The sequence below is a fragment of the Streptomyces sp. NPDC005485 genome (assembly GCF_040606085.1).
Taxonomy (GTDB): Bacteria; Actinomycetota; Actinomycetes; order Streptomycetales; family Streptomycetaceae; genus Streptomyces.
This window is the reverse complement of sequence record NZ_JBEXDZ010000079.1, coordinates 1-41,380: the sequence shown is the minus strand read 5'-3', so window position 1 is coordinate 41,380 and position 41,380 is coordinate 1. Positions and strand designations below refer to the sequence as shown.

Genomic DNA, 41,380 nt, shown 5'->3' with positions numbered 1-41,380 from the left:
GCCGCAGATCCGTGTCGCAGATCGTCTGGCAGCGCGACCCCCGGGTTCCCGCACACCCGACGTTCACCTTGTCCGCGGTGAGCAACGCGCTGTTCACCCGGCCGGAGCAATGCGCCCGCCCGCCGACGCGACCGCTCAGGTTCCCGCGAGCGGCATCGCGCTTCCTACCAGCTTGCCGTTGGCCGCGGCCTTGTCCAGGGCGTCGCGCAGGAGGTCCTCGCGGGGCTGGCGGCCGATGGAGCCCACGGGGGCCGCGAACAGCAGGACCTGCTGGTGCTTGTTGGCGGCGGCCCGCCAGCTCTCGGTGACCTGGAGCGCCTGGTGGGCCTGCCACCAGGCGACGGGGGAGCCGCCGCCCGTGCCGGGCTGCAGCACGGCGTGCAGCTGGCCCATGGCGAGCAGCACGGACCAGCCGTGCAGCACCGGTGGCGGCGAGTTCAGCTCGGTCAGCGGCATGAAGCCCTGCTCGATGAGCAGCGGCAGGAAGTCGTCGCCGATGTCGGTCGAGCCGGGCCGCACGATCGGCCCGGTCGGCTCGACGACGAGCGCCGGATGCAACTCCCCGGCGATCAGGACGAGTCCGCTGGTGACACCGAGCACGGCCTGTTCGGGGCCGGTGTTCGCGGGCCCGTCGGCGGAGATGGAGCGGACGGCGCCCTGGAGCTGCTCCTCGGTGACCTGGACGACCTGCGAGGGCAGGCAGGTGGCGTGGGCGAACGCGAGGACGGCGGTCTCGTCGCCGATGAACAGGACGGTGCTGGTGCGCTCCTGTTCCGAGTCGCCCTGGGTGCGGCAGGACGTGCAGTCGTAGCTGCCGGGGGCGTTCTCTCCGGCGAGCAGCCGGTCGGCTTCTTCGTCGCCGATCTCGGCGCGTACGTCGTCGCCGACGTCGAGCATGCGCGGCACGGGTGGCTCCTCGGGATGCGGTGCGTGGCGATGCCGGGTGGCTCCCGGCCCATGAAGCCGGTGGCCCCGGCTCATGAAGAAGACAACGGGTGATCTGTGGCCGGAGTCACGCCCGAGAGCGAACGGAATCGAACCATCCGACGCACAGGGTGAACCTGACCGCGGAATCCGTCACTCCACGCCAACTCGTAGGAGTTCCAAGGAAGTTGGTTGCGTGAAGTGGGTCACAGATCACCAGGGCGACAGGTCGACAAATCCGGATATCAGTGAATGAAGTGGGTGGCCGAAAATCGCTGATACCCACGGTAACGGCTAACTGGCCTGGAATGACAAGGAGTTGGTTGATATCGGACCGCCCGGCTCCCTAGATTCCTCGGCCGTGTGCAACGAGCACCGCTCGGGATCGTCCGCCGGCCGCACCACAGCCAGCTCGCAGCACAGCCTCCGGCGGACGGGGCGGAGCGCGACGACCGCGTCCTACGCGACGGGAGCCGCGCCCCGCCTTGGGGGACCCCGGGTACGTCGAGAGGGAAATACATGTCCGCATGTGCCGAGAACACTCGTCAGCCCAGTAAGGCTCGTACGGCTTGCACGACTCGTACGACGGCGGTCCTCGCCGGCGCGGCACTGCTCGCCCCGCTCGGACTGCTCGCCGCGACCGGCAACGCCGCCGCGGCCGACAGCGGAGTGTGGGACCGCATCGCCAAGTGCGAGAGCGGCGGGAACTGGCACATCAACACCGGCAACGGCTACTACGGAGGACTCCAGTTCTCCGCGGGCACCTGGCGTGCGTACGGCGGAGCGGCCTACGCGTCGACCGCCGACAAGGCCTCCAGGTCCGCGCAGATCGCCGTCGCCACCAAGGTCCAGCGCGCACAGGGGTGGGGCGCGTGGCCCACCTGCTCGGCGCGCGCCGGAGCGTACGGCGGCGCGCCCGCCTCCTCGGGCGGCTCGGCCGGCTCCGGCTCGGCCACCACCAAGTCCGCCCCCGTGAAGACGCACAAGTCCGCTCCCGCGAAGACGAAGCCGTCGAAGACGCCGGCTCGTTCGCAGGGACACGCCGACCGCGGTACGTCCCGCGGCAACTACACCGTCCGCAGCGGTGACACGCTGAGCACGATCGCGGCACAGCACGGGACCACCTGGCGGAACGTCTACGCCGCCAACAGGGCCGTCATCGGCGGTGATCCCGACCTGATTCTGCCCGGGCAGCGGCTCGCACTCTGAGCCCCGCTCTCCCGCCCCCGGGCAACGGGGCCCCGCCCGGTCCTCCGACCGGGTGGGGCGCTCGCGGGGGCGGGCGCGGCTCGACGGATGGCCGGGGCGGGCTGCATAGCGTGGGCCGATGTACCCCATGTCGACGAGCAAGCGCGTCCGGTACGCGGCCGTGGTCGCCGCCGCCCTGACCGTCCTCGCCCCCGCCCGGGCGAGCGCGGGGGCACCACCGCCGCCGCTTCCGGGCCCCCAGGCGGGCCGTGTCCCGTACGACTGCGTCGAGGACCAGTGGCCCTGGGGCTGTCTCGCCGAGTGCGAGAGCAGCGGGCGCTGGGACGCGAACACCGGCAACGGCTTCTACGGAGGGCTGCAGTTCTGGCAGCCCAGCTGGGAGGGTTTCGGCGGTCTCGCGTACGCCCCGCGCGCGGACCTCGCCTCACGCGCGGATCAGATCACGGTCGCCGAGAAGGTCCTCGCCGTCCAGGGGTGGGAGGCGTGGCCCGTCTGTTCCAGGAGGTACGGGCTGGCGGGTCGCATGCACGTGGTGAAGTCCGGCGAGACGCTGTCGTCGATCGCCCGCCTGTACCAGGTGAAGGGCGGCTGGCGGGCACTGTACAAGGCCAACGAGCAGATGGTCGGGCCGCATCCGGACCGGCTGAACCCGGGCACGCTGCTGCTGATCCCGAAGGGGTCGGGTGTCCCGAAGGACACGGCAGCCGCAACGGGGGCAGGCGCGTCCAAGAGCCCGGCCACGGCTATGGGCCCAGGCGGCGTCCAGGCCTCGTCCCCGGCCCCGGCCCTGTTCGGCCCGCCCCTCTCCCCCCTTCCGCCCCTCGCACCCCCCTCACCTCCGCCGCCTCTCCGCTGAACACGACGGCACCACGGCGCAGTTCATGGACGTACGTCGTCCGGCCCGCGGACGCCCGCAGGCCGGGCGGCAGCCGCTGCTCCGCGATCACCACACAGGCGTCGAGGCCGCTCAGCAGTTCGTACGTGCGGGCCGCCACCGCCGGCGACATGCCCTGCGCGGGTTCGTCGACGAGCACCACGCGCGCGTGTGACAGCAGGGCGCGGGAGAGGGCGAGCATGCGCTGTTCGCCGCCGGAGAGGGTGCCCGCGCGGCGGGGGAGCAGCGGGCGCAGTGGGGGGTAGGAGTCGAGGGCGAGGTCGAAGGCGCGCGTCCCCGAGGCCAGTTCGAGGTTCTCGCGGACCGTGAGGGAGCCGAAGACGGCCCGGCGTTCCGGGACGAGGCACAGGCCGCGGCGGGCGCGTTCGTACGCGGGCAGCCGGGTCACGTCGGCGCCGTCCCAGACGACGGCGCCACCGGACAGCGGGAGCGTCCCGGCCAGGGCGCGCAGTGCGGTCGTACGGCCGGAGCCGTTGCGGCCGAGCAGCACGGTGAGGCCGGGGCCCGGGGCGAGGAGGGTCACGCCGTGCAGGGCCTCAAGGGGGCCGTAGCGCACGCGCGCGCGGCGCAGGGCGATGCTCATCGGCCGGTTCCTGTCTCGATCGTCGGCTCGCCTGCCGTCTCGATCGTGCCGAGTGTCTCCAGTACGCGGTCGGCGGGCCCGGAGGCCACGATGCGGCCCGCGGCCATGACGTGCACCGTGTGGGCGAGGTCGGCGACCAGGTCGAGGTCGTGCTCGACGACGAGCAGGGCCATGCCGTCCGCGGCGAGGGCCCGCAACAGCCGGGCCAGTGCGGTGACTTCCCTGCTGTCGAGCCCCGCGGCCGGTTCGTCCAGCAGCAGCACCCTTGGGCTGCCGGCGAGCGCCCGGGCCAGTTCGACACGCCGCAGGGTTCCCGTCGGCAGCTCCGCCGCGGGCAGTGTCCGTAGCGGCCCGTCGAGGTTCAGCAGCCGCAACGCCCGCTCCACGGCGCCCGGATCGGTGACGCGGCCCTGCTCGGCGCCCACCCGAACGTTTTCGGCCACGGTCAGCGACGGGAAGACGGCCAGCTGCTGAAAGGTCCGCGCCACCCCGAGCCGCGTCCGCGCATGCGCAGCCCGCCGCGTCACGTCCCGCTCCCCGAGCAGCACCCGCCCGCTGTCGGGCCGCACGGTCCCGGCCAGACAGTGGAACAGGGTGCTCTTCCCGGCCCCGTTGGGTCCTACGACCGCGGTGATCCGCCCCGCCGGGACGTCGAGGTCGACACCGTCCAGTGCGGTGAACCCGCCGTAAGCGACGTGGAGTCGGCGGGCCCGCAGGAGGGGGTGCAGGGCGGACGAGGCGGCCGGTACCCGTCCGGCCGGGCCCGGCCGCGCCGCAGGGCGCCCCGGCGCGGCGGCACCCTCGGAACTCCTCGGCTGCCCCGTCCCGTCGGGCTGCGCCGTACCGTCCGCGCTTGGCCCGCTCAGGGCTTCACCGGCGCTGCGAGACTGCGTCGGCTGCGGCGTCCCACCCTCGCTCCGGACCGCCCCGGCCCCTCTGCCGTGATCGCCGATCCCGGCTCCCGCGGTCCCCAACCGCCTCCGCGCCTGCGCACCCACCGGCGTGAGTGCCACTCTCCGTCGTAGTCGCAGGCGGGACGCCGCCAGGCGCAGGGCCTCGTAGGGGCCACCGGGGAAGCGGCCCACCAGGACGGCGAGGAGGCCGATCGAGGCTGCCGCGACGCCCCCGCGGGTGCCCGCGTCGAGGCCGACGAGAAGGGCCGCGGCGGCCAGGGCGCCCAGGACACTGTCGGCGCCGAGGACGACGATCGCGGCGAACCAGAGGAGGCCGCGGACGGGGTCGTAGGCACCGGGGTCGAAGGCGCGCAGGCCCATGCCGAGCATGCCGCCGCCCAGGGCCGCCAGCGCGGCGCCCGCCACGAACGCCGACAGTTTCAGGGCCGGGACGCGTACTCCCGCCGCCGAGGCGCCCGACTCGTGGTCCCGCATGGCTGCCAGGGCTCTGCCGGTGCGGCCGCGGCGCAGGGCGCGGGCCGCGAGCAACGCCCCGGCCAGGAGGGCGAGTTCGAGGACGTAGTACGCGCGGTCGCCGTCGAAGCCGGTGGGGCGGTCGAGGGAGAGGCCCGCCGTGGCGTACGGCTGGGCGAAGACGAAGCGGCTGACGCCGACGCCCACCGCGAACGTGGCGAGGGCGAGGGCCAGGCCGTGGCGGCTGATCGCGGGCCAGCCGGTCAGGACGCCGAGGGGCGCCACCAGCACCACCGCCAGGGCCAGCGCGGCCAGTTCGGGCAGGCGCGGCAGGCCGGGGAAGCGGCCCGCGGCGAGCAGGGCCGTGAAGAGGGCGCCCAGGCCCGCGTACGCCGCCTGGCCGAGGGAGATCTGGCCGCCGCGACCGGTGACGACGACCAGGGACAGCAGCACCACGCCGAGCGCCGGGACCTGGACCGAGGTGTGCAGGTCCGAGCCCGCGAAGCCGAGCGGGAGCAGGAAGAGGACCACGGCCACGATCCACGCCCCCGGCGGCGTGGGCACGCGGGCCGTCGCCGTGCGCGGGAGCGCGTCGCGCGTGCCGATGCCGGGCAGGACGAGAGCCGCGACGAGCAGGGCGACCACGAACAGGTTGGCGCCCACGGCCTGGAACAGCGGTTCCGCCCAGCCCGACGGATGCAGACGGGTCAGCTGGCTCTGCGCGACCGCGATGCCCAGCGCCGCCACGACGGCCACCGGCAGGCTGCGCATCCGGGCGGCCACCGCGACGGCCATCACCTCCATGACGAGCAGCGGCATCCCGTACGGGTCCAGCCGCACGTACGGGGCGAGCAGCACGCCCGTCAGGCCCGCCGTGAACGAGCCGAAGGCCCAGCCCGCCGCGGCCACCCGGTCCGCGTCGATGCCGCCGAGCAGGGCGAGCGAGCGGTCGTCGACGACGGCGCGCAGTTCCCGGCCGAAACGCGTCCAGCGGGTCACGGCCCCGACACCGGCGGCCAGGACGACCGCCACCGCCAGCTGCCCCCACGGATCCGCCGACACCAGCGTCGGCGCGTCCGCGCGCGCACCGGGTCCCCACACCAGGGCCGCCCCGCCCACCAGCAGCACGAACAGCCCGATGGAGGCCACCAGGGTCTGCGTGGGATCACTGCCCAGCACGGACAGCGGTCGGAAGACGAAGCGCTCCAGGACCACGCCGATCGCCGGAGCCACCACGAGCAGTGTCACCGCGGCCCCGAGCGCGAGCGACCAGTGCCACTCGACCGTGAACTGCCGCAGCACGTACGCGCAGACCATCGCGATCGCGCCGTGCGCGAAGTTCAGGACGCCCGTCGCGCGGTGCGTCACGATCAGGCCGATTCCGGTGAGCGCGGCGGCGCTGCCGACCGAGAGACCGGCGAGCGTGAGGTCGTACGTCAGGGACGCCATCACCGACCCGGACGCCCGGGGCCGGTGGCGGGCGGTTCGCAGATGGGGCACGGCCCGAGGTCCCCGCCCGCCAGGACGTGCGAGTCCACCGGTACGGCCTCGGCCTTGCCGGCGACCAGCGGGCAGTCCGCGCGGTGCCAGAGCGTGCCGCCCGGCACCATCAGCAGCTCCCCGCTGGTGGCCACGGGTTCGGCGGCCGGCTGCCCGGACTCCTCGCCGTCGGCGGGTCCGGCCGCCACCAGCAGGCCGTACAGCTCCTCCACGCGCGCCGCCGCCAGCGCGTTCCTGCCGTGCGTGAGCAGCACCGCGCCCGCGATGATCAGGGCGGCGCCGGGCACCGTGCAGGACGCGAGGTAGGGCAGCTGCCGCTCCGCGTACCGCTCGCCCGAGATGCCGTACCAGCCGATGACGCACAGCACCGCGCCGGTGGCGAGCGCCGCCCACCCGGCCCAGAGGACGGGGTGCACGGTCCGCAGTCGAGCTGTCCGCATCCGGGGCTCCCACATGTCGGGTCTCTGTCCGGCCCTTCCAAGTCCACCGATGGACTTGCACTATGCCTTCTGCAAGCTGACCCTGAAAGCACCGGGCGCACTTGGCCCGGACCGACACCCGGTGGTGAGCCAGATGGTTCTCGGGAGCGACCTCAGGCGGGGGAACGGCAGGCGGGGACGCGGGCCCGGGAGGGCCACCGGACGGCTGACGGCACTGGGAGCCGCCGCCGTCCTCGTCCTCGCCCCGGCCCTCGCGGCGTGCAGTGACGACAGCGGCGGGAGCAGCAGCGCTCCGCCGACCCCCTCGGTCGAGAAGCCGACCAGTGCCCAGCCGAGCCCGACGGCCCCGTCGGACCCCGCTGCGGCCGAGAAGGAGATCAAGCAGAACTGGGAGAAGTTCTTCGACCCGGCCGTCTCCATGAAGGACAAGCAGGCGGTTCTGGAGAACGGCGACAAGATGACCGCCGTACTGAAGGGCTTCAGCGGTGACCAGCGCGGTCAGCAGGTCAAGGCGCACGTCGAGAAGATCGAGTTCACCTCGCCGACCGAGGCGAACGTGACGTACGCGCTGCTGCTGAAGGGCGCCACCGCGTTGCCGGGAGCCGCCGGGACCTCCGTCGAGCAGGACGGCACCTGGAAGGTCTCCGTGAAGACCCTGTGCGCCCTCGTCCAGCTGAGCGGCGATGCGTCGTCGAGCCCGGCCGCGGGTTGCTGAGACGGTTGCCGCGGGCCTGCTGCTCCTTGTGGGCACGGCCTGCGGCAGCCGCCTTCCCGAGAGCGACTTCGAGCACCGCGCCACACCGTCCGCACCGGGCGGCGCCGAACCGATCCGGGTCGGCATCATCACCAGCGTCACCAGCCCGGTCGGCGGCTCCACGTTCACCGGCCCGCGCGACGGGGCGAAGGCCTGGTTCGACCGGCTCAACGCGCGCGGCGGCATCGACGGCCGCACGGTCGAGGTGCACACCTGCGACGACGGCGGCAGCGGCGTCGGCGACAACGAGTGCGTGCACAAGCTGATCGACGAGGACCGGGTGACCGCCCTCGTCGCCACCACCGCCCTCGACTACGCGGGCGCCTCCCGCGTGTCCGACGCGCGCGTGCCCGACATCGGGGGCCAGCCCATCGGCGCCGCCTACGACACCTACCCGCACCTGTACGGCATCTACGGCAGCCTCGCGCCGCGCACCGGCACGCCGGGCTGGGACGGAAAGCTGTACGGCGGCACCGAGGTCTACCGCTACTTCAAGCGCGAGCAGGGCGCCCGCACGGCGGCCGTGGTCTCCTACAACCAGTCCGCGTCGGCCTCCTACGCCCGCCTCGTCACCCAGGGCCTGAAGGCCGAGGGCTACAAGGTGGTCAGCGAGCAGGTCGACTTCGCGCTGCCCAACTTCCGCGCCGTCGCGGCCGATCTGAAGGACCAGGGCGCCGACCTCGTCTTCGACGCCATCGACACACACGGCAACGCCCAGCTGTGCGAGGCGATGGACGACGTCGGCGCCGAGGTCATCGCCAAGGTCACCAACGTGCAGAACTGGGCGTCCACCGTCCCCGAGGACTACAAGAACGCCCCGCGCTGCCGCAACGCCCTGTGGGCAACCGGTTCCAGCCGCAGCTACGAGGAAACCGGCAACCCGGCCGTACGGGAGTTCCGGGACGCGACCAAGGGCCTCAAGACGCACTCCCAGTGGCAGTTGGAGGGGTGGGCGGCCGCGAAGTGGTTCACGGACGCGGCCGAGTCCTGCGCCGGGACGGGCATCACGCGCGCGTGCGTGGACCGCTTCATGAACCGCAGCGAGCCCTACACCGCCGACGGTCTGCTCGTCCCGGTCGTCCACGAACGCCTGCCCGAGCCCCCGAAGACCCGCAGGGCATGCCTGTCGGTGGCCCGCTGGAAGGACGGCAAGGGCTGGGTCTCCCAGGGCGACATGGACAAGAACTGCTTCGACGTACCGCAGTTGCCCTACACACCCTGAAGTGGCGTGGTGAAGGCAACCAACGGGCCGGGTCGGCGGTCTAACCCCCAAAGGCGAACGCACGCGGTGCCGGACGCATCGCACGCACGAGGGGGCGCCCGCATGACGACGTCGGCTCCGCGGACCGCGCGTCGACGCGCCGGAGAGGACGCCGCCATGCCTCCGCGCGCCGACTGCATCGCCGACTCCGCGGGCGGACTGACCTTCGACGTCACGGAGACCGGCGAGCAGGGTGCCGCGCTGCTGGTACTGCGCCGCCGCGACCGCGACGAGGAGGTCAGCCTGCCGCTGACCCCGGTCGGCAACGGCCGGCTGCGCGCCGCGTTGCCCAGCGGCGTCGCCCTGGCCGAGGGCCGCTGGGACGCCTACGCGCAGGTCGCGGGCGGCGAGCCGCGCCGCCTCGCCCCCGGCGTCAACGACCTGCGCTCCCTCGTCGACCGCGTGCCGAGCGGCTCCCTCGGCCATGTCGCCGTCCGCATCCCGTACGTCACCCGGCAGGGCAACCTCAGCGTCCGCAGCTGGCTGCGCGCCCCGCACGCCGAGGCGCACGAACTGCGGCCCGCCGAGGACGGGTTGGTGGTGCACGGCCGGGTGTACGGCACCGCACTCGCACCGGCCGCCCGCGCCGAGGCCCGCCACCGGGGCTCCGGCGCCCTGCTGCATGCCGAAGTGGTCGCCGAACAGGCGGAGTTCGGCTTCACCCTGGCCTACGGAGTGCTGCCGCCCGGCATCTGGGACCTGTGGCTGCGCCCGGCGGGGGAGAGCGGGCCGCGGGTGCGGATCGCGCGGCTGCTCGACGACATCGCCGACAAGCAGCCGGTGCTCACGTATCCGCGCGCGGCCCTAGACACGGAGTACGGCCCGGTGCAGGCCGGGCCGTACTTCACGCGGGACAACGACCTGTCCGTGTCCGTCGTGGCGAAGGGGGCCGTCGCCCCCGTCACCGGAGCGGACGGAAGAACTCCCTGACGTCACCTGTCAGCAGGTCCGGCGTCTCCAGCGCGGCGAAGTGCCCGCCCTGGTCGAACTCGGCCCAGTGGGCGACGGTGTTGGACCGCTCGGCGACCACCCGGACCGCGCGGTCGACCGCGAAGTTCGCGACGCCCGTGGGCACGCCCGAGGGGGCGGGCGGGCTTCCCCAGGTGCTCGCGGACTCGTAGTAGAGCCGGGCAGAGGAGCCCGCGGTCCCGGTCAGCCAGTACAGCATCACGTTCGTCAGCAGCCGGTCCCGGTCCACCGCGTCCTCGGGCAGCACCGCCGACGGATTCGTCCACTCCTGGAACTTCTCGACGATCCAGGCGAGTTGGCCCACCGGAGAGTCGCTCAGCCCGTACGCGAGGGTCTGCGGGCGCGTCGACTGGATCGCCACGTACCCCAACTGGTCCCGGCCGAACTGCTGCAGCGCGAGCCGTTCGCGCTCCCGGTCGCTCAGCGCCGCCCGGTCCTCGGCGGACAGCGGGCCGAGCGGCGTGAAACCGGCCGACGCCGCGTTCACATGGACACCCACGACGGCGTCCGGCGCGACCCGGCCCAGCTCGGGCGAGATCACCGCACCCCAGTCGCCGCCCTGGGCGCCGTAACGCTCGTATCCGAGCCGGCGCATCAGCTCGGCCCACGCCTCGGCGATCCGCTGCACGTTCCAGCCACGCTCCCGGGTGGGCCCGGAGAAGCCGAAGCCCGGGATCGCCGGGATCACCAGATGAAAGGCGTCCGCCGGATCGCCGCCATGGGCACGCGGGTCGGACAGCGGGCCGATGACGTCCAGGAACTCCACGACCGACCCCGGCCAGCCGTGCGTGAGCAGGAGCGGCAGGGCGTCCGGTTCGGGGGAGCGGACGTGCAGGAAGTGCACCTGGGTGCCGTCGATCTCGGTGACGTACTGCGGGATCTCGTTCAGGGCGGCCTCGTGCTTGCGCCAGTCGTAGCCACTGCGCCAGTGCGCCGCGAGGTCGCGGACGTACGACAACGGGGCCCCGTACTCCCAGCCCGCGCCCGGGAGTTCGTCGGGCCAGCGGGTCAGGTCCAGACGGGTGTGCAGATCCTGGAGCTGTGCCTCGGGGATCTCGATCCGGAACGGTCGTACCTCTTGGGTCGCGCTGTTGTCTGCCATGAACCCAACGTACGTACCCTTGCGGACAGTTACTGTCCTCAAAGGCTGGCAGACTCGGATCCATGTTGGAGACCTCGGCACGACTGCTGCGCCTGCTCTCGCTCCTGCAGGCCCACCGCGACTGGTCCGGCGCCGACCTGGCGGACCGCCTGGGCGTCACACCGCGCACCGTGCGGCGCGATGTGGACCGGCTGCGCGAACTCGGCTACCCCGTCAACGCCAGCCCCGGCACGGGCGGCGGCTACCAGCTCGGCGCGGGGGCCGAACTGCCGCCGCTGCTCCTCGACGACGACGAGGCGGTCGCCGTGGCGGTGGGCCTGCGCACGGCCGCCGGACAGGGCATCGAGGGCATCGGCGAGACCTCCGTACGCGCCCTCGCCAAGCTCGAACAGGTGCTCCCGAGCCGGCTGCGCCGCCGAGTGGGCGCCCTGAACGCCTTCACCGTGCCGATGCTGCGCGGCCCCCAGCCCTCCGCCGTCGACCCCGCCGTACTCACCGAGATCGCCCATCTGTGCCGGGACGCGGAGCGGCTGCGCTTCGAGTACCGCGACCACGGCGGCTCCTCGACCCGGCGCACCGTGGAACCGCACCGCCTGGTGTGCACCGAGCGCCGCTGGTACCTGGTCGCCTGGGACGTCGACCGCGACGACTGGCGTACGTTCCGGGTCGACCGCATCACGCCGAAGCCGCCGCACGGCCCGCGCTTCACGCCGCGCAATCCCCCCGCGGAGGACCTCGCCGCCTATGTCTCCCGGGGCGTCTCCGTGCGCGCGTACGCCTCGCATGCCGTCGTCCGGCTGTTCGTGCCCGTGGAGGAGGCCGCCGACCGTGTCTCGCCCTCCGCCGGGACGCTGGAGGCGGAGAGCGAGGGGACCTGTCTGCTGCGCACCGGGGCCGCGAGCCTCGATGTGATGGTGATTCACGTGATGCTGATGGGCTTCGAGTTCGAGATCCTGGAGCCGGCCGAGTTCACCGAGGCGGTCAGGACGGCGAGGGACCGGCTGACTCGGGCTCTTGAGGGGGCGCAGGAGCCAGCGCCGCGTACTCGGGATGGTGCAGGTCGAACGCCGGGGACTCGGAACGGATCCGGGGCAGGGTGAGGAAGTTGTGCCGGGGTGGCGGACACGAGGTCGCCCACTCCAGGGAGCGGCCGTAGCCCCAGGGGTCGTCGACCTCGACCTTCGTGCCGTATTTGGCGGTCTTCCACACGTTGTAGAGGAAGGGCAGCGTGGAGAAGCCCAGCAGGAACGCGCCGATCGACGAGACGGTGTTCAGCGCGGTGAAGCCGTCGGCGGCCAGATAGTCGGCGTACCGGCGCGGCATGCCCGCGGCGCCGAGCCAGTGCTGCACCAGGAACGTGGTGTGGAAGCCGACGAAGAGCGTCCAGAAGTGGATCTTGCCTAGGCGCTCGTCGAGCATCTTCCCGGTGAGCTTCGGCCACCAGAAGTAGAAGCCCGCGAAGGTCGCGAAGACGACCGTGCCGAAGACGACGTAGTGGAAGTGGGCGACCACGAAGTACGTGTCCGTGACGTGGAAGTCGAGCGGCGGCGAGGCCAGGATCACCCCCGTCAGGCCGCCGAACAGGAACGTCGTCAGGAAGCCGGTCGCCCAGAGCATGGGCGTCTCGAAGGACAGCGAGCCCCTGAGCATCGTGCCGGTCCAGTTGAAGAACTTCACGCCCGTGGGCACCGCGATCAGGAACGACACGAAGGAGAAGAACGGCAGCAGCACCGCCCCCGTCGCGAACATGTGGTGCGCCCACACGACCACGGACAGACCGGTGATGGCCATGGTCGCGCCGACCAGGGTCAGATAGCCGAAGATCGGCTTCCGGCTGAAGACCGGCAGGATTTCCGTGATGATGCCGAAGAACGGCAGCGCGATGATGTAGACCTCGGGATGGCCGAAGAACCAGAAGAGGTGCTGCCACAGCAGCGCGCCTCCGTTCGCCGCCTCGAACACCACCGATCCGAAGCGCCGGTCCGCCTCCAGGACCAGCAGCGCCGCCGCGAGCACGGGGAACGCGAAGAGGATCAGGATCGAGGTGAACAGCGTGTTCCAGGTGAAGATCGGCAGCCGGAACATCGTCATGCCGGGGGCGCGCATGCCGATGATGGTGGTGATGAAGTTGACCGCGCCGAGGATCGTGCCGAAGCCGGCCAGCGCGAGCCCCATGATCCACATGTCGGGGCCGAGGCCCGGTGAGCGTTCCATGCTGTTGAGCGGGGCGTAGGCGAACCACCCGAAGGCGGCCGGCCCGTCGGTCACGAAGATCGAGCCCAGCACGATCAGGCCGCCGAAGAGGAAGAGCCAGTACGACAGCATGTTCAGCCGGGGGAAGGCGACGTCCGGCGAGCCGATCTGCAGCGGCATGATCTCGTTGGCGAACCCGGCGAAGGTCGGCGTCGCGAACAGCAGCAGCATGATCGTGCCGTGCAGGGTGAACAGCTGGTTGAACTGGTGGTTGTCGATGAGCTGCAGGCCGGGCCGGGCGAGTTCGGCGCGCATCAGCAGCGCCATGAGCCCGCCGACCAGGAAGAAGCCGAACGACGTGATCAGGTAGAGGTGGCCGATCTTCTTGTGGTCGGTGGTCGTGAGCCACTCGATGATCAGCCGTCCTGGCTGCTTCACCGCCGCGGGTCGCTCCGTCGCCAGCACGGTGTCCGTCCCCATCGCCCGCCCCTTCGCCATCGCGTCCTGGGCCTGCTGAAGCACCCGCCATGATGCTCGCGTCGCCCGTGCTCCGACAGGGGGCGTTCGGGTGACGTGTGGGGGATGCGTGTATTTCTCATGCGGTGTCAGATTCCGCGGGGAACACCGGAATCGGCGGAAAAGGATTCCTGCGACAGGGTTCTCGGCCGTTTTCCATCGGATTGTTGAAGCGGCGGAAGGGCGGCTGCGAATTACGTTCGAAGGCGTGCGGAAGGCGTACGGAACCCCTCGTACGTGTGACGGCCCGTCGCGCGGCAGCCGGTGTTATGGCGGCCGATACGCGTGTCGTGATCCTGTGACAGAAGCGTGACCGCGGACGGACCGCGGGGGGATAGGCCTGGCAAGGCAGGGGCGATAGGCCCGGCAAGGCAAAGCAAAGAACCCGCACTTCCCCGGCGGCGACGGGCGGCCTAACGTGGCCGTCATGGCACCCATTCCCACTCCTCCCGCAGAGCCCCACGACAGCCCGGACAGCTACGTCGGACTGGACGCGCCGGGCGCCGAGAGCCGTGCCCGGGAGCGCGGCTGGTCCACGGTGCGCTCGCTGCCACCGGGCGCGATCATCACCATGGAGTACCGCACGGGACGGCTGAACTTCGAGGTCACCGAAGGCAGGGTGACCCGCTGCTGGAAGGGCTGACCGCTCTTCGCCGACCTGCGGCTCGTCGATCTGCTGTGCGAAGGCCCCCGGCTCGTCAGGAGCCGGGGGCCTTCGCTGTGCGGGGAGAGGTTGTGCGTACCGGCCCCGCTGTCCGTGGGTGTCGGCCCGCTCAGCCGCCCGTCAGGGGGCGGGCCGGGCTGGAGCCGCGCGGCACCCGGTCCGAGTGCGGCGGGCGGCGGCTGCCGACCGGGGTGACCGGGGTGCGCTCCGAGCGGGCCGTGTGCGGGCCGGGGGCGAGGTAGACGGGCGCCCTGGCGGAGCGGGCGGCGCCCACCGGCTCGCGGACCGGAGCTTCGTCGTCCGCAGGGGCCGGGGAGCGCTGTGCGAGCAGGGCGGGGGCGCCGACCGGAACGGCGACGGGGGCCGGCGCGGTACGGCGGCGGCGGTTGCGCAGGGAGTCGCGCAGGCCGAAGATGGCGGCCTCGGCGCGGGCGATGACCGGCTCGCACCACGGAAGCGCCAGCAGGATCAGCAGCCCGGCGGCCCAGCCGAGCAGGACATCGCTCAGCCAGTGCGTACCGAGGTAGACGGTGGTGAGGCCGACGCCCAGCGAGGTCACGGCGGAGATGGCGGACAGCCAGCGCCGGGCGCGCGGGGTCGAGGCCAGATACGCCAGGATGCCCCAGGTCACGACGGCGTTGGCGGTGTGACCGGAGGGAAATATATCGCCGCCGAGCCCCATCTCGTTCGAGCCGATCGTGATGGCGTAGTGCGGACCCAGACGGCCCATGCCCAGCTTGGCGGCGCCGACCGTGATGTTCAGCAGCAGCAGCGAGGCACCGAGCGTCAGCAGCGGACGCAGGGTGTGCTGCCGCCAGGAACGCCAGCCCAGCCAGGCCGCGACCATCACCGCGGTGGGGCCGCGCTGGCCGAGCACCACGTAGTAGTCGAGGAACGCGTGGATCTCCGGCCACTGCTGGTAGGGCCGGAAGAACATGACCTGCCAGTCGAACCGGACCAGCCACGACGTGATCGCCACGGCCCACACGATGGCCACGTAGAAGGCCAGGGTGGCTACGAGCAGCACCACCCTGTGCCGCGACATCCGCGGCACATCGATGTGGGCCGGTCGTTCCGGCTCACGGTCCAGCCGGGCGAAGACCCGGTCCAGACGGGTGAGGTTTCGTTCGGTACGCACCCAATCGACGTTACAGCGAGTGAGCTGCGTTCCAGGCCGAATCCCTGTGTTTGTGATGACGATGTGATGTGGGATTGCTCTCAGGATCAGGTTTATTTCTATGGATTCCCTATTTGCCGGAGCGCTCGGCCTTCAATTCCATTGATCATCGCCTGTTCTTGTTTTATGGCCCTTTTGAATTCGTTCACCGAATGCTGGGCCGGAATTCCCCGGCTGCTCACCGGCGCCGCCGGGCGGCGCCGAGCCGATCATGGCGGTCCGGAGCCGTTCAGCCAGAAGGCCCCATAGACGGCCGAAGCCACCGCCACACCCCCGGCCACCAGGGCCGACCTGGACGTTCGCAGCCGGGACAGGGCCAGTGCGAGGGGCAGCAGCAGGGGGAAGGCGGGCATCAGGAGGCGCGGTTTCGAGCCGAAGTAGCTCGACGCGCACAGAGCGAGCGCGACGACCACCCCGGAGTACACGAGCAGCGGCAGCGGCTGCCCCTGCCGTACGCCCACCACGTACAGCCAGATGACCAGGGCGACCCCGACGACGATCGCGAGACCCGCCAGGGCCGCGGGGAACGACGTGAGCTTGTCGCCGACGAACCGGGCGAACGCGTAGCCGCCGTCGAAGCCGTTGCGCCAGCCCGCCTGGACGTCGAGATAGCCCAGCGGGCCGTCCCCGGTGCGATGGCCGACCCACAGGACGTAGCCGGCGGCGCCCAGCGGCGCGAGCAGCATGCCGAGGGCGCGCCGCCACCGGGGCGTGCCGCCCGCCGGGAGCGCGCTTCTCTCCCGCACGAACGAGGTGATCGCGGCCACCCAGAGGGCCGCGACGACCGCCGCCCCGACCGGGCGGGTCAGCCCCGCGAGCGAGGCGAGCAGGCCCGCCGTCAGCCAGCGGCCGGTCAGCACCGCGTACAGCGACCAGGCGGCGAGCGCCGTGAACAGGGATTCGCTGTACGCCATCGACTGCACGACACCCACGGGCAGCAGCGCCCACACGAGCACGGCACAGACCCCGGCACGGGCCCCGTACACATGGTCCGCGACCGCGAAGATCCCCCAGGCCGCGGCCGGCGAGGCGAGCGTGCTCACCAGCAGCCCGGCGTCCGCGAACGACAGCGGGGAGAGCGCGTGGACGAGCCGCTCCAGCCAGGGCAGCAGCGGGAAGAACGCCAGGTTCGAGTGCACGTCACCGTTCGGCAGGCGCACCTCGTAGCCGTAACCGAGATCGGCGACCCGCACGTACCAGAGCGAGTCCCAGCGGGCGCTGAGCAGGGTGTGCGCGCTCTTGCCGCGCGCCGCGCTCCAGACGGCGAGGGTGATCAGGCCCAGGGCGCGCACCGCCACGTACCCGAGAAGGGCGGGTGCGGCCCGGCGCAGGGCGCCCGTGCGGGGCCGCGTCACGACAGGCGTCTCAAGATCGGTCACGGGTCCGATTATCGACGGCGTACGGAACCGGACGGTCGAGGAATGCGGAATCCGACGGTCCATGGGGGTGCGGTGCACCCCTGGGGGGCGTGGTGCACGCCACACTCCGCGTGGGAGAACGTGAGAGGTCCACCACGCGTCATCGGCGAGAACTCGCGTACGCTGGCCGCTCACTCGCCTTTGTTGCGTGGGCGCCGGGAGTCCGCTCCTCCCGAGCCACGGCCGCTGGGAGTCCCCACCCCGCGGTCCCGCCGAACGCGAGGGATCATCTGGGAGGTACGTACATGTCCGGGACGACCACGGCCGCAGCGCGTTGCCGTCGGGAGGCCGGGGCCGGTGCAAACCGCTGGGTCGTTCTTGTGGTGCTGTGTGTCAGCCTGCTCCTCGTCGCCCTCGACGCCACCGTGCTGCATGTCGCGGTGCCCGCCGTCACCGAGGACCTCAAGCCCGGCGCGATAGAACTGCTCTGGATCGTCGACGTCTACCCGCTCGTCTGCGCCTCGCTGCTGATCCTCTTCGGCACGCTCGGCGACCGCGTCGGCCGCAGAAGGATCCTCCTTTTCGGATACGCCCTCTTCGGCGTCGCCTCGGCTCTCGCGGCCCTCGCCGACAACGCGCAGGTCCTCATCGCGGCGCGTGCCCTGCTCGGCGTCGGCGGCGCGATGATCATGCCCGCGACCCTGTCGATCCTCCGCCAGGTCTTCCCCGACCGGCGCGAACGGGCGCTCGCCATCGGTATCTGGAGCGCCGTGGCAGCCGTGGGCGCGGCGGTCGGACCGCTGCTCGGCGGCTTCCTCCTCGAACACTTCTGGTGGGGCTCCGTCTTCCTCATCAACATCCCGCTGATGCTGGTCAGCCTGCCGGTCGGCCGGATGCTGCTGCCCGAGTCGCGCGGGGATCGGGGCGGCCCCTGGGACGTCGTCGGCGCCCTGATGGCCGCCGCCGGGCTCTTCGGTCTCGTCCTCGGCGTGAAGCGGCTGGGCGGCGGCGAGGCCCCGCTCAGCCCGTACACACTGCTGCCGCTGCTGGTCGGCGGTGCGCTGATGGCCGGGTTCGTCCGGCGCCAGCGGCGGCGCGAGCACCCGCTCGTCGAGCTGCGGATGTTCGCCCGGCCCGCCTTCAGCACGTCCGTCGGCTGCATCGTGCTCGCCATGCTGGCCCTCGTCGGTCTTGAGCTGATCGCCGCGCAGTACCTCCAGCTGGTGCTGGGGCTCTCCCCGCTGGAGACCGGGCTGCGGCTGCTGCCGCTCACCGTCGCGGCGATGGCCTCCGGGCTCGCCGGAGCGAAGCTGCTGCGGCGGTTCGGGCCGCGCACGATGGTCTGCTTCGGCTTCTGCCTCACCGCCGCCGCCGTCGTCACGCTCACCGCGATGGGCGGCGACGACAACGCCGGACTGCTGCTCTTCGGCTTCGTACTCCTCGGGTTCGGTCTTGAGACGACACTCTTCGGCGCCTACGAGTCCATGCTGAGCGAGGCGCCACCGGACCAGGCGGGAGGCGCCGCCGCCATCGGTGAGACGTCCTACCAGTTGGGCGCCGGCATCGGTATCGCCCTGCTGGGCAGCGTGATGAACGCGGCCTACGCGCCCGGGCTTTCGTCGGTGCCCGGAGTCCCGGCCGCCGACTCGGCCGCGGCGGGGCACTCGCTCGGGGAGGCGTACGACGTCTCGGCGCGACTCGGCGGGGAGCGGGGCGAGGCGCTGCGGCATGCCGCGCGGGAGTCCTTCGTGCACGGGCTGCATGTGACCCTGCTGGTCAGCGCGGGGCTGCTGCTGCTCGGGGCCGTGATGGCGCTGCGGTTGCCGCGGGTCATGGAGTGCGGGGTGCCTGCGGCGGGCTCGGCTGAGATTCCGGCACCCCGGGATGTCATGGAGCCCAGGGTCTCCGCGTAGGGCCGCCTGGGCCTTCGGCCCGGCGGATGTCTCCCACCCGCGCACCGCCCGTGCTACTCGGCTGGCCCGTGCAGCTCTCCTGTGGGGGTTCTCGCCGTCGGCGGCCGCGGGTCCGTGGGTTCGGGGGCTCTGGACTTGCGGGACACTGCGTCGTAACGTCGGGTCGACATCGTAACTAGCGGTGCTAGTTTTAGTGTTCCGGAGGCTCCCCCTATGTCCGCGTCCTCGAAGCTGCCCCCCTTCGACCCCGCCGACCCCCTCGGCATCGACGACCTGCTGGACGCGGAGGACCTCGCGATCCGCGAGACCGTGCGGACATGGGCGGCGGACCGGGTGCTGCCGCATGTCGCCGAGTGGTACGAGAAGGGGGAGCTGCCGGACATCCGGGAGCTGGCGCGGGAGTTGGGGTCCATCGGCGCGCTCGGGATGTCCCTGGAGGGATACGGGTGCGCGGGCGCGTCCGCCGTGCAGTACGGGCTCGCCTGCCTGGAACTGGAGGCCGCCGACTCCGGGATCCGGTCCCTCGTGTCCGTGCAGGGATCCCTCGCCATGTACGCGATCCACCGCTTCGGCAGCGAGGAGCAGAAGCAGCGCTGGCTGCCCGGCATGGCCGCCGGCGAGGTCATCGGCTGCTTCGGGCTCACCGAGCCCGACCACGGATCCGACCCGGGTGCCATGCGGACCCACGCCAAGACCGACGGCGGGGACTGGGTTCTCAACGGGCGGAAGATGTGGATCACCAACGGGTCGGTGGCGGGCGTCGCCGTCGTCTGGGCACAGACCGACGACGGGATCCGCGGCTTCGTGGTGCCCACCGACGCGCCCGGGTTCTCCGCGCCCGAGATCAAGCACAAGTGGTCGCTGCGGGCGTCCGTCACGAGTGAGCTCATCCTCGACGACGTCCGGCTGCCCGCCGATGCCGTCCTGCCCGAGGTCGTGGGGCTGAAGGGGCCGCTGAGCTGTCTGTCCCACGCGCGCTACGGGATCGTGTGGGGCTCGATGGGGGCGGCGCGGGCCAGTTTCGAGGCCGCCGTCGAGTACGCGAAGACGCGGGAGCAGTTCGGCAAGCCCATCGGTGGCTTCCAGCTCACTCAGGCCAAGCTCGCCGACATGGCGGTCGAGCTGCACAAGGGCATCCTGCTCGCGTACCACCTGGGGCGGCGGATGGACGCCGGCCGGCTGCGCCCCGAGCAGGTCAGCTTCGGCAAGCTCAACAACGTCCGGGAGGCGATCGAGATCTGCCGTACGGCACGGACGATTCTCGGCGCCAACGGGATCTCGCTCGAATACCCCGTGATGCGGCACGCGACCAATCTGGAGTCCGTGCTCACCTACGAAGGCACCGTCGAGATGCACCAACTGGTACTGGGCAAGGCGCTCACCGGGCTGGATGCCTTCCGGTAAGCCCTGTGCGGGCTGAACAACCCTGCGGGGGCAGGGCCGGTGAGCGGCCCTGCCTCAGCTCTGGTTGAAGAAACCGTCCTGCTGACGGCCCGCGGCCTCACCGCTGACGATCTCCGTGTTCGCCGGAGTCAGCAGGAAGACACGGTTGGCGACCCGCTCGATCGTGCCGCGCAGGCCGAAGGTCAGGCCGGCCGCGAAGTCCACGACGCGCTTGGCGTCGGCGGGCTCCATGGACGTGAGGTTCATGATGACCGGGACGCCGTCCCGGAAGAGTTCGCCGATGCCGCGTGCGTCCCGGAAGCTGTCCGGGGTGACCGTGCCGATCCGGCGGCCCTTCTCCTCCGCCGTTTCGGACGCGACCTTCACGCGCGGGTCGGTGACCCAGGCATCTCCGGATTCCTGACCCTCGGCGTAGTTGTCGTCGTCGTAGTAACGCTCGTCATCGTTGTCGTCGACGAGGCCAAGCCAGGCACTCGCCTTGCGCACCGATCCCATGGACGCCTCCTCTCACAGCGGTCTTTCTTGCTTTCCGCATCCCCATGGTCGTCCATGATGCGGATGTCGCGCCAAGTGGATAGACGCCGCGCGGGGGTTTCGTGACGGTACTGGTGCACAACGAATCCGTCGAGAGCCCGCGTCTCCCAAGGGTCTTGCTGTGAACGGCTGCTGACTGAGAGTGAAATATGATTTCTCATGGCGGACGGGTGACGGGTGGTGCGTACGGGTGAACGGAGTGGTCGATACGATGCCGCAGCTCAACGTCGTACGTGTTGTCGTACTTGTGTCGTCGTATCTGTCGCGGTGTCACGGGATCTCGGGGGAGTGTCGTGTTCGGAATCGTGAGGCCTTGCAGCCACCGTCTCGGTGAGGGGCTGAAGGCGCAGTGGATGGCGCATCTGTGCGGGCTCTGCCTCGCGTTGCGCGGGGACCATGGCCAGCTCGCGCGGGTCGTCACCAACTATGACGGGCTGCTCATCTCGGTTCTGACGGAGGCTCAGGCCGGTCAGGAAAGCGGTGGGCGGCGGACCGCCGGGCCCTGTCCGCTGCGCGGCATGCGCACGGCCTCCGTCGCCCAGGGGGAGGGCGCGCGCCTCGCCGCCGCCGTCTCCCTCGTGCTGGCCTCGGCCAAGGTGCGCGACCATGTCGCCGACGGGGACGGTCTCTTGGCGCGCAGGCCCGTGGCCCTCGCCGCGCGTAAGGTCGCCGCGAGCTGGGACAGGGCCGGGGCCCGGACCGGGTCCGACGTCGGGTTCGACACCGCCGTACTCGTCGACGCCGTGGACCGGCAGCTCGGCATCGAGACGCTCGCCGGTCCCGGCACACCGATCCTGACGGTCACCGAGCCGACCGAGACGGCGACCGCCGCGGCCTTCGCGCACACCGCGATCCTGGCCGGCCGCCCCGGCAACGCCGAGCCTCTCGCCGAGGCCGGACGCCTCTTCGGGCGGCTCGCGCATCTGCTGGACGCCGTGGAGGACAGGGAAACCGACGCCGCGTCGGGTGCCTGGAACCCGCTGACGGCCACGGAGACCTCGCTGACCGAGGCCCGGCGGCTCGCCGATGACGCGCTGCACGGGATACGGCTCGCGCTGCGCGAGGTCGCCTGGGGGGCCGAGGGCTCCCGGGGCCGGCACGGCTCCGACGGCAAGCTGGCGCATCTGCTGCTCGCGCACGAGCTGGGGCGCTCGGTGGACCGGGCGTTCGGGACAGCGGCCTGCTCGCACGGGGGCGCGCACGGCGCGGAGGGTTCCTTCGGGCCGCCGCCTCAGCAGGGCGGGCCGTCCAGCCCGCAGAATCCGTACGTCGGTGGTGGCAACCCCTTCGCCGGCGGCAACCCCTTCGGCGGTGAGCCGCCGCGGCCCGGCAAGCGCGGCTTCTGGGCGGGGTGTGCGGCCGCGATCGGAGTGTGCTGCACCTGCAAGGTGTGCTGCGCCGACGAGTTCGAGGGCCCGTGGTCCCGCAAGAAGCGCGAAGGGTGCCTGAGCGGCTGCGACTGCGACGGCGGGTGCTGCAACTGCTGCGAGGCATGCGAATGCTGTGAGTGCTGCTCGTGCTGCGACTGCGGGCTGTGACGGGGCAGGCCGCGCCGTTTCCCGGGTCCTTCGCTGTGCTGTTCCCGTGCTCTTTCCCGTGCTGTTCCCCGGGTCCTTTGCGGGGCCCGGGGAACAGCCGGTCTAGTTCTTCAGCTCCGGCGGCGAGATCTGCGACTTCTCGATCGCCGAGCCTGTCGTGCCCCACTTCTTGAGGATCCTGTCGTACGTCCCGTCGGCGATCAGCTTGTTCACCGCGGCCTGGAAGGCGGGCGCCAGCTCGGTGCTCTTCTTGAAGGCGAAGCCGACGTCGAGACGGTGGAACTCGTTCAGGAACTTCACGCCGTCCTGGTGGGCGACGGCGTAGCGCAGTCCGTTGATGGTGCTCATCACCACGTCGCTGCGGCCCTGTTGCAACGAGGACCAGATGGCGCCCTGTTCGCTGTAGGTCTGCACCTGGTACGCCTTCTTGCCCGCTTCGGTGCAGAGCTTCTTGTTGTCCTCCAGCGTCGCCTCGAAGGTGGTGCCCGCGCCGGTCGCGACGTTCAGCCCGCACAGCTGCCGCAGGTCGGTGATCTTCCCCAGCTTGCTGTCCTCGCGGGCGGCGAAGCCCTGACCGTCGTTGATGTACGTGACGAAGTCGATCGCCTTGCGCCGCTCGTCGGTGACCCCGAAGTTGCTCGCACCGAAGTCGTACTTGCCGCTGTCGAGGGCCGGCAGGATCGCCTCGAAGCCGGCGGCCTCGCGCTTCAGTCGGATGCCGAGCACCTTGGCGACGGCGGCCGCGAAGTCGACGTCCTGGCCGGTCAGCGTCTTGCCGTCGGACAGATAGGTGGTGCCGGGCGGAGCGCCGCCGACGCTGATGGCGACGGTCAGGCTGCTGACGCCGGAGGGCAGCAGTTTCGCCGCCGTCTCGTCCTTAGGGATGGACGAGACCACATCCGTGGTCGGGATCTGGTCGCTCCTGGCGGCGGCCTGGGCGGTACCCGAGCCACCGCCGTCGTCGGAGTCGCCGGAGCCGCAGGCCGTGAGCAGCAGCGTGGCGGACGTGATCAGGGCGAAGGGCAGGAAAACACGGCGGCGGGGCCGCGCGGACGTACTCATGGCGTACGGATCTCCTGAACAGGCAGAAGGCAGAAGGCAGAAGGCAGAGGGCAGACACGGGTCGGCGGAATGCCTGCCGAACCGGGCTGTGTCGAGTGGGCAGCGCGAGGGGAGGGGAGCGCGGGCTACGCGTGTGTGAAGGCGTGGGCAACGGCGCGAAGGCGCCGGGACAACGCAGAAAGCGCCCGTTCAGAAGGGGCGCGGAAGGTCAGCTCAACAGGAAGAGGACCACACTCGACCGAAGTCGATGTGGGAGCGCGTGACCAGCCACTGCTGCGAATGCATGGGCCCAAGTGGAACAGGCATCCGTTTCCGCGTCAACTGACGTGAGACGTACGGCTCACACTCTGGACAACCTTGACAGCCATGGGAAACAGCCCCGTACTCTCGACGGACGGCCCTGCTGAGGGGCTCGGCCGTACGGCGCTCTCGCGGGCGCCGCCTGTGAAGGCATCACCGTGTTCGACTCACGCATCACGGAGCCTTCGCATGTCCTCCGACACCCTCGTCAAGGTGGCCGCTGCGCACAACGCGGCGCCCTTGCGCATCGTTCCGCGCCGCCGCCCCGGTCTGTGGGCCACCGCCGCCGCCGTCCTCGTACTGCTCGGGTTCGCCGCCACCTCCGTCGTCCGCAACGAGGCGTTCCAGTGGGACGTCGTCGGCGACTACTTCACCTCCGCCTCGGTGCTGCGCGGCCTGTGGCTCACCCTCTGGCTGACCGCGGTCGTGATGGCGCTCGGCTTTGCGCTGGGCACCCTGCTCGCCGCGTTCCGTCTCTCGTCCAATCCGGTGCTGCGGGCGGTGAGCTGGGGGTACGTCTGGCTGTTCAGGTCCATGCCGATCCTGGTGCAGCTGCTGTTCTGGTTCAACATCGGGGCGCTGTACCCGCAGATCCTCGGCGTGCGGACGGTGAACCTGCTCGGCCCGGTCACCGTCGCCATCGTCGGCCTGACACTGCACGAGGCCGCGTACGCCGCCGAGGTGGTGCGCGGCGGCATCCTCTCCGTCGGCCGCGGCCAGATCGAGGCCGCGCAGGCGCTGGGGCTCGGCCGATGGCGTCGTTGGCGCCGGATCGTGCTGCCGCAGGCGATGCGCTCCATCGTGCCGCCGGCCGGGAACATGCTGATCGGCACCCTCAAGGGCACCTCCATCGTCAGCGTCATCGCCGTGCAGGACCTGCTCTACTCCGTGCAGCTCGTCTACCACCGCACCTACCAGGTCATCCCCCTCCTGATGGTCGCCACGATCTGGTACATCGTCGTCACCTCGGTGCTCAGCGTCGGCCAGTACTACGTCGAGAAGCACTACGCGCGCGGTTCGGAGCGGACGCGATGAAGCCGAGTGACGTGCTGAACCCGAGTGACGCGCCGAAGCCCGGCCATGTGCTGAAGCCGAGTCTGGTGATCGTGGGGGCCGGTCCGCGGGGGACCGGCCTGCTGGAGCGGATCGCCGCTAACGCGCCCGAGCTGTACGCCGGTTCGGGCCTCGACGTGCACCTGGTCGACCCCCATCCGCCGGGCGGCGGACGCATCTGGCGCGAGGAGCAGTCACCGCTGTTGTGGATGAACTCGCAGGCCCAGGACGTCACGATGTTCACCGACGAGACCGTCGCCATGGCCGGACCGGTCCTCGAAGGCCCCAGCCTGCACGAGTGGGCGGGCCTCGACGGGCGGACCTTCGCCGACCGGCAGCGGCAGGGCGCGTATCTGCGCTGGGTGTACGAGAACACCGTCGCCGCCCTGCCTCCGGGCATCACCGTCCACCACCACCCGGCCCGCGCCCTGCGCGTCGGCGGGCCCCGCGCGGGCCGCCAGCAGGTCTGGCTCGAAGGCCGCCCCCGGCCGCTCCTCGCCGACCTCGTCGTCCTCGCACTCGGCCACCTCGACGCCGAACTCGGCGAGGAACAGCGCGAGTTGGCCGCGTACGCGCGGGAGAACGGGCTGCTCCACCTGCCGCCGGACTTCACCGCCGACAGCGACCTCTCCGGGCTCGCTCCCGGCGAACCGGTTCTCGTCCGCGGCTTCGGGCTCGCCTTCGTCGACCTGATGGTGCTGCTGACGGAGGGCCGCGGCGGACGCCACGACGGCGAGGACTATGTTCCGTCCGGGCGCGAGCCCGTCCTGTACGTCGGCTCCCGGCGCGGAGTCCCCTACCACTCCAAGATCGGCTACGACTGGGAGGGCGAACGCCCGCCGCTGCCGCGCTTCTTCGGGCCCGGCGAGGTCGACGAACTGCTCGCACGCCCCGCCGGCTTCGACTTCCGCCGCGATGTGTGGCCGCTGGTCGAGAAGGAACTGGGCTTCGCGCACTACCACCGGCTGTTCACCGCCCACCCCGAGCGCACGGCCCTTTCCTGGGCGGAGTTCGAGGAGAAGTACGCGGCGGGCGACGGCGCCGACCTCCAGGCACTGGCGGCGTCCGCCGTGCCCGACCCGGCCGACCGGCTCGACCTCGCCGCGCTGGACCACCCGCTGGACGGGGTGCGCCACAACTCGCCCGAGGAACTCCAGAACGGTCTGCGCACCTACATCGAGAACGACCTGACTCGCCGTCACAACTCCTCGTACAGCCCGGACTTGGCAGCATTCCTCGGGCTGCTCTCGGTGTACGGCCAGCTGGTCCGGCTCGGTGACATCGGCTCCTGGTGGCACGGCTTCTTCAGCTACCTCGCGTCGGGGCCGCCCGGGCCAAGGCTGCGTCAGATGCTCGCCCTGTCGCGGGCGGGCGTCCTGAGGTTCCTCGGCGCCGGCATGACCGTCACGGCAGAGGACGGTGTCTTCCGGGCGCGCAGCGCCACCGTGCCCGGCGCGGTGACCGAGGCCCGTGCCCTCGTCGAGGCACGGCTTCCGCACCCCACGGTCGCCCAGACCCGGGACGCGCTGCTGCGCACGCTGTGGGAGGACGGCGCGGCGGCGACCCCCGAGGGGCTGCTCGCCGTCGACCCCGCCGACGGCCGCGTCCTCGATCGCTCCGGCGCCCCGCACCCCCGGCGCTTCGCGCTCGGCCCGCACACCGACGCCCGCGGCTCCGGCGCGTTCACCCGGCCCCGCACCGGCGGCCCGGCCTTCCGGCAGAACGACGCGACGGCGCGCGCCGCGCTGGTGTTCCTGCGCGACCTTCAAAACCACGGCGTTCACGACGGCGACGTTCACGACGGCGACGTTCACCACCGTGAGGTTCAAGACCACGACGTTCACGACCACGACGTTCACGACCGCGGCGTTCAAGAGCGCGGCCTTCACCCCGCCCGAGGAGCAGCCTGATGAGCGCCCCCGTCACCCCCGCCACGACCACGGCATCCGCCATGGTCGACATCAGGTCCGTGCGCAAGAGCTTCGGTTCGCTGGAGGTGCTCAAGGGCATCGACCTCGAAGTCCGCGCCGGCGAGGTCACGGTGATCCTCGGCCCCTCCGGCTCCGGCAAGTCGACGCTGCTGCGCACCATCAACCATCTGGAGAAGGCCGACGAGGGCTCGATCAGCGTCGACGGCTCGTACGTCGGATACCGGCGCTCGGGCGACACGCTGCATGAGCTGAGCGAGCGGGAGACCCTCAGGCAGCGCACCCGGATCGGGTTCGTCTTCCAGAACTTCAACCTCTTTCCGCACCTCACAGTGGTGGACAACATCATCGAGGCCCCGGTCTCCGCACTGAAGCGCCCCCGCAAGGACGCCGTGGAGACCGCGCGCCGTCTGCTCGACCGGGTCGGGCTCGCCGACAAGACCGACGCCTACCCGGGACAGCTCTCCGGCGGCCAGCAGCAGCGCGTCGCCATCGCCCGCGCGCTCGCCCTGGAGCCGAAGCTGCTGCTCTTCGACGAACCGACCTCGGCGCTCGACCCCGAGCTGGTCGGCGAAGTCCTCGACGTCATCAAGGACCTGGCCCACCAGGGCACCACGATGATCGTCGTCACGCACGAGATCGGCTTCGCCCGCGAGGTCGCCGACACCGTCGTCTTCATGGACGACGGCCGCATCGTCGAACAGGGCGCCCCCGGCGACGTACTCGACCGGCCGCGGCACGACCGCACCCGCGCCTTCCTGTCCAAGGTTCTGTGAACCCCGGGTTCCGTGAACCTCCTTACCCCGACCAGGAGTTCGTCACATGACCGGATCGCACGGCCGGGGGCTGCCGCACCTGGCCGCGGCCCTCGACCAGCAGGGGGCGCACGACTCCGCCCCGTACGAGGAGGCGGTTCGGCTCGCGGAGCGGGGTGGACTCGACTTCGTGACGCTCGGCGACACCTTCGCCGGCCCCGGCCCCGACGCCCTCGCCGTACTGTCCCGACTCGCGCTCGGCACCCGGCGCATCGGCCTGGTGCCGACCGTGGCCACCCCGCACACCGAGCCCTTCCGGGTGCCGGCCGCGGTGACGGCCCTCGACAGGGTCAGCCGCGGCCGCGCCGGCTGGCACATCGGCGTGTCGACGACCGAGGGCGGGGCCCGGCTCTCGGGCCGCCGCCATGACGCGGCCGCCCGGCTGTGGGACAGCTGGGAGGACGGCGCCGACTCCTCGATGAAGGGCTCCTCGGCCGTGCCGCGGCCCCCGCAGGGGTATCCGGTGCGGATCGTGGACGCCACGGAGGGGAGTGCGCGACCGGTCGCCGCCCGGTACGCCGACGTGGCGCTGGTCCGGGTCGCGGATCCCGCCCAGGCCGCCGCCGTACGGGCCGAACTGCGCTCCGCGGTACGGGAGTTCGGGCGGGACCCCGACCGGTTGCGTGTCCTCGGCTCGCTCCACGTGGACCTCGGAGGCGGCGAGCGGGCGGCCGCACCGGGCCACGGCGGCGGGGGACCCCGGCAGACCGCGCAGGGTCCGCTCTACCGGGGCGGTCCCGTCGACCTCGCCGAACTGATCGCCGACTGGCACGAGGCCGGTGCCGTCGACGGCTTCCACCTCACCCCGGTCGAGCCGCTCCGTGACCTGGAACGACTGGTCAACGGCACGGTGGCGCTGCTCCAGCACCGCGGCCTGTTCCGCACCTTCTACCCGGGCAGCACCCTCCGCGAGCACCTGGGCCTGGCCCGGGCCGCCAACAGGCTCGGGCTTCCGGACCCCGTATGGAAAGGTTGATCACATGACGACGGACGCATCCGACGACTGGAAGCGGTGGCACGAGCACCGCACCGAAGCGGTGTCGGCGCCCCACGGACCGCTCTCGCTCACGGGCACGCACTGGCTGGAGGACTATCCGGAGGGGCGACTTCCGGACATCCCCGGGCGGTGGACCGCCGCCGGTGACGCGGTGGTGCTCGCCGTCGGCGAGACGGACGCTCTCACGGACGGCGGCCTCACGGTCGACGGGAAGCTCTTCACCGGCGAGATCCGCCTCGGCGCCGACTCCGGGCCCGCGGCCGCCTCCCGTGTCGCGCACGGCGGGCGCCGGCTCGTCGTCCTCGTCCGCGAGGGCATCTGGGGCGTCCGCGACTTCGACCCCGAAGCGCCCGCACGCGCAGCCTTCCAGGGCATCGAGGCGACCGCGTACGACGCGCGCTGGTCGGTGCCGGGCCGCTTCACGCCGTACGGAGAGGACCGCACCGTACGCGTCGAGAACGCGGACGGACGTGCGCGCGGCCTCGGCCTCGGCGGCGAACTAGCCTTCTCGCTGGACGGGCAGGACCGCACGCTCCAGGTGTCCGTGCAGGGCGACGGATCCCTGTGGGCCGTCTTCGCCGACGCGACCAGCGGGGGCAGCAGCTACCGTTTCCGGTTCCTCCACCCGTCGGCGCCCGACGCCGAGGGGCGTACGACGGTGGACTTCAACCGCACGCAGTTGCCGCCGTGCGCCTTCGCCGACCACTTCATCTGCCCGTTCCCGCCGCCCGGCAACACCCTGGACACGGCGGTCGCGGCGGGGGAGCGGCACCTGATCTGAGCCTTCGCGAGCGGAGTCGTCCGCCTCGAAAGATCAACTCCCTGACGGCATACGCAAGTTGAACACTGCACGGCCGAAAGGCGCCCTTGCGCCCGTCGGCCGTGCAGTCGAATACTCCCCCACAGCGCTTGTCAGGAGCACGGCTTGTCCGGAATCCGGACGAGCTGCCCCCGGCTGCGCCTCACGGGCCCCGACCCCACGCGGGCCCCCGACTTCCCCAGTGGAGGAACGACAAGTGAGGATCAAGCGCACCACCCCCCGTAGTGGCATAGCGAGACGGACCCGGCTGATCGCCGTGGCCACCGGATTCGCGGCCGCCGCAGCGTTCGCCGTCCCCACCGCGAACGCGTCCGACGCCCACACGTTCAGCACCACCGAGCTGAGCAGCGCCAAGGCCTCGGTACTCAAGTCCGACGTCGCGGGCACCGCCTGGGCGGTCGACGCCAAGACGAACCGCGTGGTCGTCACCGTCGACAGCACCGTCTCCAAGGCCGAGATCGCCAAGATCAAGAAGGACGCGGGCAGCACCGCCGGCGCCCTCACGATCAAGCACACCCCCGGCAAGTTCAAGAAGCTGATCACCGGCGGCGACGCCATCTACGGCGGCCAGTACCGCTGTTCGCTCGGCTTCAACGTGCACAGCGGGAGCACCTACTACTTCCTGACCGCAGGCCACTGCGGTGAGGTCGCCTCCACCTGGTACTCCAACTCGGGTCACACCACGACCCTGGGCACGAACGTCAGCTACAGCTTCCCGACCAACGACTTCGCGCTGGTGCGCTACACCGGCTCGACCGCCCACCCGAGCGCGGTCGGCAGCCAGACCATCAGCAGCGCCGCCACGCCGAGCGTGGGCACGACGGTCTACCGTCGCGGCTCCACCACCGGCACGCACAGCGGCCGGGTCACGGCACTGAACGCCACGGTCAACTACGGCGGCGGCGACGTCGTCTACCAGATGATCCAGACCACGGTCTGCGCCGAGGGCGGCGACAGCGGCGGTCCGCTGTACGCGGGCTCCGTCGCCTACGGTCTGACCTCCGGCGGCAGCGGCAACTGCAGCTCCGGTGGCACGACCTTCTTCCAGCCCGTCACCGAGGCTCTGAGCTACTACGGCGTGAGCGTCGGCTGACACCTTCGACCAGCCGGCAGCAGACGAGCCCCCGTACGCGACGGCGTACGGGGGCTCGTCGTACCGCTTTCCAGCCGGGCACTTCAGTCGCATCCTCAGGGGGAACGGGACATGCACGAGGACGCCCAACGCCGAGTACGCCGCAGCCCCTTGCTGTCCATCACGCCGATCGTGCTCCTCGCCGTACTCACCCTCGTCCTGCTCTGGGAGATCGTGCGGGCGAACGTCACCGGGGAGGCCGCCCGGCAGTGGCCCTGGCGGTTGCAGCTCATGGACATGAACCCGCTGGGCAGTCTGCTGGCGGTCGCCGTCGCCGGTGTGCTGGCCCGGGCGCAGTACGCGCGCACGGTGCGGCCGGCGCTCGGCTGGCGCTCCACCTGGGCGCGCGGTGACCTGGAGCCGGACGAACGCGCCTGGCGCGTGGGCGTCCTCAACGGCGGCCAGCACCACGCGGTGGTGGAGCGGGTGGACTACCAGTGCGTGCCGCGCGGCGGGGAACCCGGCCCGTGGACCGATCACGCCGGGCTGATCGCCGAACTGGCCGCAGCCCGGTTCGTGTTCGGCAAGGACTATCGGATGGGGACGTTCAGCCCTGGGTTCCCCCTGTCGGGCAGTACCGGGCACAGCACCGTGGAGGCAGGCGTGTTCGCGCAGCGGTTCGTCGACGAGATCGACGTGCTGCTCATGCGGGTACGGGTCACGGACGCCGTGGGCGACAGCCATGAGCGGAGCATGGACCTCATGCGGGGGGCCAGGGTGGAGCGCGAGGGATTCCCGGACTGAGCCCTCAGCACGGGTGTGCCGACTGAGCCCTCCCCTTTGGGTGTGCCGGGAGTTACCGTCGAAGTACATACCTGGTGCGCCGACTTTGGACCCCGGGGGGTCGTCATGGTCGAGGAGCTGGTGGCCGCGGGAGTTTCCCTCGCGTCCGTGGGGCTGGTCTACGTGATGGCGGGAGCCCGCGTCGTCAGACAGTACGAACGTGGTGTGGTGCTGCGGCTGGGGCGGCTGCGCTCGGAGGTGCGCGGCCCCGGGTTCACCATGGTCGTGCCCTTCGTCGACCGGCTGCAGAAGGTCAACATGCAGATCGTGACGATGCCGGTGCCCGCGCAGGAGGGCATCACGCGCGACAACGTCACGGTGCGGGTCGACGCGGTCGTGTACTTCAAGGTGGTGAACCCGTCGGACGCGATCATCCAGGTCGAGGACTACCGCTTCGCGGTCTCCCAGATGGCGCAGACTTCACTGCGGTCGATCATCGGCAAGAGCGATCTCGATGATCTGCTGTCCAACCGGGAGATGCTCAACCAGGGCCTGGAGCTGATGATCGACAGTCCGGCCGTGGGCTGGGGTGTGCAGATCGACCGCGTCGAGATCAAGGACGTGTCGCTGCCCGAGACGATGAAGCGGTCGATGGCACGGCAGGCCGAGGCCGACCGCGAACGCCGCGCCCGGGTCATCAACGCGGACGCCGAACTGCAGGCCTCCAAGAAGCTCGCGGAGGCCGCCGAGGTGATGTCCGAGCAGCCCGCGGCCCTGCAACTGCGGCTGCTGCAGACGGTGGTGGCGGTCGCCGCCGAGAAGAACTCCACCCTCGTCCTGCCCTTCCCGGTGGAGCTGCTGCGCTTCCTGGAGCGCGCCCAGCAGGCCGCGCCGCAGTCCGGCCCTCAGCAACCGGCGCAGCAACCGGCACAGGGCCCCCTGCGGGCGGTGCCGGAGGCTCAGGATCCGACGCAGGAGGCCGAGCAATCGGTGCAGGAGCAACTGCCGCCGCGTGCACCGCGGTCGGATTCGGACCCCGAGGCATCGAAATTCGGACAGGACTAGACCTCGCGGGCGGCGCGGTGCATAAGCGCTCCCGGGCGTTTGCAGTGCGAACCCACCGGGGGTGACCACCTGGTAGGGCCCGCGCGGGGGGCGTACGCCCGTGGTCGCATGCTCGTCCTGAAGTCGACCTTGTGTGCCCCCTGTGCGCCTCGGAATAGTGGGCGCCGACCGTTGGCATGAACGCGGCTTTTTTTGTGTGCCGCCTTCATGCCCGTACGCCTTCCGGTCCTGGGGGTCCCCACAACCTCCCGGGCCCGCCCCCCACAGGAGGACGTAAGTTGAAGCACCGACGTATACCCAAGCGCCGTGCGGTCGCGGTAGGTGCGGGCATCGCCGCACTGGTCGCCGCGGGCGTCACCTTCCAGACTGCGAACGCCAGTGAGGCGCCGAAGAGTTCGGCGCCCGAGACGCTCTCGATCGCGGCGGCCGGAAAGCTCGCCTCGACCCTCGGCAAGGACCTCGGCGCCGACGCGGCGGGAACGTATTACGACGCGAAGGCGAAGCATCTCGTCGTGAACGTGCTCGACGAGGACGCGGCGAGCGCCGTCGAGGCGGCCGGCGCCAAGGCCAGAGTCGTCGAGAACTCCCTGGCCGAACTGAAGAGCACCCGTGCGACGCTCCGGCAGGACGCGACCATCCCCGGCACCTCGTGGGCGACCGACCCGGAGACCAACAAGGTCGTCGTCACCGCGGACCGCACCGTCTCCGCTGCCGAGTGGGCCAAGCTCACCAAGGTCGTCGACGGCCTCGGCGCCACCACCGAACTCCAGCGCACGAAGGGGGAGTTCAAGCCCTTCATCGCGGGCGGTGACGCCATCAGCGGCTCCGGCGGGCGCTGCTCGCTCGGCTTCAACGTGGTCAAGGGCGGCCAGCCGTACTTCATCACCGCCGGGCACTGCACCGAGGCGATCTCCACCTGGTCGGACTCCAGCGGCAACCAGATCGGCACGAACGAGCAGTCCAGCTTCCCGGACAACGACTTCGGCCTGGTCAAGTACACCTCCGACACCGCCCACCCGAGCGAGGTCGACCTCTACAACGGCTCCAGCCAGGCGATCACCAAGGCGGGCGACGCGACCGTCGGCATGAAGGTGACCCGCAGCGGCTCCACGACCCAGGTGCACGACGGCACGGTCAAGGGCCTGGACGCCACCGTGAACTACGGCAACGGCGACGTCGTCAACGGGCTCATCCAGACCGACGTCTGCGCCGAGCCGGGCGACAGCGGCGGCTCGCTCTTCGCCGGTGACACCGCGATCGGCCTCACCTCCGGTGGCAGCGGCGACTGCACCGCGGGCGGCGAGACCTTCTTCCAGCCGGTCACCGAGGCGCTCTCGGCCTTCGGCGCCCAGATCGGCTGACGGACTCACCGACCCGGCAGAGCACCGGCTCCCGGGAATTCCCCGGGCCGCGGTGCTCTGGTCCCGCCCCCGCGCAGGCTGCGGGGGCGGGATTCTTTCCGGCGACGAACGCCGGCCTCAGACGGTCTCGCGCCTTCTGCGCAGCGAGGCCGCCGCCAGCGTGATGCCGGTTCCGGCGACCGCCCATGCGGAGAGGACCAGCAGAGAGGCGGTGACGTCGTTGCCCCTGAAGTACGCGATCGAGCGAGCCGTCCAGGTGCCCGCGCCCGGCGGCAGGGCCGGGCCGATCGCCCGCCAGAACGGCGGCAGCATCGGCAGCGGGAAGGCGCCGCCCGCGCTCGGGTTGCCCGCGATGACGATCAGCAGGATGGCCAGGCCGATACCGACGATCCCGAAGAGGCCCTGCAGGGCGAGCGTGGCCGCGCCGACCGCGAAGATGATCAGGGCGCCCAGGCCCCACAGGGCGCAGACACTGCCGGGCAGGGCGCCGAGGATCGGTCCGACGATGACCGCGCCGCCGATCCCGCCGATGACCGCGATGAGCGCCATCACCACCAGCCGGATCACCGCGCGGAGCGGGTTGGCGGGCCGGGCGCCGCTGCTGATCGCCAGGATCGAGGCGGAGAGGTAGCCGCCCACGCACCAGCCCACGACCAGGTAGAAGGACGAGAGTCCGTCGAAGTCCTGGGAGGAGGCCGGGGCCACGTCGACGGTCCGCACCGTGCGCCGCTCGGTCTTCTCCAGCGTGGTCATGAGCGTGTCCAGGGCATGGGCGAGGGCGCTGCCGCCACCGGAGGCGACCAGGAGCGTGTCGGTGGTGCCCGCCGGGTTGATCACCAGGGCGCCGTCGATGTCACGGTTCATGATCTGCTTCCGCGCCGTGGCGGCGTCGGTGACCGCCCGCGGGTCCAGCGGCTTGCCCGGGATCTGCTTCAGCCGGGTCACGGCCTGCTCGGCAGCCACCTGAGGCGCGACGACTCCGAAGGGCACGTCCTTGAGCTTCGGGTGGTGCAGGGCGCCCACGTAGGAGGCGATGAAGAGCAGCTGCAGGGCGATCGCACCGATGACGAGCAGGGTGGCCCGCGGGGTGACCGCCCCCTTCACCTCGGCGAGGAAGGAGGTGCGCGGGGTGTCGGCGTCGGCTGTCTGCGTCATGACCCCACGGTCCGGTCCGGGTGGTGTTCGTGCAGGTGGGACGGGTCCGAATGGATGTCGTACAACAGTTCGAAAATTGGTCTATGGTGGGGGTGGGAATGTTGGGAACGAATGTTCGAAGACTCGGCGGGGCTCGCCGGTGAGCCCCTGGGACTGGAGGTGCGTGTGCCGGGTTTCACGCATCTGCACACCGCCTCCGGGTTCTCCCTGCGATACGGCGCCTCGCACCCGGAGCGCCTCGCCGAGCGCGCCTCCGGGCAGGGCATGGACGCCCTCGCACTCACCGACCGGGACACCCTCGCGGGCACGGTCCGGTTCGCCAAGGCCTGCGCGAAGGCGGGCATCCGTCCGCTGTTCGGGGCGGAGCTCGCGGTGCAGGAATCCGGGCGCGGGGAGCGCGGGGTGCCCGCCGAGGGGCAGAAGCGGCGCACCCCGGTCCGTGGCGGCGCCTTCGTCGATGAGTCCACGCCCCGCGTGACCTTCCTTGCCCGGGACGGCGCGGCCGGCTGGGCCGACCTCTGCAGAATCGTTACGGCGGCGCATGCCGGCGAGGGCGAGGGCCCACCGCTGCTGCCCTGGCCGGACAACCACGCCGAAGGCCTGACCGTGCTGCTCGGCCCCTCCTCCGATGTCGGCCGCGCCCTCGCCGCGGGCCGCCCCGACCGGGCCGCGAGGCTGCTCGCACCCTGGCGGGAGATCTACGGCGACGCCCTGCGCCTCGAAGCCGTCTGGCACGGGCGCACGGGCACCGGTCCCGGTTCGCTGCGGCTCGCCGCCCGCACCGTCGGCTTCGCCGCCGAGCAGCGGGTGCGGCCCGTGCTCGGCAACGCCGTCCGGTACGCCGACCCCGGCATGGGCCCGGTCGCCGACGTCCTGGACGCCGCCCGTCGCCTCGTTCCCGTCGACCCCCGCCGCGAGCTGGACTCCGGCGAGGCATGGCTCAAGGACGCGACCGCCATGCTGGGCGCCGCCGAACGGATCGTCGAGGCCGCGGGCTACCGCCGCGACACCGCCCACCGTCTGCTCGAACAGACCGAAGCCACGGCCGCCGAGTGCCTCGTCGACCCCGAGGACGACCTCGGCATCGGCACCGTCCACTTCCCCGAACCGCACCTCGTCGGCGCCGGCCGTCGCACCGCCCAGCGCGCCCTGGCCTCCCGGGCCGCGGCGGGCATGGTGCTGCGCGGCTACACCGGCCGGCGTGCGTACTGGGAGCGGATGCACCGCGAACTGGACATCATCGCCCACCACGACTTCGCCTCCTACTTCCTGACGGTCGCTCAGGTCGTGGACGACGTACGGAAGATGGGCATCCGGGTCGCCGCACGCGGTTCCGGCGCGGGCTCCCTCGTCAACCACCTCCTCGGCATCGCGCACGCCGACCCCGTCGAGCACGGGCTGCTGATGGAGCGCTTCCTGTCCGAGCGTCGCTCCGTGCTGCCCGACATCGACATCGACGTGGAGTCCGCGCGCCGCCTGGAGGTGTACCGCGCGATCATCGGCCGGTTCGGGACCGAACGGGTCGCGACCGTCGCGATGCCCGAGACGTACCGTGTCCGCCACGCGATCCGCGACGTGGGCGCCGCCCTCTCCTTGGACCCGGCCGACATCGACCGGATCGCCAAGTCCTTCCCGCACATCCGGGCCCGCGACGCCCGCGCGGCGATGGACGAACTGCCCGAACTCCGGGCTCTCGCAGGGGAGAAGGAGAAGTACGGACGGCTGTGGGAGCTGGTCGAGGCACTCGACGCCCTCCCGCGCGGCGTCGCCATGCACCCGTGCGGGGTCCTCCTCTCCGACGCCTCGCTCCTCGCCCGTACGCCGGTGATGCCGACCAGTGGCGAGGGGTTTCCCATGGCGCAGTTCGACAAGGAGGACGTAGAGGACCTCGGGCTGCTCAAGCTGGATGTGCTCGGCGTGCGGATGCAGTCCGCGATGGCGCACGCGGTGGCCGAGGTGGAGCGGGCTACGGGGGTCTCCCCGGACCTGGACGCGGTGCCGCCGGGCGACCCGGCGACGTACCGGCTCATCCAGTCCACCGAGACGTTGGGCTGCTTCCAGATCGAGTCGCCGGGCCAGCGGGACCTGGTCGGACGCCTTCAGCCCGCTACCTTCCACGACCTCGTCGTCGACATCTCGCTCTTCCGGCCGGGCCCGGTCGCCGCCGACATGGTGCGGCCGTTCATCGAGGCACGGCACGGCCGGGCGCCCGTGCGCTACCCGCACCCGGACCTGGAGAAGCCGCTGAAGGAGACGTACGGAGTCGTCGTCTTCCACGAGCAGATCATCGACATCATCGACATCATGACCGGCTGCGGGCGCGGCGAGGCGGACCGTGCGCGACGCGGGCTGTCCGACCCGGAGTCGCAGGGGCGGATCCGCTTCTGGTTCGCGCAGAACGCGGCCGTGCGCGGGTACGACGCGGAGACCATCGCGCGCACCTGGGAGATCGTCGAGGCCTTCGGGTCGTACGGTTTCTGCAAGGCGCACGCGGTCGCCTTCGCCGTACCGACCTACCAGTCGGCGTGGCTGAAGGCCCATCACCCGGCCGCGTTCTACGCGGGGTTGCTCACGCACGACCCCGGGATGTACCCGAAGCGGCTGCTGCTGGCGGACGCGCGGCGGCGCGGGGTGCCGGTGCTGCCGTTGGACGTGAACCGGTCGGCGGTCGCCCACCGTATCGAACTGGTGTCTGAATCGGTTGATGCTCCTGGCCGATGGGGCGTGCGGCTGGCGCTCTCGGACGTGCACGGCATCAGCGAGGCCGAGGCGGCGCGGATCGCGGACGGGCAGCCGTACGCCTCGCTGCTCGACTTCTGGGAGCGGGCCCGGCCGAGCCGGCCGCTCGCGCAGCGGCTCGCCCAGGTCGGCGCACTGGACGCGTTCGGCGCCAACCGCCGTGACCTGCAACTGCACCTGACCGAACTGCACCGGGGTGCGCGCGGCGCTCGCGGGGGCCAACTCCCGCTGTCCGGCGGCCGGAAGACCGCCTCGGCCGGGCTGCCCGACCTCTCCTCGGCGGAGAAACTCAGCGCCGAGCTGGGCGTGCTCTCCATGGACGCCTCGCGCAACCTGATGGACGACCACCGGGAGTTCCTGGACGAGTTGGGCGTGGTGACGGCCCGTCGGCTGCGCGAGGCGCGGCACGGCGAGACGGTCCTTGTCGCGGGCGCCAAGGCGGCCACCCAGACCCCGCCGATCCGCTCCGGCAAGCGGGTCATCTTCAGCACGCTGGACGACGGCACCGGCCTGGTCGACCTCGCCTTCTTCGACGACTCGCACGACGCCTGCGCCCACACCGTCTTCCACTCCTGGCTGCTGCTGGTGCGCGGTGTCGTCCAGCGCCGCGGCCCGCGCAGCCTCAGCGTGGTGGGCGCGGCCGCCTGGAACCTCGCCGAACTCGTCGAACTGCGCGCCGAGGGCGGCATCGACCTGGTGGCGGCGCGGCTCGCGGAGCCGGTACCGGAGCAGGCAGAGGCGAAGGAGAGCAGGCAGATCCGTATGTCCACGGGGTATGTGATGCACCCCTGGGCCGATCTGCGCCCCGCGGGTGAAGGGCCCGCGGGCGGAAAGAAGCTGTGGCACCAGAGTCCGGGGAGTGCGGGATGACCATCCTCTGCGTACGTTTCCAACTGCCTTCGACGCGGGAGGCCGTGCTGCCTCAACTCCTCGGCCTCCTGGAGGAGTTCACGCCCGTCGTCGAGGCGCTGCCGCCCGATGGTGCGCTGGTGGACCTGCGGGGCGCCGAACGGTACTTCGGGCGGGGGACCGTGGAGTTCGCCTCGCTGATCCGGGTGCGGGCGCTGGCCAGATACGGCATCGACTGTGTGATCGGCGCCGGGCCGGGACCGATGCTCGCGCGGATGGCCCTGCGTGCGTCCGCCCCCGGCATGACCTGCGTGGTGCCCGAAGAGCCGGGCGCCGTCGCGGAGTTCCTCGCCGAGCGGCCCGTCGCCACCCTGCCCGGAGTCGGCTCCGCCACCGCCCGCACCCTGTGCGAGTACGGCCTCGACACCCTCGGCAAGGTCGCCGCCGCACCTCTGTCCACCCTGCAACGCCTCACCGGCGCGCGCACCGGCCGCGAACTGCACGAGAAGGCGTCCGGCATCGACCGCGGCCGCGTCGTACCGAACGCCACCTCGCGCGCTCTCGCCACCGAACGCCCCTTCAACCACGACGAGTTGGACCCGGACCGGCACCGTCGTGCGCTGCTCTCCGCCGCCGAGGAACTGGGCACCCGGCTGCGCGCCCTGGAGAAGGTCTGCCGCACCCTGACCCTCACCGTGCGCTACGCCGACCGGTCTGCGACCACCCGCAGCCGCACCCTCAAGGAACCGACCGCCCACTCCTCGGCGCTCACCGCCACGGCGTACCGCATGTACGAGGCACTCGGCCTGCAGCGCGCCCGGGTCCGCTCGATCGCCCTGCGCGCCGAGGGGCTGGGCCCCGCCGAACAGGCCTCCCACCAGCTCACCTTCGACCCGGTGGACGAGAAGGTCCGCAGAATCGAGGAGGTCGCGGACCGGGCGCGGGCGAAGTTCGGCCCGCATGTGATCGTGCCGGGGACGCTGGCCGCGTGATCCGCCGGCGGCTCCGGATCAGTTGGCCCACGGCGGAACGATCCGGGTGCCGTCGGCCAGCTCCGCCTCCAGGCCGATGGACGTGGTGACCCAGGAGATCGCGGTCTCCCCGGTCGGGTTCTCGACGCCGAAGGTCGCGCCGGGGTTGATGATCACCGTGTCGCCCGCGGTGATGCGCTCGGTGCGGCCGTCGAGCGTGATCAGCAGCTCGCCGCCGAGCAGGTGGAAGATCTCCTCACGGTTGACGGTGTGCAGGGGGGCCTTCGTTCCGGCCGGGATCTCGCCGCGCCAGGCGCACAGCTCCTTGCTGCCGCTGAGAGGAGTGGCGTACGAGACGAAACGGGCGCCGTGGATCTCGTGGGTGACGGCTTCGGACGAATGGACGATGGGCAAGGTTTTCTCCTCGGAAAGTGGTCAAGCAGCTTGACTATGTCGCTCTATAGTCAAGCTGCTTGACCACTGTGTCAAGGGTGTTTCAATGCTCCCGTGCAGAATTCCGAGGCCCTGGCCCTGTCCGCAGCCCTGCTCGCCGCCGCCGGCGAGCTGACCCAGCGCATCAACGACGGTGTGGTCGCCCGCGGATTCGAGGGAGTGCGGCCCGCGCACGGCTTCGCGTTCACCCGGCTCGCCCCTGCCGGGGCGACGGTCACCGACCTCGCCGCCCACCTCGGCGTCACCAAGCAGGCCGCGAGTCAGCTCGTCGACGAGCTGGTGCGCAAGGGGTACGTCGAACGGCGGCCGCATCCCGATGACGCGCGCGCCCGCCTGCTGGTGCTCACCGACCTCGGCTGGGCCTGCACGCGCGCCGCGGAGGCGGCGGCGGCCGACGCGGTCCGTCCGTGGGTCGAGCTGCTCGGGGAGGGTGAAGTGCGCGTGTTGCGCGATCAGTTGCTGCGCATCGCACCCTATGGTCCTATCAGGCCCGCCTGGTGATGGTTTGTCGGTGCTTGCCCGTGTTCTCGGACGAGTTCAACTCGAACGTAACTAACACTGGAAGTTTTTACTGACGCGTAACTTCACACTTGCACTACTCACTCGTAACTTGACGAGTGAACAGCATCCTCGTGATCCGGATCACAGGGCGTACGCCGTCGCAACTCCCTTGAGCCGCAAGGAGATCACACGATGCTGCCCTGGAAGAGAGCTCTCGGACCGCTGGCCGCCGTACTGCTGGCCGCCGCCGTCACCGCCGTCCCCGCAGCCGCCACCGCCCGAGCCGACTCCGCTCCCAGCACCGGCTGGAACGACTACTCCTGCAAGCCGTCCGCGGCCCACCCCCGCCCCGTCGTCCTCGTGCACGGCACCCTCGGAAACTCCGTCGACAACTGGCTGGCCCTCGCGCCGTACCTGGAGAACCGCGGTTACTGCGTCTTCTCCCTCGACTACGGCCAGCTGCCGAACGTCCCGTTCTTCAACGGCCTCGGTCCCATCGACAAGTCGGCCGGGCAGCTCCAGGTCTTCGTCGACCGGGTGCTGGCCGCGACCGGCGCCGCGAAGGCCGACCTCGTAGGCCACTCGCAGGGCGGGATGATGCCCCGCTACTACCTGAAGTTCCTCGGCGGAGCCGCCAAGGTGAACGCCCTCGTCGGCATCGCCCCCGACAACCACGGCACCACCCTCTCCGGGCTGGCCAACCTGCTGCCCTACTTCCCGGGCGCCGCGGACGCGCTGTCCTCGGGCGCGCCGGGCCTCGCCGACCAGGTCGCCGGGTCCGCGTTCCTGACCAAGCTCAACGCCGGCGGCGACACCGTCGCGGGCGTCCACTACACGGTCATCGCCACCAAGTACGACGAGGTGGTCACGCCGTACCGCTCGCAGTTCCTCAGCGGATCCGACGTCCACAACGTCCTGCTCCAGGACCTGTGCGCGATCGATCTCTCCGAGCACGTGACGATCGGGCTCCTCGACCGCGTCGCGTACCACGAGGTGGCGAACGCCCTCGATCCGGCACACGCGAGCGCGACCAACTGCCTGTCCTAGCCGATTGCCCGGGAAGGGCGCCCGGAGGGGCTGTCCGGCCTGAGCCCGTCGTCAGGTAGGCGGGATTGATGACGCGGTCCGCCGGGTGGCCGGTCGTGTCGATGCCGG

General features: G+C 71.4%; 35 protein-coding genes. 23 read left to right on the top strand and 12 right to left on the bottom strand.

All coding sequences use genetic code 11. From position 1 onward, the window contains the following. Positions 1–135: 135 nt before the first annotated feature. Positions 136–906 carry a hypothetical protein gene (locus tag ABZS97_RS25045; RefSeq protein WP_356140651.1) on the bottom strand — a complete coding sequence of 257 codons (771 nt, stop codon included), beginning with the start codon at positions 904–906 and terminating at the stop codon, positions 136–138. A 537-nt stretch (positions 907–1,443) separates the two neighbouring features. Here ABZS97_RS25045 and ABZS97_RS25040 point away from each other — a divergent pair. Together ABZS97_RS25040 and ABZS97_RS25035 are read left to right on the top strand one after the other, a co-directional pair. After that, positions 1,444–2,133 (top strand): transglycosylase family protein, encoded by a 690-nt coding sequence (locus ABZS97_RS25040; RefSeq protein WP_356140649.1) that lies wholly within the window; start codon positions 1,444–1,446, stop codon positions 2,131–2,133. A 127-nt stretch (positions 2,134–2,260) separates the two neighbouring features. Continuing rightward, positions 2,261–2,989, top strand: a complete 729-nt coding sequence (locus ABZS97_RS25035; protein WP_356140647.1) for a transglycosylase family protein — start codon at positions 2,261–2,263, stop codon at positions 2,987–2,989. On the opposite strand, the gene ABZS97_RS25030 is transcribed toward ABZS97_RS25035, so the two are convergent. The 3 genes from ABZS97_RS25030 to ABZS97_RS25020 are packed head-to-tail and all read right to left on the bottom strand — an operon-like array spanning position 2,877 to position 6,918. Continuing rightward, on the bottom strand, positions 2,877–3,611 hold the full coding sequence (locus ABZS97_RS25030) for an ATP-binding cassette domain-containing protein (protein ID WP_356140645.1): 735 nt from the start codon (positions 3,609–3,611) through the stop codon (positions 2,877–2,879). The two genes, ABZS97_RS25035 and ABZS97_RS25030, sit on opposite strands and share 113 nt — an antisense overlap. Beyond that, a complete protein-coding gene (locus ABZS97_RS25025; protein WP_356140661.1) occupies positions 3,608–6,427 on the bottom strand; it encodes an ATP-binding cassette domain-containing protein in 2,820 nt (939 codons plus the stop codon). Before ABZS97_RS25025 ends, ABZS97_RS25030 begins: the two co-directional genes overlap by 4 nt. After that, positions 6,427–6,918, bottom strand: a complete 492-nt coding sequence (locus tag ABZS97_RS25020; protein WP_356140643.1) for a hypothetical protein — start codon at positions 6,916–6,918, stop codon at positions 6,427–6,429. The genes ABZS97_RS25025 and ABZS97_RS25020 overlap by 1 nt, the downstream gene beginning before the upstream one ends. Before the next feature lie 133 nt (positions 6,919–7,051). Between ABZS97_RS25020 and ABZS97_RS25015 the strand changes: the two genes are divergently transcribed. The 3 genes from ABZS97_RS25015 to ABZS97_RS25005 all read left to right on the top strand — a co-directional run bounded on the left by ABZS97_RS25015 (position 7,052) and on the right by ABZS97_RS25005 (position 9,863). Beyond that, positions 7,052–7,633, top strand: a complete 582-nt coding sequence (locus tag ABZS97_RS25015; RefSeq protein WP_356140659.1) for a hypothetical protein — start codon at positions 7,052–7,054, stop codon at positions 7,631–7,633. Next, positions 7,602–8,894, top strand: a complete 1,293-nt coding sequence (locus ABZS97_RS25010) for an ABC transporter substrate-binding protein (RefSeq protein ID WP_356140641.1) — start codon at positions 7,602–7,604, stop codon at positions 8,892–8,894. The genes ABZS97_RS25015 and ABZS97_RS25010 overlap by 32 nt, the downstream gene beginning before the upstream one ends. Before the next feature lie 102 nt (positions 8,895–8,996). Next, entirely contained in the window at positions 8,997–9,863 is an 867-nt protein-coding gene (locus ABZS97_RS25005) for a hypothetical protein (protein WP_356140639.1), read from the top strand. Here ABZS97_RS25005 and ABZS97_RS25000 read toward each other — a convergent pair. After that, positions 9,835–11,004 (bottom strand): epoxide hydrolase family protein, encoded by a 1,170-nt coding sequence (locus ABZS97_RS25000; RefSeq protein ID WP_356140637.1) that lies wholly within the window; start codon positions 11,002–11,004, stop codon positions 9,835–9,837. The two genes, ABZS97_RS25005 and ABZS97_RS25000, sit on opposite strands and share 29 nt — an antisense overlap. Positions 11,005–11,066: 62 nt before the next feature. On the opposite strand from ABZS97_RS25000, the gene ABZS97_RS24995 reads away from it, so the two are divergent. Continuing rightward, on the top strand, positions 11,067–12,104 hold the full coding sequence (locus tag ABZS97_RS24995; protein ID WP_356140635.1) for a YafY family protein: 1,038 nt from the start codon (positions 11,067–11,069) through the stop codon (positions 12,102–12,104). Here the strand turns inward: ABZS97_RS24995 and ctaD are convergent. Beyond that, entirely contained in the window at positions 11,986–13,677 is a 1,692-nt protein-coding gene (gene ctaD, locus ABZS97_RS24990; protein ID WP_356140657.1) for a cytochrome c oxidase subunit I, read from the bottom strand. The genes ABZS97_RS24995 and ctaD overlap by 119 nt on opposite strands. 463 nt (positions 13,678–14,140) lie before the next feature. Here ctaD and ABZS97_RS24985 point away from each other — a divergent pair, with 463 nt between their 5' ends. Next, the gene (locus ABZS97_RS24985) at positions 14,141–14,356 is read left to right on the top strand and encodes an I78 family peptidase inhibitor (RefSeq protein ID WP_356140633.1); all 216 of its coding nucleotides are present in this window, start codon (positions 14,141–14,143) and stop codon (positions 14,354–14,356) included. Between the two features lie 130 nt (positions 14,357–14,486). Here the strand turns inward: ABZS97_RS24985 and ABZS97_RS24980 are convergent, their stop codons facing one another. Further along, positions 14,487–15,515 (bottom strand): phosphatase PAP2 family protein, encoded by a 1,029-nt coding sequence (locus ABZS97_RS24980; RefSeq protein ID WP_356140631.1) that lies wholly within the window; start codon positions 15,513–15,515, stop codon positions 14,487–14,489. A gap of 248 nt (positions 15,516–15,763) precedes the next feature. Then, positions 15,764–16,933 carry a glycosyltransferase family 39 protein gene (locus ABZS97_RS24975; protein WP_356140629.1) on the bottom strand — a complete coding sequence of 390 codons (1,170 nt, stop codon included), beginning with the start codon at positions 16,931–16,933 and terminating at the stop codon, positions 15,764–15,766. Positions 16,934–17,217: 284 nt separating this feature from the next. Here ABZS97_RS24975 and ABZS97_RS24970 point away from each other — a divergent pair, with 284 nt between their 5' ends. Both ABZS97_RS24970 and ABZS97_RS24965 read left to right on the top strand, forming a co-directional pair. Next, positions 17,218–18,825, top strand: a complete 1,608-nt coding sequence (locus tag ABZS97_RS24970; RefSeq protein WP_356140627.1) for an MFS transporter — start codon at positions 17,218–17,220, stop codon at positions 18,823–18,825. A 213-nt stretch (positions 18,826–19,038) separates the two neighbouring features. Then, on the top strand, positions 19,039–20,229 hold the full coding sequence (locus ABZS97_RS24965; protein WP_356140625.1) for an acyl-CoA dehydrogenase family protein: 1,191 nt from the start codon (positions 19,039–19,041) through the stop codon (positions 20,227–20,229). 54 nt (positions 20,230–20,283) lie between these two features. Here ABZS97_RS24965 and sepF read toward each other — a convergent pair whose 3' ends face one another. Further along, positions 20,284–20,724, bottom strand: a complete 441-nt coding sequence (gene sepF / locus ABZS97_RS24960) for a cell division protein SepF (protein WP_356140623.1) — start codon at positions 20,722–20,724, stop codon at positions 20,284–20,286. Positions 20,725–21,056: 332 nt separating this feature from the next. Between sepF and ABZS97_RS24955 the strand changes: the two genes are divergently transcribed. Continuing rightward, positions 21,057–22,301, top strand: coding sequence for a DUF5685 family protein (locus ABZS97_RS24955; protein WP_356140621.1), 1,245 nt, complete (start codon positions 21,057–21,059; stop codon positions 22,299–22,301). A 102-nt stretch (positions 22,302–22,403) separates the two neighbouring features. On the opposite strand, the gene ABZS97_RS24950 is transcribed toward ABZS97_RS24955, so the two are convergent. Continuing rightward, a complete protein-coding gene (locus ABZS97_RS24950; RefSeq protein ID WP_356140618.1) occupies positions 22,404–23,363 on the bottom strand; it encodes an ABC transporter substrate-binding protein in 960 nt (319 codons plus the stop codon). Between the two features lie 489 nt (positions 23,364–23,852). Here ABZS97_RS24950 and ABZS97_RS24945 point away from each other — a divergent pair, with 489 nt between their 5' ends. The 9 genes from ABZS97_RS24945 to ABZS97_RS24905 all read left to right on the top strand — a co-directional run bounded on the left by ABZS97_RS24945 (position 23,853) and on the right by ABZS97_RS24905 (position 33,557). Beyond that, entirely contained in the window at positions 23,853–24,698 is an 846-nt protein-coding gene (locus ABZS97_RS24945) for an amino acid ABC transporter permease (protein WP_356140616.1), read from the top strand. 50 nt (positions 24,699–24,748) lie between these two features. After that, entirely contained in the window at positions 24,749–26,626 is a 1,878-nt protein-coding gene (locus ABZS97_RS24940) for an FAD/NAD(P)-binding protein (RefSeq protein ID WP_356140655.1), read from the top strand. After that, positions 26,626–27,420, top strand: coding sequence for an amino acid ABC transporter ATP-binding protein (locus ABZS97_RS24935; protein WP_356140612.1), 795 nt, complete (start codon positions 26,626–26,628; stop codon positions 27,418–27,420). The genes ABZS97_RS24940 and ABZS97_RS24935 overlap by 1 nt, the downstream gene beginning before the upstream one ends. Positions 27,421–27,466: 46 nt before the next feature. Then, positions 27,467–28,435, top strand: a complete 969-nt coding sequence (locus tag ABZS97_RS24930) for an LLM class flavin-dependent oxidoreductase (RefSeq protein WP_356140610.1) — start codon at positions 27,467–27,469, stop codon at positions 28,433–28,435. Positions 28,436–28,439: 4 nt separating this feature from the next. Next, positions 28,440–29,237, top strand: coding sequence for a DUF1684 domain-containing protein (locus ABZS97_RS24925; RefSeq protein WP_356140607.1), 798 nt, complete (start codon positions 28,440–28,442; stop codon positions 29,235–29,237). Positions 29,238–29,472: 235 nt separating this feature from the next. Continuing rightward, positions 29,473–30,369 (top strand): S1 family peptidase, encoded by an 897-nt coding sequence (locus ABZS97_RS24920; protein ID WP_356140605.1) that lies wholly within the window; start codon positions 29,473–29,475, stop codon positions 30,367–30,369. A gap of 111 nt (positions 30,370–30,480) precedes the next feature. Continuing rightward, entirely contained in the window at positions 30,481–31,152 is a 672-nt protein-coding gene (locus tag ABZS97_RS24915; RefSeq protein WP_356140603.1) for a hypothetical protein, read from the top strand. Between the two features lie 105 nt (positions 31,153–31,257). Then, positions 31,258–32,196 carry a slipin family protein gene (locus ABZS97_RS24910; RefSeq protein WP_356140602.1) on the top strand — a complete coding sequence of 313 codons (939 nt, stop codon included), beginning with the start codon at positions 31,258–31,260 and terminating at the stop codon, positions 32,194–32,196. Between the two features lie 176 nt (positions 32,197–32,372). Beyond that, positions 32,373–33,557 (top strand): S1 family peptidase, encoded by a 1,185-nt coding sequence (locus ABZS97_RS24905; protein ID WP_356140599.1) that lies wholly within the window; start codon positions 32,373–32,375, stop codon positions 33,555–33,557. Positions 33,558–33,674: 117 nt separating this feature from the next. Here ABZS97_RS24905 and ABZS97_RS24900 read toward each other — a convergent pair whose 3' ends face one another. After that, positions 33,675–34,712: a DUF3533 domain-containing protein gene (locus ABZS97_RS24900; RefSeq protein WP_356140596.1), complete on the bottom strand. Its 1,038-nt coding sequence runs from the start codon at positions 34,710–34,712 to the stop codon at positions 33,675–33,677. Between the two features lie 165 nt (positions 34,713–34,877). On the opposite strand from ABZS97_RS24900, the gene ABZS97_RS24895 reads away from it, so the two are divergent. Further along, positions 34,878–38,321, top strand: a complete 3,444-nt coding sequence (locus tag ABZS97_RS24895; RefSeq protein ID WP_356140653.1) for a DNA polymerase III subunit alpha — start codon at positions 34,878–34,880, stop codon at positions 38,319–38,321. Further along, on the top strand, positions 38,318–39,292 hold the full coding sequence (locus tag ABZS97_RS24890; protein WP_356140594.1) for a hypothetical protein: 975 nt from the start codon (positions 38,318–38,320) through the stop codon (positions 39,290–39,292). Before ABZS97_RS24895 ends, ABZS97_RS24890 begins: the two co-directional genes overlap by 4 nt. A gap of 18 nt (positions 39,293–39,310) precedes the next feature. Here ABZS97_RS24890 and ABZS97_RS24885 read toward each other — a convergent pair whose 3' ends face one another. Continuing rightward, the gene (locus tag ABZS97_RS24885) at positions 39,311–39,685 is read right to left on the bottom strand and encodes a cupin domain-containing protein (RefSeq protein WP_356140592.1); all 375 of its coding nucleotides are present in this window, start codon (positions 39,683–39,685) and stop codon (positions 39,311–39,313) included. A gap of 93 nt (positions 39,686–39,778) precedes the next feature. On the opposite strand from ABZS97_RS24885, the gene ABZS97_RS24880 reads away from it, so the two are divergent. Both ABZS97_RS24880 and ABZS97_RS24875 read left to right on the top strand, forming a co-directional pair. Next, positions 39,779–40,225 (top strand): MarR family transcriptional regulator, encoded by a 447-nt coding sequence (locus ABZS97_RS24880; protein ID WP_356140590.1) that lies wholly within the window; start codon positions 39,779–39,781, stop codon positions 40,223–40,225. Positions 40,226–40,417: 192 nt separating this feature from the next. Then, positions 40,418–41,272: an alpha/beta fold hydrolase gene (locus ABZS97_RS24875; protein WP_356140588.1), complete on the top strand. Its 855-nt coding sequence runs from the start codon at positions 40,418–40,420 to the stop codon at positions 41,270–41,272. Positions 41,273–41,380: the final 108 nt, after the last annotated feature.

Coding starts and splice junctions, on each gene's coding strand:
- ABZS97_RS24945 (WP_356140616.1), top strand. CDS start 23,853: ATGTCCTCCGACACCCTCGTCAAGGTGGCCGCTGCGCACAACGCGGCG.
- ABZS97_RS25040 (WP_356140649.1), top strand. CDS start 1,444: ATGTCCGCATGTGCCGAGAACACTCGTCAGCCCAGTAAGGCTCGTACG.
- ABZS97_RS24970 (WP_356140627.1), top strand. CDS start 17,218: ATGTCCGGGACGACCACGGCCGCAGCGCGTTGCCGTCGGGAGGCCGGG.
- ABZS97_RS25015 (WP_356140659.1), top strand. CDS start 7,052: ATGGTTCTCGGGAGCGACCTCAGGCGGGGGAACGGCAGGCGGGGACGC.
- ABZS97_RS25035 (WP_356140647.1), top strand. CDS start 2,261: ATGTCGACGAGCAAGCGCGTCCGGTACGCGGCCGTGGTCGCCGCCGCC.
- ABZS97_RS25020 (WP_356140643.1), bottom strand. CDS start 6,918: ATGCGGACAGCTCGACTGCGGACCGTGCACCCCGTCCTCTGGGCCGGG.
- ctaD (WP_356140657.1), bottom strand. CDS start 13,677: ATGGGGACGGACACCGTGCTGGCGACGGAGCGACCCGCGGCGGTGAAG.
- ABZS97_RS24925 (WP_356140607.1), top strand. CDS start 28,440: ATGACGACGGACGCATCCGACGACTGGAAGCGGTGGCACGAGCACCGC.
- ABZS97_RS24985 (WP_356140633.1), top strand. CDS start 14,141: ATGGCACCCATTCCCACTCCTCCCGCAGAGCCCCACGACAGCCCGGAC.
- ABZS97_RS24935 (WP_356140612.1), top strand. CDS start 26,626: ATGAGCGCCCCCGTCACCCCCGCCACGACCACGGCATCCGCCATGGTC.
- ABZS97_RS24910 (WP_356140602.1), top strand. CDS start 31,258: ATGGTCGAGGAGCTGGTGGCCGCGGGAGTTTCCCTCGCGTCCGTGGGG.
- ABZS97_RS24950 (WP_356140618.1), bottom strand. CDS start 23,363: ATGAGTACGTCCGCGCGGCCCCGCCGCCGTGTTTTCCTGCCCTTCGCC.
- ABZS97_RS25005 (WP_356140639.1), top strand. CDS start 8,997: ATGACGACGTCGGCTCCGCGGACCGCGCGTCGACGCGCCGGAGAGGAC.
- ABZS97_RS24890 (WP_356140594.1), top strand. CDS start 38,318: ATGACCATCCTCTGCGTACGTTTCCAACTGCCTTCGACGCGGGAGGCC.
- ABZS97_RS25010 (WP_356140641.1), top strand. CDS start 7,602: ATGCGTCGTCGAGCCCGGCCGCGGGTTGCTGAGACGGTTGCCGCGGGC.
- ABZS97_RS24900 (WP_356140596.1), bottom strand. CDS start 34,712: ATGACGCAGACAGCCGACGCCGACACCCCGCGCACCTCCTTCCTCGCC.
- ABZS97_RS24875 (WP_356140588.1), top strand. CDS start 40,418: ATGCTGCCCTGGAAGAGAGCTCTCGGACCGCTGGCCGCCGTACTGCTG.
- ABZS97_RS24995 (WP_356140635.1), top strand. CDS start 11,067: ATGTTGGAGACCTCGGCACGACTGCTGCGCCTGCTCTCGCTCCTGCAG.
- ABZS97_RS24915 (WP_356140603.1), top strand. CDS start 30,481: ATGCACGAGGACGCCCAACGCCGAGTACGCCGCAGCCCCTTGCTGTCC.
- ABZS97_RS24930 (WP_356140610.1), top strand. CDS start 27,467: ATGACCGGATCGCACGGCCGGGGGCTGCCGCACCTGGCCGCGGCCCTC.
- ABZS97_RS25025 (WP_356140661.1), bottom strand. CDS start 6,427: ATGGCGTCCCTGACGTACGACCTCACGCTCGCCGGTCTCTCGGTCGGC.
- ABZS97_RS25000 (WP_356140637.1), bottom strand. CDS start 11,004: ATGGCAGACAACAGCGCGACCCAAGAGGTACGACCGTTCCGGATCGAG.
- ABZS97_RS24905 (WP_356140599.1), top strand. CDS start 32,373: ATGAACGCGGCTTTTTTTGTGTGCCGCCTTCATGCCCGTACGCCTTCC.
- ABZS97_RS25030 (WP_356140645.1), bottom strand. CDS start 3,611: ATGAGCATCGCCCTGCGCCGCGCGCGCGTGCGCTACGGCCCCCTTGAG.
- ABZS97_RS24965 (WP_356140625.1), top strand. CDS start 19,039: ATGTCCGCGTCCTCGAAGCTGCCCCCCTTCGACCCCGCCGACCCCCTC.
- sepF (WP_356140623.1), bottom strand. CDS start 20,724: ATGGGATCGGTGCGCAAGGCGAGTGCCTGGCTTGGCCTCGTCGACGAC.